Origin of the sequence: Mesorhizobium sp. WSM1497, from assembly GCF_001672455.2 — a bacterium.
GTDB lineage: Bacteria > Pseudomonadota > Alphaproteobacteria > Rhizobiales > Rhizobiaceae > Mesorhizobium > Mesorhizobium ciceri.
In genome coordinates this window covers 6169885-6227555 of record NZ_CP021070.1, presented here as the reverse complement: position 1 = coordinate 6227555, position 57671 = coordinate 6169885, and the positions used below count along the sequence as shown (strand labels likewise).

At 59.5% G+C, this 57671-nt stretch carries 47 protein-coding genes and 3 pseudogenes (2 of these 50 only partly in view); 28 read left to right on the top strand and 22 right to left on the bottom strand.

The features are described 5' to 3' along the window. Both A9K65_RS30480 and A9K65_RS30470 read right to left on the bottom strand, forming a co-directional pair. Positions 1 to 84, bottom strand: the start of a protein-coding gene (locus A9K65_RS30480; RefSeq protein WP_064993324.1) for a M20 family metallopeptidase. The gene continues 1362 nt to the left of window position 1, outside the view; the window shows 84 of its 1446 coding nt (coding positions 1–84); it begins with the start codon at positions 82 to 84; its stop codon lies beyond the left edge, outside the window. A 132-nt stretch (positions 85 to 216) separates the two neighbouring features. After that, complete coding sequence (locus A9K65_RS30470; protein ID WP_064993323.1) at positions 217 to 1488, bottom strand: CapA family protein; 1272 nt, start codon at positions 1486 to 1488, stop codon at positions 217 to 219. Positions 1489 to 1977: 489 nt separating this feature from the next. Here A9K65_RS30470 and A9K65_RS30465 point away from each other — a divergent pair, with 489 nt between their 5' ends. The 3 genes from A9K65_RS30465 to A9K65_RS30455 all read left to right on the top strand — a co-directional run bounded on the left by A9K65_RS30465 (position 1978) and on the right by A9K65_RS30455 (position 4061). Beyond that, positions 1978 to 2943 carry a LysR family transcriptional regulator gene (locus A9K65_RS30465; protein WP_064993322.1) on the top strand — a complete coding sequence of 322 codons (966 nt, stop codon included), beginning with the start codon at positions 1978 to 1980 and terminating at the stop codon, positions 2941 to 2943. A gap of 205 nt (positions 2944 to 3148) precedes the next feature. Beyond that, positions 3149 to 3493, top strand: coding sequence for a hypothetical protein (locus tag A9K65_RS30460; RefSeq protein WP_064993321.1), 345 nt, complete (start codon positions 3149 to 3151; stop codon positions 3491 to 3493). Position 3494: 1 nt separating this feature from the next. After that, complete coding sequence (locus A9K65_RS30455) at positions 3495 to 4061, top strand: DNA-binding protein (protein ID WP_064993320.1); 567 nt, start codon at positions 3495 to 3497, stop codon at positions 4059 to 4061. Positions 4062 to 4579: 518 nt separating this feature from the next. Here the strand turns inward: A9K65_RS30455 and A9K65_RS36215 are convergent. Further along, positions 4580 to 5107, bottom strand: a complete 528-nt coding sequence (locus tag A9K65_RS36215; RefSeq protein WP_318013636.1) for a 2Fe-2S iron-sulfur cluster-binding protein — start codon at positions 5105 to 5107, stop codon at positions 4580 to 4582. A 2388-nt stretch (positions 5108 to 7495) separates the two neighbouring features. On the opposite strand from A9K65_RS36215, the gene A9K65_RS30440 reads away from it, so the two are divergent. The 7 genes and pseudogenes from A9K65_RS30440 to A9K65_RS36200 form a co-directional block, all read left to right on the top strand. Next, positions 7496 to 7813, top strand: coding sequence for a hypothetical protein (locus tag A9K65_RS30440; protein WP_064993319.1), 318 nt, complete (start codon positions 7496 to 7498; stop codon positions 7811 to 7813). Between the two features lie 73 nt (positions 7814 to 7886). Continuing rightward, complete coding sequence (locus A9K65_RS30435) at positions 7887 to 8753, top strand: hypothetical protein (RefSeq protein ID WP_064993318.1); 867 nt, start codon at positions 7887 to 7889, stop codon at positions 8751 to 8753. A 233-nt stretch (positions 8754 to 8986) separates the two neighbouring features. Then, positions 8987 to 10732 carry a type IV secretion system ATPase VirD4 gene (gene virD4, locus A9K65_RS30430; protein WP_064993317.1) on the top strand — a complete coding sequence of 582 codons (1746 nt, stop codon included), beginning with the start codon at positions 8987 to 8989 and terminating at the stop codon, positions 10730 to 10732. 105 nt (positions 10733 to 10837) lie between these two features. Continuing rightward, positions 10838 to 14014, top strand: a complete 3177-nt coding sequence (locus tag A9K65_RS30425; RefSeq protein ID WP_224655958.1) for a Ulp1 family isopeptidase — start codon at positions 10838 to 10840, stop codon at positions 14012 to 14014. Between the two features lie 249 nt (positions 14015 to 14263). Beyond that, positions 14264 to 14986: an IS66 family transposase zinc-finger binding domain-containing protein gene (locus tag A9K65_RS36210; protein WP_245321939.1), complete on the top strand. Its 723-nt coding sequence runs from the start codon at positions 14264 to 14266 to the stop codon at positions 14984 to 14986. Beyond that, a complete protein-coding gene (locus A9K65_RS36205) occupies positions 14877 to 15659 on the top strand; it encodes a transposase (protein ID WP_224655956.1) in 783 nt (260 codons plus the stop codon). The genes A9K65_RS36210 and A9K65_RS36205 overlap by 110 nt, the downstream gene beginning before the upstream one ends. Before the next feature lie 30 nt (positions 15660 to 15689). Further along, positions 15690 to 15959 (top strand): annotated as a pseudogene (locus tag A9K65_RS36200) (transposase); the annotation flags it as partial. A 102-nt stretch (positions 15960 to 16061) separates the two neighbouring features. Here A9K65_RS36200 and A9K65_RS30410 read toward each other — a convergent pair. Then, positions 16062 to 16787, bottom strand: a complete 726-nt coding sequence (locus A9K65_RS30410; RefSeq protein ID WP_013533346.1) for a response regulator — start codon at positions 16785 to 16787, stop codon at positions 16062 to 16064. A 1222-nt stretch (positions 16788 to 18009) separates the two neighbouring features. Here A9K65_RS30410 and A9K65_RS30400 point away from each other — a divergent pair. The 11 genes from A9K65_RS30400 to virB11 are packed head-to-tail and all read left to right on the top strand — an operon-like array spanning position 18010 to position 27433. Beyond that, on the top strand, positions 18010 to 18783 hold the full coding sequence (locus tag A9K65_RS30400) for a type IV secretion system lytic transglycosylase VirB1 (protein WP_064993315.1): 774 nt from the start codon (positions 18010 to 18012) through the stop codon (positions 18781 to 18783). Between the two features lie 14 nt (positions 18784 to 18797). Then, a complete protein-coding gene (gene virB2, locus A9K65_RS30395; protein WP_013533343.1) occupies positions 18798 to 19163 on the top strand; it encodes a pilin major subunit VirB2 in 366 nt (121 codons plus the stop codon). Next, positions 19163 to 19489: a type IV secretion system protein VirB3 gene (locus A9K65_RS30390; RefSeq protein WP_013533342.1), complete on the top strand. Its 327-nt coding sequence runs from the start codon at positions 19163 to 19165 to the stop codon at positions 19487 to 19489. Before virB2 ends, A9K65_RS30390 begins: the two co-directional genes overlap by 1 nt. Then, positions 19489 to 21858, top strand: a complete 2370-nt coding sequence (locus A9K65_RS30385; protein ID WP_064993314.1) for a VirB4 family type IV secretion/conjugal transfer ATPase — start codon at positions 19489 to 19491, stop codon at positions 21856 to 21858. Before A9K65_RS30390 ends, A9K65_RS30385 begins: the two co-directional genes overlap by 1 nt. Positions 21859 to 21871: 13 nt before the next feature. Continuing rightward, positions 21872 to 22555 (top strand): type IV secretion system protein VirB5, encoded by a 684-nt coding sequence (locus A9K65_RS30380; protein WP_064993313.1) that lies wholly within the window; start codon positions 21872 to 21874, stop codon positions 22553 to 22555. 58 nt (positions 22556 to 22613) lie between these two features. Further along, the gene (locus A9K65_RS30375) at positions 22614 to 23501 is read left to right on the top strand and encodes a type IV secretion system protein (RefSeq protein ID WP_064993312.1); all 888 of its coding nucleotides are present in this window, start codon (positions 22614 to 22616) and stop codon (positions 23499 to 23501) included. Between the two features lie 22 nt (positions 23502 to 23523). Continuing rightward, a complete protein-coding gene (locus A9K65_RS30370; RefSeq protein ID WP_013533338.1) occupies positions 23524 to 23682 on the top strand; it encodes a type IV secretion system lipoprotein VirB7 in 159 nt (52 codons plus the stop codon). Further along, positions 23679 to 24392, top strand: a complete 714-nt coding sequence (locus A9K65_RS30365; protein ID WP_013533337.1) for a type IV secretion system protein VirB8 — start codon at positions 23679 to 23681, stop codon at positions 24390 to 24392. The genes A9K65_RS30370 and A9K65_RS30365 overlap by 4 nt, the downstream gene beginning before the upstream one ends. After that, positions 24389 to 25270 (top strand): TrbG/VirB9 family P-type conjugative transfer protein, encoded by an 882-nt coding sequence (locus A9K65_RS30360; RefSeq protein ID WP_064993311.1) that lies wholly within the window; start codon positions 24389 to 24391, stop codon positions 25268 to 25270. The genes A9K65_RS30365 and A9K65_RS30360 overlap by 4 nt, the downstream gene beginning before the upstream one ends. After that, the gene (gene virB10, locus A9K65_RS30355) at positions 25267 to 26409 is read left to right on the top strand and encodes a type IV secretion system protein VirB10 (protein ID WP_064993310.1); all 1143 of its coding nucleotides are present in this window, start codon (positions 25267 to 25269) and stop codon (positions 26407 to 26409) included. Before A9K65_RS30360 ends, virB10 begins: the two co-directional genes overlap by 4 nt. Continuing rightward, complete coding sequence (virB11, locus tag A9K65_RS30350; RefSeq protein WP_013533334.1) at positions 26393 to 27433, top strand: P-type DNA transfer ATPase VirB11; 1041 nt, start codon at positions 26393 to 26395, stop codon at positions 27431 to 27433. Before virB10 ends, virB11 begins: the two co-directional genes overlap by 17 nt. Before the next feature lie 118 nt (positions 27434 to 27551). On the opposite strand, the gene A9K65_RS30345 is transcribed toward virB11, so the two are convergent. From A9K65_RS30345 to A9K65_RS30335, 3 genes and pseudogenes are all read right to left on the bottom strand, one after another. Further along, positions 27552 to 29987, bottom strand: a complete 2436-nt coding sequence (locus A9K65_RS30345; protein ID WP_064993308.1) for an ATP-binding protein — start codon at positions 29985 to 29987, stop codon at positions 27552 to 27554. Between the two features lie 167 nt (positions 29988 to 30154). Beyond that, on the bottom strand, positions 30155 to 30907 hold the full coding sequence (locus tag A9K65_RS30340; RefSeq protein ID WP_064993307.1) for a carbonic anhydrase: 753 nt from the start codon (positions 30905 to 30907) through the stop codon (positions 30155 to 30157). A gap of 973 nt (positions 30908 to 31880) precedes the next feature. Continuing rightward, positions 31881 to 32586 (bottom strand): annotated as a pseudogene (locus tag A9K65_RS30335) (porin); the annotation flags it as partial. On the opposite strand from A9K65_RS30335, the gene A9K65_RS36195 reads away from it, so the two are divergent. Then, positions 32501 to 32986, top strand: a complete 486-nt coding sequence (locus A9K65_RS36195) for a hypothetical protein (protein WP_064993306.1) — start codon at positions 32501 to 32503, stop codon at positions 32984 to 32986. The pseudogene A9K65_RS30335 and the gene A9K65_RS36195 sit on opposite strands and share 86 nt — an antisense overlap. Before the next feature lie 29 nt (positions 32987 to 33015). On the opposite strand, the gene A9K65_RS30325 is transcribed toward A9K65_RS36195, so the two are convergent. Continuing rightward, on the bottom strand, positions 33016 to 33615 hold the full coding sequence (locus A9K65_RS30325) for a type IV toxin-antitoxin system AbiEi family antitoxin domain-containing protein (RefSeq protein ID WP_084015684.1): 600 nt from the start codon (positions 33613 to 33615) through the stop codon (positions 33016 to 33018). Between the two features lie 98 nt (positions 33616 to 33713). On the opposite strand from A9K65_RS30325, the gene A9K65_RS30320 reads away from it, so the two are divergent. Next, complete coding sequence (locus tag A9K65_RS30320; protein WP_084015682.1) at positions 33714 to 37778, top strand: helix-turn-helix transcriptional regulator; 4065 nt, start codon at positions 33714 to 33716, stop codon at positions 37776 to 37778. Between the two features lie 171 nt (positions 37779 to 37949). Here the strand turns inward: A9K65_RS30320 and A9K65_RS30315 are convergent, their stop codons facing one another. Further along, the gene (locus A9K65_RS30315) at positions 37950 to 39596 is read right to left on the bottom strand and encodes an MFS transporter (RefSeq protein ID WP_064993354.1); all 1647 of its coding nucleotides are present in this window, start codon (positions 39594 to 39596) and stop codon (positions 37950 to 37952) included. Between the two features lie 141 nt (positions 39597 to 39737). Here A9K65_RS30315 and A9K65_RS30310 point away from each other — a divergent pair, with 141 nt between their 5' ends. Beyond that, positions 39738 to 39926: a hypothetical protein gene (locus tag A9K65_RS30310; RefSeq protein WP_064993304.1), complete on the top strand. Its 189-nt coding sequence runs from the start codon at positions 39738 to 39740 to the stop codon at positions 39924 to 39926. A 10-nt stretch (positions 39927 to 39936) separates the two neighbouring features. On the opposite strand, the gene A9K65_RS30305 is transcribed toward A9K65_RS30310, so the two are convergent. From A9K65_RS30305 to A9K65_RS30265, 9 genes are all read right to left on the bottom strand, one after another. Then, a complete protein-coding gene (locus A9K65_RS30305; protein ID WP_064993303.1) occupies positions 39937 to 40920 on the bottom strand; it encodes a beta-ketoacyl-ACP synthase III in 984 nt (327 codons plus the stop codon). Beyond that, the gene (locus tag A9K65_RS30300; RefSeq protein WP_064993302.1) at positions 40917 to 42182 is read right to left on the bottom strand and encodes an adenosylmethionine--8-amino-7-oxononanoate transaminase; all 1266 of its coding nucleotides are present in this window, start codon (positions 42180 to 42182) and stop codon (positions 40917 to 40919) included. The genes A9K65_RS30305 and A9K65_RS30300 overlap by 4 nt, the downstream gene beginning before the upstream one ends. Then, positions 42182 to 42817 carry a dethiobiotin synthase gene (gene bioD, locus A9K65_RS30295; protein ID WP_064993301.1) on the bottom strand — a complete coding sequence of 212 codons (636 nt, stop codon included), beginning with the start codon at positions 42815 to 42817 and terminating at the stop codon, positions 42182 to 42184. Before bioD ends, A9K65_RS30300 begins: the two co-directional genes overlap by 1 nt. Further along, the gene (locus tag A9K65_RS30290) at positions 42814 to 43956 is read right to left on the bottom strand and encodes an 8-amino-7-oxononanoate synthase (RefSeq protein ID WP_064993300.1); all 1143 of its coding nucleotides are present in this window, start codon (positions 43954 to 43956) and stop codon (positions 42814 to 42816) included. Before A9K65_RS30290 ends, bioD begins: the two co-directional genes overlap by 4 nt. After that, positions 43953 to 44963, bottom strand: coding sequence for a biotin synthase BioB (gene bioB / locus A9K65_RS30285; protein WP_064993299.1), 1011 nt, complete (start codon positions 44961 to 44963; stop codon positions 43953 to 43955). The genes A9K65_RS30290 and bioB overlap by 4 nt, the downstream gene beginning before the upstream one ends. 190 nt (positions 44964 to 45153) lie before the next feature. After that, a complete protein-coding gene (gene nadC, locus A9K65_RS30280; protein WP_064993298.1) occupies positions 45154 to 46032 on the bottom strand; it encodes a carboxylating nicotinate-nucleotide diphosphorylase in 879 nt (292 codons plus the stop codon). Further along, the gene (locus tag A9K65_RS30275) at positions 46029 to 47576 is read right to left on the bottom strand and encodes an L-aspartate oxidase (protein ID WP_064993297.1); all 1548 of its coding nucleotides are present in this window, start codon (positions 47574 to 47576) and stop codon (positions 46029 to 46031) included. The genes nadC and A9K65_RS30275 overlap by 4 nt, the downstream gene beginning before the upstream one ends. Beyond that, on the bottom strand, positions 47573 to 48547 hold the full coding sequence (nadA, locus tag A9K65_RS30270; RefSeq protein WP_064993296.1) for a quinolinate synthase NadA: 975 nt from the start codon (positions 48545 to 48547) through the stop codon (positions 47573 to 47575). Before nadA ends, A9K65_RS30275 begins: the two co-directional genes overlap by 4 nt. A 64-nt stretch (positions 48548 to 48611) precedes the next feature. Then, positions 48612 to 49574, bottom strand: coding sequence for a hypothetical protein (locus A9K65_RS30265; protein ID WP_064993295.1), 963 nt, complete (start codon positions 49572 to 49574; stop codon positions 48612 to 48614). Between the two features lie 173 nt (positions 49575 to 49747). Here A9K65_RS30265 and panB point away from each other — a divergent pair, with 173 nt between their 5' ends. The 4 genes from panB (at position 49748) to A9K65_RS30245 (ending at position 53059) form a co-directional block, all read left to right on the top strand. Next, positions 49748 to 50584 carry a 3-methyl-2-oxobutanoate hydroxymethyltransferase gene (panB, locus tag A9K65_RS30260; protein WP_064993294.1) on the top strand — a complete coding sequence of 279 codons (837 nt, stop codon included), beginning with the start codon at positions 49748 to 49750 and terminating at the stop codon, positions 50582 to 50584. After that, positions 50581 to 51444, top strand: coding sequence for a pantoate--beta-alanine ligase (gene panC, locus A9K65_RS30255; protein WP_064993293.1), 864 nt, complete (start codon positions 50581 to 50583; stop codon positions 51442 to 51444). The genes panB and panC overlap by 4 nt, the downstream gene beginning before the upstream one ends. Before the next feature lie 159 nt (positions 51445 to 51603). Then, positions 51604 to 52329, top strand: coding sequence for a LuxR family transcriptional regulator (locus A9K65_RS30250; protein ID WP_064993292.1), 726 nt, complete (start codon positions 51604 to 51606; stop codon positions 52327 to 52329). A gap of 94 nt (positions 52330 to 52423) precedes the next feature. After that, the gene (locus A9K65_RS30245; RefSeq protein ID WP_064993291.1) at positions 52424 to 53059 is read left to right on the top strand and encodes an acyl-homoserine-lactone synthase; all 636 of its coding nucleotides are present in this window, start codon (positions 52424 to 52426) and stop codon (positions 53057 to 53059) included. Between the two features lie 557 nt (positions 53060 to 53616). Here the strand turns inward: A9K65_RS30245 and A9K65_RS36190 are convergent. From A9K65_RS36190 to A9K65_RS30220, 4 genes and pseudogenes are all read right to left on the bottom strand, one after another. Beyond that, complete coding sequence (locus tag A9K65_RS36190; RefSeq protein ID WP_224655955.1) at positions 53617 to 54840, bottom strand: hypothetical protein; 1224 nt, start codon at positions 54838 to 54840, stop codon at positions 53617 to 53619. A 657-nt stretch (positions 54841 to 55497) separates the two neighbouring features. Further along, on the bottom strand, positions 55498 to 56307 hold the full coding sequence (locus A9K65_RS30230; protein ID WP_064993289.1) for a galactosyl transferase: 810 nt from the start codon (positions 56305 to 56307) through the stop codon (positions 55498 to 55500). Further along, a pseudogene (locus tag A9K65_RS30225) lies at positions 56304 to 57316 on the bottom strand (polysaccharide pyruvyl transferase family protein). The gene A9K65_RS30230 and the pseudogene A9K65_RS30225 overlap by 4 nt, the downstream one beginning before the upstream one ends. 32 nt (positions 57317 to 57348) lie before the next feature. Continuing rightward, a protein-coding gene (locus A9K65_RS30220) for a hypothetical protein (protein ID WP_064993288.1) crosses the window boundary here: on the bottom strand, positions 57349 to 57671 show its 3' portion. Its footprint extends 85 nt past the window's final position; the window shows 323 of its 408 coding nt (coding positions 86–408); the start codon falls outside the window, past its right edge; the stop codon is at positions 57349 to 57351.

The following is a 57671-nucleotide window of genomic DNA, read 5'->3' as shown; positions in this document are numbered from 1 at the left end:
GCGGTCGCTGAGCGCACAGTAGTCGGCGCTCTTGGTGTCCACGCGCCGGGCGATTTCATAGACGCCCAGCCCATCGTTATGCATGTTCGGTTCTCCTCATTGTCCAAATGCGCATTTGGAACCGTTCGGCTGTAAGGGGGCGCCCCGTCATCAGTGCATTGGCACTATACGACACGATCATCAGGATGCGGGCCAGGTTGACGTGCATGGACGACGCTACCTGTTGGCGGCGACCTCGACGCTGCGGGAATTAGCTTTTGGCAGAAGAACGCGAGCATCTTCCAGCACTATTTCGGTTCCATACTTTTGCGAGCGTCGAGATAGGTCTTCGAGCATTGAACCAGCCAGCTCTTTTGATGCGGGCACGGGCACAAGACGCTCATGATACCTGTTGCTGCTCAGCCGCTGCTCCCCTCCAATCACGATTGGAGCGAGGTCGATTGACTCCAAGTGGTTGTTGCCATCGAAGCTGCACGTCGCGACGATACTTTTCCAGATATCTGGTGAACTCCATTCGTCCTCACCTTCGGGTAGATGAAACAGGAAATTTCCCAATCCGTAGAAGATCGGAGCCCCGCGGTAGATTTCGATCGGCTGCAGCACCGGTGCGCCGTGGCTGGCGAACGCATTCGCTCCCGCATCAATGCAGGATCGCGCGAAGAATTGAACCCATTCGGGAACCTCGCGCCAATCTGGTTCCCAATGATGATGATGAAGATAGGCGATGACAAAGGCACCGGCCAACGAGGCCTTCCGGATTGCGGCGAGCTGACCTCGTAAACTTTGCTCGTTGAAGATGATCCTTCGGCAGTTCTCGGAGGATCGGCGAAAAATGGTTCCGTAAAAGTCGATTTCATCGGACGATGTCAGTTCGCGAGGATCGTCCGGCTGCGTGTAGGTTCCGCGCTCCATAGAGTTGCTTAAAAACGTTTCCTGAATGGAACGCAGGTTCGCGAATTTCTCATCGTCAACCTCGAATACCCGCGAGACATCGAGTTTGTTCACCCCCGGTCGAGCGGGACGGGTACCTGCCGCATTGTCAGCGTACATTGTGGCTGGCCCTGGTCCGGCATCCATCGCGATGAGGGCGACCTTCCTCTTGCCGAGTTGCTTGATGCCGGCTTTGCTCGCGTCACTGGCGTCAACGCCAATTCCTGCACGCAGAAACTCACGCTCGTCTACTTCCTCAAGTGTCGAAAGCACTCCTGCGGGCCCAAGATCGAACGCATGATTATTGGAAAGAGCCAGTGCGCTAAAGCCAATATCCTTCAAATTATCCAACACGACAGGTGGAGAGCACTGGAAATAGGTGCCTTTCATCGGCCACCCACCATGCCGGCCGAGAATCGTGGTTTCTAAATTCGTGAATGAGGCATCGGCTTGCCGGATCAGTTCTTTGATCGTGGCGAAGCCGTCGTCCGATACATGCCGAATATCGTGGTAGATGAGGGACTGTCCGGTGAGGGCGAGGGTGAACGGCGAAGGCATGATTGAGTATCAACCCCTGTATGGGCAAATGTCATTAGCGGCCACTTTTTGTGGCAACCGATCGACTGCGGAGAAAGTGTTGGCTAGTTCCTTGATCCGGTAAGGATCGGCCGTGCGGATTTACGACAAGCGCGGGTAGTTGGTTGCGGGTGCGCAACGTCCGAGCTGGGGTCGGAACAGTTCCTGCCAGAGGCACGGAAATACGAATGCCGCATATGTGCTTTTCTAACGTTATAGTCCGCAATTTTTAGAGCTGTGTCCCCTGTGTTCGATTGTGAACTATCCGCTCTGCCAGGGGATGGGTGTTGCTGCATGCGTCATGTCAGCGTTCTCTCTGATGCGTCTGATCCACTGGTTTTGTTACGCCAGACGATGGGGAGAATCGGGAAAATGGTCAATTTATTAAGTTTTTGTGACACCCTATTAATTTTACTGATATAGCGGCCAAACGGAGCTCTGGCCCTGCGGCCACCAATTCGGACAAAGGCAATGGAAGAGATTTCCGGCCGAAACAGCAAGGCTGGGTTCAGGTCCGCTCAGATTTTTCGGGAGATCATGAGGACCGGTTCTACGAGGCGGGCCGCCCGAGAACTCGGGATTACCCAGTCGGCCGTAAGCCAGCATCTCAAGTTGTTTGAAGAAGCTGTTGGTGAGAAGCTTTTTGCGCGAGATCCCCGCGGCCTTGTTCCAACCACGCGCGCCATCGAAATTTACAACCGCATAGACAGATACTTTGAGACCCTCGGCCACATCGAGAGGGAAATCACCGATTCTTTCAGCGCCAAGCGAAACCTCCTGACGATTGCCGCACCGCATATATTCTCGTTGAGACTCATCCCCAAAATAATTCTTGCGCTAAATAATCTAGATTCGACTCTAGAATTTCATTATAGGGCCCAGCGATACGACGAGATAGCACAAAGCGTTGTGACGGGAGAGGCCGATATCGGGATTTCCCGACTGCCGTTAGATGAACGCTTCTTTGAGTGGAAGATAGTCGCCGAAAGCAAGAGTGTCTGCGTGTTGCAACCCGACCATCGCCTTGCTGAAAAGGACATCATAACTGTTGACGACCTCTCAGGGGAGCCCCTTATCGTTCTAGAGAGAGAATACACTTCTAACAAATTGGGCCTATTGACATACGGGCGGAGAGAACTTCCTTTATTGCCGAAGGTTCATTCGGACACAATAGGCTTGGATGCTTCCTTTGTCGCATATGGTATAGGTATTGCAATAGATAATGAATTTGTTGCACAGCAATATCAAATGTTTGATGTGAAAATCGTTCCTTTTGAGCCGTCAGCGAGATACGACTACGTGGTATTTTGGCGCCGCGGCAGCGATAATATTTCGCAAACGTCGCCAATTGTGGATACTTTCGTGGAGGTGATCCACCGTGAACAATCGTTCGGGCGTGAGGGGCCCAAAGCGGCTTTCCACCCCCATAGCATCTAATGCCGGAAAAATTGTACCTGAGTGGCTGTTTCGGTCGATTGCAGCGGTGACATCCCTACTTCGTGACATCCCTCCTTTTGGAGAGCTTCAGCACGCAATTCCGGGTGCCAACAACCGCCCTTTGTCTTGGTGCATTTGAAAAATTCACCTTGCCTGCTATGTTGTCTAGAATCCATTTTTGTTAAACGGACCTGAGGGAACCCCTATGACGAAGACAGCTGTACGGATGCGTCGCGGCCAAGGGCCAGTGGGCAAGCGGACGAGAACCCATCCCAAGCTGGCTGAGAAATTGCAGATGCGTCGATTGGCCAGGATTAACGCGGTCCTGCAGAGGGCGGAAGAATCTGGCCTGCGCGCTGAGAAGGACGGCAGGATTGCGGGGCGGGTGAGTGCTAATCTAATCAAGAAAGCCAAGGCTCGAACCGGATTGACGTCTGATACCGAGCTCGTCGAATTTGCATTGGCCAATGTGGCTCTGGAAGACAACTTCGCCGAGACCTTCAGGAAAACACGGGGGACTGTGGATCCGACGCTGAAGCTCGGATTCTGAATTGGCCGATTTCGACTTTGGTGCGGCCTTAAGGTGGTCGCGATTTGATCCTCAAAAAACCTTGAGCCGCCGCCCCGACACGGAGCTGCCGATCATCGGCAACCTCGGCGGGGCGGGGCAAGAACTGCTGCTGGACACCTGCGTCTATATCGACGGTTTGCAAGGCCGGGCGCCTGACGCAGTTGCCGACCTCCTCGATGTCAGGCAGGTCAACCATAGCACCGTAGCGATCCAGGAGCTGATGCACACTGTAGGCGTGCTTGATCCGAAACACTCGGGCACGAGTAAAGCTGTCAAGCAGATCGGGAGCATGATCAAGGACATGCCGTCCCATCGGGTTTTTGCACCAGATCCCGATGTCTTGGGCCGAGCCGCCCTTCTCTCAGGAATGCTGTGTCGCCTCCAGGGCTACAAGCATGATTCCAAGCTTCGGGCGCTTCAAGACTGCGTGCTGTTCCTGCATGCGCAGAAAATGGGATTTTCCGTTCTAACGGGCAACGTCAGTGATTTCGACTATTTGCTGCAGTTAATTCCGAAGGGTCGGGTTTTGATGTATCGGCCAATCTGAGTATAGCCGCCTTCCGCGCTTCTGGGCGAAGGCGGCAATGACTTGGCCACCTTCCGCAGTCGCCTGACCCGGGACTCCCATTCGCCCATGCAGGACGGCTCGAAGACCTGCGGCAGCCCTGGTCCGTTCCAAAAGCTCAATGCCAGACTTTCGTTATCGACAGGCAGGCCGCAGCATAATTTGGATGGGTCAAAGCGTCCAGATTGTCCATAGCCGATCTTAACTGTTCTTCCCAATCAATGTGACGAGAGACAATTCGGTCAGAAACTCCAATCCTCTCGCTGACAGGAGCTAGTGCCATCGAACGGGTCACACAGGCGGTTCAAGTGCGTACGAACTGAGCCAAGGAAGAGCTTTGCTCACTTCGAGGGAATTCGTTGACTCTGCAAACCGTGCGGCAGCCGATCAGGCGCTGCAAGTCGACCAGATGCGTGCCGCAGGCCAATCGAGGAACGCTTCATCGCCGGATTTCAGTCTGTACCAGGCCGGGCGTGCTCAGGATCACGTGACGGACCGCCTCATGGTAACGGACCTAACCAGTGCAACGACAACGGCGCAAGCGCCTGCTCGATCGTGCTTTCGACATCCGCCCTGTGGACCGGCTTCTCTTTGAGACGCTCAACCAGCACGGTTGCACCGGTGACAAAGCCCGGAGTGCAATAGCCGCACTGGAATGAAAAACGTTCGACGAAGGCCTTATCGCGGAGAGCCGGACGACATCGCCATTCGCGTCGCGTTCGGCATGCCCTTCTTATGTGCGGACGGACTTGCCATCGAAGAAATGCGCTGCGGTGATGCAGCTGCGGATCTGACGGTAACGTCCTTCCGGGTCCTCGAGAATGATCGCGCACGCGTGGCAGATGCCTTGGCCGCAGCCAAGCCGCGATCCCGTAAGGTTGAGATATTCGTGCAGGAAGTCGCACCTCCGATGTCTGTGTCCAGACCCCGACATCCCTGGCATGCGGCAGGCAATACCGGTTCCAGTTCCGGTCGGGTCCGTCCTCATAGAGCGGCAAAGCCTCGAGCAGGGCGTGGCCGACGCCCATGGCCAGGCTGCCTTGGAGCTGACACGAGACGAGTTCCGGCACGATTTGGTGCCGCCTTCGAGGATGGAATGATGCGAAAGGAGCTTCACGTCCCCCTGAGGCGGTGTCCACTGCGACTGCTGCGATCGTCGCCACGCCCGCGTAACAGGTGCCGGCGGCGTTCTGGCGCTGTACCGGCGGATAGAAGACTTGGCTGTTGGCGCCGCTTTCCGAACTGGTCAAAGCGCGCCAGCTGGTTTGAAGGCACTGATGACCTGCGGCGGCTTCCATTTTCTCGAGCGGCGCTCGCCTCACCTAGTACTCCCGACATTCCGGCATCGCTGACAAACGGCGCGGCCTTGCCCGGTCATGAAAGCGGCCTTGCCCGGTCATGAAAATCGCGGGCGTCTCTAACGCCGCAAGATTGAAGCGCATGACTTCTGCTTCGGATCCGCATGTCCTGACTGATCTGTCCTCTGTTGAGCCTTCAGAAGGAGATGGCCGAACTCCTCGCAGCCGAGCCGCGCCTGCTGGCTTGCGATTGTGTGTCGCCCCGCGTCCCGCCGAATTGACTTTGCGCGCTTTTCCCTTCCTGAAATCCGGCCACACTGACCGGGCGACTAATTTTCACAGCCAGGATAGCCTCCCATCTGCACAGCTCCCGCCAAACCCAGCAGCGCTAGGCGCTTTCCGAAACGTCCAGTCACGTTTTCAACGCGCGTGTTGGAAACGGTGAATCGTCGACACATTTCCGCCACGGTTTAGCCGCGCCGAAGCCACAATTTCCCACGACATAGCCGGCGTTGCCCTAGACGGTTCGGTCCGGCACCGGCTCAACAAGCCCCCCGCCCTAGGGTCAGTGCCGGATCGAACCACCCTCTTCTTGCGGGACACAGGTCCGAGCCTGAATGTGCTCAGCAGAAGTAAGCTGGTCCACTTCATGGCGAGGCGGTCTCCCAATCGCACAGGGCTGCAAACACCTGCACAGCAATAATGGTTTGCGGCGCGCATCGGCTTGAGGCGACTTAGGCCAGCTCTACGATGCTTTAGTGTGCGACTCATTCAAAGTAGCAAACTGACGCTAGTCAGAAAGCAAGCCTGCATACCGGTCGGCGCTGTCGATGCTCCTATAATAGTTGGTGTCTTCAACCGTGCCTGATTATCCTACGATCTCATCGACTTGCAGTGATCCTGTTAGATCTCGGTCGCTGCGCCTCGGCTCTGGCTGCAGATCGGCTCACTATTCCCATAGGCCGAAATAAGTTGGAACCGCGTCCCGGACTTCCCCACGTGAAAACACGCTGACCGTCGATGTTGCTCTCCACGTGCGGTCGCCCGCCCAGGATGTGAAATGCAGCTTTGCAGGATCGAAGGCGCGGGCCACGCAATGTATCCCTCTCATGTTCGTCCCTGCGATTGCTCTCCTTGTATCGCGGATCCATGCAGCGTTTGTGGATCATCTGCCGCACTAAGTGTGCCAAGAGAAAAAGCCTCTGACTAAACCGTTGTGGGCCGCCCATGCCATCCGAACCCGACATTGTTCCACAGCCGACACTGACGTCCTGGCTGGCCTAGGGCGTGGGACCTGAAGTTGCGACCACGAGCACAGAGCCGGCTCGGCGACGAGGCGAGGGCCATCGGCAAAAAGAGTAACAAACACCGTGTTGCACATGCACGCTGGAGAATACTTGATGGCGGTCGGATTCACTCCGTCAGGCGTGACAGTTAGCGTATCGTTTGCCTTCGCATCGCGCGGAAGTGTGCGTGCTCAGAGCGTAATAGCGCCGCGATCGCGACGGTAACCTGAAAACTCCTTGAGCCTTGATAAGGCGCTCAATTCGAGCTTGTGCCCAAGAACAGGCCTGTCGGCCAGGACGGCTGCGTGCGCGAGTCATGCCATCGCGTCTGCGCTTCGGCGCCACTTGAACCCTCCTTTATCCCCTTGCATCCGATCGAGGTGCAGCTGAAGAAACTGACCGTCTTTGCGTAACTGAAGTTTTCCTGAGTCCTGCATCGTCGTGGGGCGGGGAAGGAGAGGGGATGTTGCAGCCAAAGCAAGTAATGTCGATGGTGCGCCTGCATCAATGCGGTTGGAGCGCAAGGCTGCGTGGCCATTGCAGCTGGTCATGTTGCTGCGGAGCTGGCGCTGAATAGGCCGTCCGTTCCGGGGTGACTGCGCCAGGCGACCTCCCGTTGAGAAAACCCCGGGCACGAAGGCGTTGAACATGTCGCTGTCGCCCAGCTGACGGTTGACTCGCCAGCGGCTGGGGCTAACGCCGGGCACTCATAGGCGACAGGCGGCCGGGCCGAGAAGGGGCGGCATTGTGCGATGCCGCGCTGCCCGCCAGCGCGATTTTTCCCGCCCGTCCTTTGCACCTCGCCTGTCACCGGCCCCGTCGCGAGATTGCCATGAGCCTGCAGCAGGAAGGCCGGATGGTGGCAAAGCGCGGTGGTGCTATTGGCGGCCGCGCAAATTGCCGGGCCGCGGCTGATCAGCCGGAGCGGGCGGTGGTCGTTGTAGCAACGCTCGATCATCCACCCTGCGCTCAAAGGAGAAGCTGCCGCGAGGATATCACCCCGGGCTCTTGCAACGACCGGAAGGAGGAGGCGACAGAGCCGGGGCGTACCATTCATGCGCTTTGGCAGAAGTCACTCACGGCATTTGATGCCAGCCTCGTCATCTTGGCTGGGACGAGACTGGAACCTTCTGCCAGACTACAACTGTAACACCATATCGGTTCAGCAGGTCAGGCTTGGGTGATAACCTCATGCGTAGAATAACGACTTTGGAGACCGAGCAATGGATCGCGATAACAAACGGGCACGCGCAGCTGCAAGTTCATCCCAAGCCAGGGAACAAGCCAGGGAACCCTCTACCATCCTGTCCCTTACAGAGGGGCCATTAACGCAGGTAGCAGAACGGCTGGTAACCGCTAACCCGCGCGATACAGCGCGAAACCTTGCAGGCTTCAAAGGCCTCGGGAAGGAAGCGCGAACAGCCATTCGGGGTACTCAACCCGGGCAAGAAACTGAACTCGCAAAATTTGAAAGGCGGGGCAATCAGCTCGGACGATCAGCCGTCGAGCTGACTTGGAAGCTGACATCCGAATTGGGGTACCGGCCGGACAACGTTGCATTGGAGCAAGTCAGAGCGGTCAGCAATATAGCCAATTACCTAACGCCACACATGCAAGATGCTGTTGTCAATCGCATTGGCAACATGGATCCGGCCTCGCAAGCTCTCGGAGCTCTTAACGTTGCGCCCAACTTCGGCAAGTTCAATAACGAAAACCAATCTCGCATTCTTGATCAAGCCGTTGAATTGATGTCTGATCCGAACGGCAACATCAGGATGGTGGCACAGAATGCAATTATCCAGGCGTATCACCAGATGGATCCAAATCAGCAGGCCCAAGCTCACGCAGTTCCCGGCCTGGAACCCCTCTTGCGGCAAATGCCTCCGCCGCAGCATGCAGAGGAACGGCATGCGGATCTGGACGCCCACATAGCAGGCCTTGAGGCTGCGGTTCATGCGACAGGCACGCAAATCTCCTATGAACAGCTGCAGCGGGGTGGTCTAGTAGGGCAGGCCATAAACCGCAGCTACAGTCAGGCCCGAGCGGACCTGCAGGAGTCCACCAGGAACAGGGATCGCGGGGGCCGTTGAGATCTCGGCAACAGTAGACGCTTTCTCTCCCGAATTGCGTTCACGGCCTGGCTGTTTCCAAGTCGCTGGCCGTTGACGCACTAACTTGTGTAACTTTCAAAAAACCACGTCTGCCGGGTGGTGCGATGCAACCATTGCGCCACCCGCCTCGGCATCGATCTGTCGAGCGGCGACATCACGACGTCGGTTCGGTGTCTGAAGCCGCACCATGAGCTGCGGCAGGCAATGGAACAATGCCTTCAACCAAAACGACGACCCCCAACATAGCCGTTAGCATCGCCTGCTCGCTCGCCGTGGGGTTCTGTGCGGCAAGTCTGTACGCAACCTTCCTCCACGGCGGTGGCGGCGAGGCCTTGATGGCGTTTGATGTCCGTGCCTTTTGGTTTGAGACGCCCTTCTATCTGGGTTTCGCAACCCCCGTCTTCTATCGGGGCGCGGCTATCGTGCTCTCGACATCCGCGGTCGTCTTGCTGATTCAGCAGGTCGTATTGCGCCGCAAGCTCGAACACCACGGGACGGCTCGTTGGGCTCGAGTGGATGAAATGCGACGCACCGGATATCTGCGACGATACCGTGGCGTGAAAGGACCGGTATTTGGGAAGACGAGTGGCCCTTTCTGGCCTGGTTACTACCTGACCAATGGCGAGCAGCCTCACAGCCTCATCGTTGCACCGACCCGCGCTGGCAAGGGCGTCGGCGTAGTCATTCCAACGCTACTTACATTCAAAGGCTCAGTGATAGCTCTGGACGTCAAGGGGGAGCTCTTCGAGCTCACCTCGAGGGCGCGCAAAGCCGCAGGCGATGACGTGTTCAAATTCGCGCCGCTGGATTCGGAGCGGCGCACGAACTGCTACAATCCACTGTTGGACCTTATTGCGCTGCCTCCACAGCTCCAATTCACCGAAGCCCGCCGCTTGGCCGCAAACCTGATTACGGCCAAGGGGGAAGGCGCGGAAGGTTTCGTCAGCGGCGCGCGAGATATCTTTGTCGCGGGGATCCTTGCCTGCATCGAGCGGGGCACGCCGACAATCGGCGCCGTCTATGATCTCTTCGCCCAGCCGGGGGAAAAGTTTAAGCTCTTCGCGCAACTCGCCATGGAGACGCGAAACAAAGAGGCTCAACGCATCTTCGACGACATGGCCGGGAACGACACAAAAATCCTGACCTCCTACACTTCCGTGCTCGGCGATGGCGGGCTCAATCTCTGGGCGGATCCCGCTGTTAAGGCGGCCACAAGTCGCTCGGACTTTTCGGTCTATGATCTTCGCCGTCGCCGAACGTGCATCTATCTTTGTGTTGGTCCAAACGACCTTGAGGTGATCGCGCCTCTGATACGCTTGTTTTTTCAGCAAATCGTTTCAATTCTACAGCGGTCGCTGCCCCGCCCGGAGGAAAAGCACGAGGTTCTCTTCCTGCTCGATGAGTTCAAGCACTTGGGTAAGCTGGAGGCGATCGAGACCGCAATTACGACTATCGCGGGCTACAAGGGGCGTTTCATGCTCATCATCCAAAGCCTTTCGGCACTGACAGGGGCTTATGGAGAGGCTGGCAAGCAGAATTTTCTCAGCAATACCGGCCTGCAAGTGTTCATGGCAACGGCCGATGATGAGACCCCGAACTACATTTCCAAAGCCATCGGTGAATACACGTTTGAAGCCAAATCGATTTCCTACAGCCAGGCGCGAAGATTCGACTGGAACATTCAGAATTCGCATCAAGGTGCACCGCTGTTGCGTCCCGAACAGGTTCGGCTGCTCGACGACGACTACGAGATCGTTCTCATCAAAGGTCTGCCACCATTGCAATTGAGGAAGGTGCGATATTTTTCGGACCGCATTCTGAAACGCATCTTTGAAGGCCAGACAGGCGCCCTCCCGGAGCCGGCACCGTTGACGGAAGCAGAGGAGGAACTCTCCACAGACTTTCGACTCGATGAGCCGCCGCGTGGATTGGCGCAGGAATTTAACGATACCGTTTGATGTGAGGCTAGTGTGGACCCGCGAAAAAATCCATCCCGTGCAACAGCTTTGCCGCAGGACGCCGGCTTGGAAGGGCGGCAAGCGGGCGAGGCCCGGCGAGTGAGCGTGGCGCAGCAAGTGGCCGAGGCGTTCCGGCCGATGTTCGATGATCGAGCCGACGAGGCGCACAATGAAGGGGCCGTTCTGCGAGTGGAACAGGGGCTCCGCGACGTGCTTCACCAAGAGCAGGATGATCAAGCCGCTCAGCCAATCGTAACAGCCAGCCAACAGCAGATCCGACCCTTGTCGGATGCGCTTGACCAGGGCAACCACCGGCCACAGTTGGTCATCGTCAATGGTGAACATTTCACAGCGCTGTGGCCAGCGGAGAGGCTGGCGGCCCTGAATGCGCGGCAAGCCGTCGCCCTTCACCAGCAGCCGAGCCAAATCGGCCATTCGGGCGGCCGCGTGCCGATGCAGCCCCTCATGCAGCGGTTGGCTGAATTGCCATTGGCAGGGCTACCCGTTCAAGGCGCAAGGGCCGAACACATCAGAAGGATGCATGTGCAGGCCGCGCCCTCCGCAAAATTTGAAGCGCCCTCCGCTGCGATCGGGAGCTCCATAACCGTCTCGTTCGCCCTCCCCAAAGGCGTCTCCCATGGAACTCAACGCGTCCCACAGGCGATGCTCTCTTCCTCGGACCGCGATGGCCGCTTGCCTGATGCGGGTCCGGCCCGGCAAGTGGGCATTGAGCAGCACGTGGCCGCGCCGCGCCGCTCCAATCCGGCTCCTGTCGCGCCTCGAGTACGTCGTGACCCCAGCTATCGCCATGTGTCCGACGAACACTGGAACGTTATTGATAAGGCGATCGCCCAGGCTGCGGCTTCTCAGCAAGGCTATAGCAAGAGTAGGCTTCAAGCTCACGCTTATTCGCTTCGCCGATTAGCGAATCATTTCGGCGAGCGCGGCCAAGCGAATGATCTAACAAATCACCAATCCCTGGTCGACCACCTCGATACTTTCTTTCCGGACTACCCTGATATGAAGACGGCGTTGAACGTCCTGCGTGCGTATCATGAGCCGGACTATTCAGTTGCTGACCGGCCGGTGCCCGCAAAGGCGGACGCGCACCTCCTGGAAAAAGCGGCCGGTGACAGCGGGTTGGCTTCAAGCACCCGTGTTATCTATAGTCGTAGTCTTCGCAAATTTTCTGCGGCGCTTAACAAACAGGGTCAGACGATCACTGGGCTGGATCACAATGAGCGGGCGAAAATCGCCGAGAGCTTGTACCCAAACGATCGCTATCTCAGCCACGCGCTAGAGCGGATTCGCAAAGCGGACTCATACGCGCTTGCCAAGGCGAACCTATCGCTGTTCGATGATCGAGCCGACGTGGTGCCAACCAATACAGAGGCGCTTGTGCGAATCGAGCAGGGGTTGCACGGCGCGCTCCAGGAAGGGCAGAATGATCAAGCCGCCTCGTCTTTTTTCAACAACCCAAGCACGCCCGCTGGACGGGATAACCTCAACACAAGCATGTCGGACGCTTTCGCAAACTCTGGATGGGCCGGAGTTCAGGCCGCCGCTCCGCCAGTCCTAGCTGCCAGCCAACAGCAGATACAGCCCTTGCCGGATGCGCTTGATCAGGGCGCCCACCGGCCACCCCGGTGGGTCGCCACCAACAATGAACATTCCACAGCGCTGTGGCCAGCGGAGAGGCTGACGGCCCTGAATACGCCGCAAGTCGTCGCCTTTCAGCAGCAGCCGAGCCAAATCGGCAATTCAGGCGGCCGCGTGCCAATGCAGCCCCCCATGCAGCAGTTCGGTGAATTGCCCTTGGCTGGGATACCCGTTCCAGGCACAGGGGCCGAGCCCATCAGAAGGACGCAGCGGGCCGCGCCCTCCGCAAGGTCTGAGGCGCCCCCCGCGGCGATCGAGGACTTTATAGACCTTTCGTCCGCAGTCCCCGACGGCTTCTCCCATGGGACTCAACGCCTCCCAGAGGCGATGCTCCCTTTGCTGAATCACCATGGCCTCTTGCCGGATGCCGACAAGCCGGAATGGAACTTCGATATCAAAGGTCACGGCTACACCGCCCTGACGCCGGAGGGCGGCAACGCCGTTTGGCTCGTCCATCGCGGTGCGATGAGGGAAGCTGCAGCGGCAGCAGTACCGGCAAGGGCTCCAGAACCCGCCTTGCCAGCGACGCAGTCGGACACCTATCGCGGTGTTCCGTTGGTCGATCTGACCACCTCCTCCGAGGCACACATCGCAGCCCTTCCGTCAGGCTCGTTCAACCTCCCCGAAGGGGCGGTGCTCGGCCCCGACCTGCTGGGTGACGCCCATATCAGCAGGGATTACCAGTTGCTGGCGCAGAGCCTGCAGATGCACCACCCAGCACTCGCCGCCCGAACGCGGCTTGTGGATTCCTTGGTCTCCCAGCAACTGCGCCGTCACGACCGGGACCCGGACCCCATAGTGCTGTCCATCTATCATCAAAACGACGTCGCAGCCGACTTCGTGTTCCTGCCTGTGAACAGTGGCGATCCCATGGCTGCGGCGGGGAATGATGGACGCAACGAGCATTGGTCGCTGCTGCTCGTAGATCGCAGCGACCGGGATAAAGCGGTTGCCTATCACTACGACTCCATCCGTCGTCGCGATGGACTGCCATACAATGACGCGCCTGCACGAGAGCTCGCAGCCAGACTGGACGTGACCACCGTGGTGACACCCGCCATGGCCCTGCAGAACAACGGTGTTGATTGCGGCGTGTTCGTGGTGGACGGCACGCGCTCCCTGGTTGAGAGATTGGCGAACCAGGACTTGCCAGACCCGCAGCGGCCGCTGCACCTCGAGGCCCTCGTCCCCGATCGGCAGGCGCTGCAAAACCGACTGTGGCAGGGGCGCTTGCCCCACGAGGTTGCAAGCCCCGCGGAAGTGTTTGGAGCAGCCGGGTCGCAGGTGCGACACGCGGTGTTGCAAGCGCAGCAAGCCCGACAAGTCGCGCCAGCCTCGTTTGAACGGCACGTGAGCAGGACTCGCCACGTCCAGGCCGAGCTGACGAGTGCACTTGAAAGGAGCAACCGCGTGAACAGCGGGGGAGTCATCATAAACAATGAACACTACACAGCGCTGTTGACACCGGCGAAGAGGCAGAGGACTGAAAATCCGCAAATCCTCAGCACGGAGCGGCAAGCGCGTGCAGCAAACACGTCGTCCATCAGGCAAGACCCCGATCAAGCCCGAGCGGACCTCATGACTTCCTACAGAAGCAGAGAGCGCTCCGACGCGGGGCGTTGAGCTCGATGGCCGCGATGAAGCAGAACAGCTCTTTTGGCGACCACGTCCCAACAGCTGGCTGCGCAGGCCGGCTCGAGGTTCTGGACGGTCGGACGGGACGGCGGGTGCGCTCGGAGGCCGACAGAGCCCGGATTGCCGCCGAGAGCCTGATGCCGGAGGTGCAGGTGGCGGCGGTCGCCCGCAAGCATGGCGCGACCCACCGATTGGCGGCGTCGCCTTCGTCAGGGACAACTGGCACTGCCAGAAAGCATGGCGCCGATGTTCGCGCCGCTGATGGTGGATGAATCGTCGGCGCCTCAGCGGACGATGAGGCCACCGAAATCGGCGCAAGCGACCCTGGCCGAGCGCCAGGCTGCCTTGGCTAAATCCGAAGAGGCGCGGCGTCGCCTGGAGACCATCGTCGGTCAGCTCAATCACGAGAAGTTCGGCGCCAGGTCCGAGAAGCTGCATCCCGATCAATACCACCTGCCGCTCGAAGACGTGGAGATCGCGCAGGGCGTGCTCGACGCCGCGCAGGAAAGGGCGCAGCGGGTCATCCAGGGTCGTTCGGACGGCGCGTCCGGTTCACGCCCGCGCAACCGTGGTCACTTGCCGGCTCATCTGCCGCGAGTGGAACGGATCATCGAGCCCAGAGCACGCTGTGCCCCTGCGGCTGCGGCGAGATGGCTAAGGATCGGCGAGGATGTCAGCGAGCGGCTCGACGCGATCCCGGCGCAGTTGCGCGTGCTGGTCAGGCGCCGCCCGAAATACGCTTGCCGGCGCTGCTCGAGCGCGGTCGTGCAGGCGCATGCGCCCGAGCATATCGTGTCCGGCGGCCTGCCGACCGAGGCGCTAATCGCCCAGGTCATCGTCGCCAAGTTCGGTGGTCATTTGCCGTTCTACCGGCAGGCCGAAATCTACGCCCGCCAGGGGCATCCAACTGGATCGCGCCACACTGGGCAATTGGGCAGGCCGGGCCTGCTTCCATCTTAAGCCGAAGCCCAGGCATCTGTCTGACGCGGATCGCCTGTTCATTGACGCCTATGAGGGCTATGACCGGCTGAGATGCCTGGAACGGCCGCAACGACCGTGGCTGCTCGTCCATTGCTGGAGCCGCCTGCGCCGACGGTTTGTGAAGCTGGCGCGTAACACCAAGTCCCCGATCGCCGAAGCGGCGATACGCCAGATCGCGGCGCTCTACGCCATCGAGCCACCAGTGCGCGGCATCGCCTCAAGTCCGGCTTGCCGCTCGACAGGATTATTCCGCGCCGATCATCGCCGCCCTGAAACATGGTTCGAAAAGCAACTGTCGATGATCTCCTCCGGCTCCAGGTTGGCGGAAGACACCCGCTATGGGCTCGCTCACTGGGAGGGGCTCACCCGCTTCCTCGACGACGGCCGGCTCCAGCCCGACACCAACCCAGTCGAAAACGCCATCCGTCCAGTATGCGCGACCAGAAAAAATGCTCTGTTTGCTGGCCATGAAGTTGCGGCCGAAAACTGGGCACAGCTCTCATCCGTCGTGGCCACCTGCAGGCTCAACGACGTCAATCCCGTTGCCTACCTCGCCGAAACTCTCGACGCCATCATCAACGGCCATCCGCAGAGCCAGATCGAGGAACTCATGCCCTGGCGATTCCGGAAAACGTCAAGCCCAAATCCATAGGCGATCGGCGAGGCGCTTACGCTCGACAGGCGATACACACTTCTCAAATTGGGTCTCTCGCGCTTCGTTGGGAGGGTCGCATCGCGATCGACAGCAACACCGTCGAGCGCTCAATCCGTGCGATCGGGCTCAAACGACAAGAACGCGCGCTTCGCTGGCTCGAACTGCGGTGCCGAAATAAGGGGCGGTGATTGCATCGCTGAGACCCGCAAGCTCAATGGTGTCCAGCCACTCGGCTATCTCGCCGCCGTCCTCACCAGCATCGTCAACAGCCATCCCAACAGCCAGATCGACGACCTACGCCTTTGGCCTGTACCCCGGCGCCGAGCTAAAGGCCGTGGCCTGAGAACACCGCTTTGGCTTGATCAGCCTCCTTGTCAGCAATCGCCAGAATCGCCCCTGTCACGCGGCCAAGGTGCCTCCGTAGCTAACGTCCACGTCAGCGTTGAAGAAGTACCCCGCACCACGACTCGTCTTGACCAGGCGAGGATTGGCCGCATCAGCCTCGAGCTTCCGGCGCAAGCGCAAGATCAGGACATCGATACTTCGATCGTAGACCTCTTCACCACGCACACGGCTCGCGAGCAAAAGCCGTTCTCTGGATAGTACGCTGCGGGGGTTCTCCAGGAACGCGATCAGGAGATTGAACTCACATGCGGTAAGCTTGACCTCGCCACGCTCTGCACAGATCAGCCGCCGCTGTTTGACGCTGAGCTTCCAAGCTCCAAACCGGAATGAGCGATGATCTTTCGTTCGCGGACTGGAAATGCGCTGGCGTAGCGCTACGCGAATGCGGGCCAGGAACTCGCGCAGGCCGAAAGGCTTGGGAATGAAATCGGTTGCGCCGAGCTCCAGTGCAACGACTTTTTCGGCCTCATCGAGCCGGTCGCCGCTGATCACTATGATAGGCAAATCCGATTTTGTCGCCAGCTTGCGGACGATCGCAAGCCCATCCTCACGGCCCAGGTTGAGGTCAACGACCACAAGGTCGACCGGCTCATGAGATAGGACGTGGTTGAACTGCTTGCTATCGTTGACTGCAGTCACCTTCAAGGCATGCATCATGAGATACTCGGCGATGAGGCGTCGCATTGCGGCATCATCGTCAATGACAAGAACATGTTTCAACGGCTCACCTTCAATCTTGAATCCCCTTGATTCCAAAGCTGTTGCCCGGCAACCTTCTGGATCGACCCACCACAGCTGCCCCCGCTGCCACGCGCCGTTGCGTGCGGCCAATGTGAGGCCGTTGCTCGTCATGGTCTTTCATCCACAGCCAAATGACCGCATCAAGTCAGTCCGTGACCAGGAGACCAGGTCCAGTCGCCGGCATGACCCTGCCGTGGGATCCTTCAGCTCAAGCTCGAGCTCACCTGCAGGCCCGGCAACAGCACTCGACTTCGACGGCACGGACGCCCAGTTTCCTGACGTGTCCTTGAGTCGCCGCGGTTCTGGCGACGGCGGAGCTGCATCAACTCGAAATCCTGCCGCTCGTGCGTCCGGGCTCCGAAGCGGTGGCGGAGCGCGGCGTTTGATTGATCGCAGAGGCGGTGGCGCAAGAGCGGCCGTGTCGCTGCTGTAGCCTTGGGCCATGGTATGTCTCCTTCCAAGCGAGTTCTTCCGGGGGGAGGGGCCCGGCGTTCCAAACCCTGGTCCGCGCGACCGGCAGGTCGGTTGCGGTTACGGTTCCGAGCTAGCATTTATCAGTTGAACGCGACACCTCCCTTTGAGCTGGTCACTATTCTCGGCAGCGGCCTCGGACGCCGCCAAATGGGGTGCGGCTCGCCGAACAGCTGAATCAGGCTCGCACCAAGATGGGCTGCGCTGCTGCGTTTCCGCGCCCCGCGGACAGCCCCATCCAGCCAGCGCAGACGAGCTCGCGCGATGGACCTGCCCGTGCGGGGCCGCGCATGGCTGTCTCTTAAAGAGCTGGCAGCATACCGCAACGTGGGCACCGGCGCCTTCTTCGGTCCTCTCGCTGGACCGACCCACGGCATCCGCAGCCTGGACTAGCCTCCATTTTCTCCTTGATTCGACCTTGGCAGAAGATTCCATCACCATCCTGCCGCCGAAGCCGCGGATTACAGTCCAAAAGCAACAGGCGACCGGGACGGGCAATCCCGCACAGGACTCGTCGTACCAAGATCCTTTGCATGTCGCTGCTGGCTAATCGGATCCGCCAACCCGTGCTTGCGCAAGATGCTCACCCACACTGCCACGATCAAGGTCTTTGTTTCAGTTGAAGCCGAAAAGCTGAACTTGAACATCACACAGTAACAAACCGCCCCGATAAGCGTGTTCCGGACAGGGCCAGAACCCGTCGGGCGGCTTGGAAAGGTAGGTGATAGGAATGTTTATTGCAGTTTGGCCGCTGGCCATCGTTCTGTTGACATCCATGTCACTCCCAGCCGAGCCCGCGCCACTTTCGCCCCGTGAGTTCCACCGCCTGTCGCGCAAATGCGCTCCCTGGGTCGCGCCGTCCACCCTTGCCGCGATTGCCAAGATTGAAAGTGGCTTTGAAACGCTGGTGGCTCATGACAACACCACAGGTGAGCAGCTTCGCTGGATAGACCACCTGCAAGCCACGCGGGGCATCAAGGACCGACTCGAAGCACAACATTCCGTCGATGTTGGATTGATGCAAATAAACAGCAACAACTTTCCCACGCTCAATCTCACGCCGGAAAAGGCATTCGAGCCCTGCGCCTCGCTTTCGGCCGCCGCCCACTTGCTTGAAAGCCGGTATGCCGGCGGCACGACTGCCCCAGCGCAGCAACTGGCGCTTCGCCGTGCCATCTCGGCCTATAACACGGGTGACGTCACGCGTGGCTTTGCCAACGGTTATGTACGCAAGGTCGAGTTGGCCGCAAAGGACATGTCAGAGACAACGCAGGAGCCGACCGCCCAAGATGCGCCACACCTTGAGGCACCGGGTCGGAAAGCAGTGCCGCCTCTGCTCCAGCTGAACCAAAAGGCCAACCAAAAGCAGCCCCGCCAAAATTCCTGGGCCATCTGGGGCTCCTATCAGACAAACCGCTCCGGGGCCGATCCCTCCGGTCCGACAGACAGCCGGGCTGCCGATGAGCGGGAACCCTCGAACCCGAACAAACTCGTATTCGATTGAAACATGGAGATACAATGATCAAGCCACTCAAAATACTTCGTGCGCTTAAAACGCGTGTTCCTTCGCCTTTTTCCATGCTGCGAATGGCGGCTGAATACGCGCCGGCCGCTGCTGCGGGCGTGGCGTGGACGGTCTTCTCCAGCGGGCCGGCCGCGGCACAGGTGACCGGAGGGACGGATCCCGCCAAGATGGTCCAGAATATCTGCACCTTCATACTTGGTCCCTTCGGACAATCACTGGCCGTGCTCGGACTCGTGGCCATCGGGATCTCCTGGATGTTCGGTCGTGCTTCACTTGGCCTGGTTGCGGGTGTCGTTGGAGGAATCGTCATCATGTTTGGCGCCAGCTTCCTGGGCAAGGCGCTGATAGGCGCCGGCTGATGAGCGACCGGCTGGAAGTGAGCACCCTCTATGTGGCGGCGACACGCCCCGCACTGTTTTTGGGGGTGCCGCTGACGCTGGCCGGAGCGCTCATGATGTTGGCGGGACTCGTCATCATCATCCTTAAGAACCCGCTCTATGAAGTCGTGCTCGTGCCACTCTGGTTCGGAGCACGGCTGATTGTTGAGCGTGACTATAACGCCGCAAGCGTGGCGTTTCTCTATTTGCAGACCGCCGGCAGAAGCGTGGATGGGTCGGTCTGGGGCGGGGCGAGCGTCAGCGCGAATCCGATCAGAGTGCCGAAGCGCGGAAGAGGAATGGTGTGATGTTTGGCGCCAGTGGCAGGACCGAGAGATCTGGCGAGATCTATCTTCCGTATGTCGGTCATCTGAGCGACCAGGTTGTCCTTCTGGAAGACGGATCGATTATGGCCATGGCACATCTGAACGGGCTGCCATTTGATTTGGAAGACGCTGAGATGCGCAACTCGCGCTGCCGCGCGTTCAACACTCTCTTGCGCAACATCGCCGACGACAATGTCACGCTGTACGCCCATCTTGTGCGAAACAACGATGTGCCGGAGCCGGCATCGCGCCAGTTTCAAAGTGCATTCGCTGGCAGTCTGAGCGAGGCGTATGAGAGCCGTGTCCTGTCGGGCAAGCTCTTTCGCAACGACCATTTCCTCACTGTCGTCGTGTTCCCCCGCACCGCAATCGGCAAGATCGGCTGGCGTAGCGCAAAATCGTCCAGACGCAATGACAACGATCTGGCCACACAAATGCGAAGCCTGGAAGACCTCTGGCAGATCATTGCTGGCTCACTGGGCGGTTACGGTCTGCGCCGGTTGGGTGTTCGTGAGAAAGGCGACGTGCTCTTCACGGAAATCGGTGAGGCGCTTCGGTTGATAATGACGTGCCGGTTTCTTCCGGTTCCGATGGTTAGCGGCTCACTCGGCGCCTCGATCTACACTGACCAGGTCATCTGCGGGAAGCGGGCGCTTGAGATTCGACGGCCCGGGGGCAGCTCGGTGGGGTCATTGTTTTCGTTCCGTGAATATCCGGCGACGACGCGGCCCGGCATGCTAAATCCCTTGCTGTCGGCCAACTTCCCGCTTGTGCTCAGCCAGAGCTTTTCCTTCCTCACTCGGCCCCAAGCTCATGCGAAGCTTAGCCTTAAGTCCAGCCAGATGACGAGCGCCGGCGACAAGGCTCTCACCCAGATCAATGAACTTGCCGAAGCAGAGGACGCACTGGCAAGCAACGAGTTCGTCATGGGTTCGCATCATCTGAGCCTGTGCGTCTATGCCGAGAGCCTCAACAGCCTTGCAGATCGCGCAGCAAATGCCCGCGGAAGGCTGGCCGATGCGGGCGCCGTCATCGTCCAAGAGGGTATCGGTATGGAGGCCGCGTACTGGTCCCAACTTCCGGGGAACAACAGGTGGCGCACACGCCCCGGGGCCATCACCTCGCACAATTTTGCCGGGCTTGTGTCATTTGAGAACTTCCCAAACGGTTCCGCATCCGGCCACTGGGGCAAAGCTGTTGCGCGCTTCCGCACGAACGGTGGAACTTCTTTCGACTACATCCCCCATGAGAATGACGTGGGCATGACGGCGATATTCGGGCCAGTCGGCAAAGGCAAGACGACGCTGATGACCTTTATCCTCGCGATGCTTGAGCAAAGCGTGGTCGATCGCGATGGTGCCATCGTCTTTTTCGATAAGGACCGGGGTGGTGAACTGCTGGTGCGGGCCACGGGGGGGACATATCTAGCCTTGCGCAGAGGCGCTCCGAGCGGCTTGGCCCCTCTGCGTGGACTGGACAACACCTCCGCCTCGTTGGACTTTCTGCGCGAATGGTTGATGGCCCTTATCGAGAGTGACGGCCGCGGTCCGATCTCGCCGGAGGAAAGCCGTCGACTAGAACGTGGCATTGTTCGTCAACTTTCGTTCGAACCCGTGATGCGCTCAATTGCGGGCCTGCGCGAATTCCTGCTGCACGGCCCCTCCGAGGGCGCAGGAGCACGGCTGCAGCGGTGGTGTAGAGGGAATGCGCTTGGATGGGCCTTTGACGGCGATGTCGACGAAGTAAGGCTTGATGCCTCCATCACCGGCTTCGACATGACGCAGCTCCTGGAATATGAGGAGGTCTGTGCGCCGGCCGCCGCATATCTTCTGCACCGCGTGGGCGCCGTTGTCGATGGCCGTCGGTTCGTCATGAGCTGCGACGAATTTCGCTTCTATCTGCTCAACCCGCAGTTCTCGGCTGTTATCGACAAGTTCTTGCTCACCGTCCGCAAGAACAACGGGATGTTGATACTTGCAACGCAGCAGCCCGAACACGTGCTGGAATCGCCGCTGGGAGCCAGTCTCGTTGCGCAATGCATGACGAAGATTTTCTACCCGTCACCGACGGCGGACCGGGCTGCGTATGTCGATGGTTTGAAGTGCACCACGCAGGAGTTCGAGGCGATCCGCCACGGAATGGCAATTGGCAGCCGCAAGTTTTTGCTCAAGCGCGACAGCGGGAGTGTTGTTTGCGAATTCGACCTTGGCCAGATGCGCGAGTACGTAGCCGTACTCTCGGGGCGGGCCAACACCGTGCGCTTTGCCGACCAGCTTCGTGACCAGCACGGAGATGCCCCAAGCGGGTGGCTCGACGAGTTCATGGCTCGTTACCACGAAGTTCAAGACTGAAGGAGGAATATTCATGAGATTTGCCAAGCTTGCAGTGACGACGCTTGCTGTTTCCTTTCTGCTTAGCACACAGGCCAGGTCGCAATTTATCGTCAGCGACCCGGCATTGACAGTACAAGCGGGACTAACAGCGGGTTCCACTGCGGCGATGCTTATAAAATCGGCTCAGACGCTCGCTACCACGATCGAAATGGTAGAGATACTGAAGTCGTCATTTGCTGTCACGGGACTGCTGGGCGCACTGAACCAGGGAAACCACTACCCATCGAGCAATAAGCTGGACGGGCAGATGTTTGATGCTCGGGCGCCGGTTTCGACCATGGCGCGTACCATTGTGCAAGACCCAACCCGGAGAGTCACCGGCACCGATTCAGAAGCGAAACTGTTAGAGGAGCAAATCACTGGTGCCGCCAATGCGGCAGCTCTTGCAGCCGACACTCTGGACGTAATGGACAAGCGCCTTAAGGCTAACGACAACACGCCTGGTCAGCTTTCGCGCTCGCGAAATATTGTGCAGGCCACCGTGACCAACGGTCTGGTCCTCAAGCAGATTCACGATGCGGTCATCCAAAATGTCGAGGCCACGAGTCTGCTGACGATGACCACTGCACAAGGCAGCCTTCACGCCGTGGAGGAGGCCGCCACGCAGCGTCGCGAGCGCCAGGACACCGCCAAGATGTTTGGCACACTGCCGTGAACCACGCAAAGTTCGTCCGGCTCAACTGGGCTGATCAGGGACAAATCAGGCTCAGGCCATGAATTTCAAGATTGCCGCGCCATTCACGGCCATACACACGATCTTTGATCTGGCCTTTACCTCAGGGCTGCACAACGTGCTTGAAAAGATCCAAGAGGCGGTCAGCGCACCTCTGGTCGCGTGTGTAACGCTTTGGATAATAATACAAGGCTGTCTGGTCATGCGCGGTCAAGTCGATGCGCGCGGGAGTATCTCGCGCGTAATCATGGTGTCGATTGTCGTTGCCCTGATCTTGGACCAGTCCAACTACCAGCAGTACATTGAAACGTTCTTCGACGACACGATTCCAAGGTTTGCTCACCATATAAGTAGCAGCGACTTGCCATTCGTCGATATTCCTCGGAAGCTAGACTTTATGTTTGCTGCAAGTCAGTATGCTTTTCAGATGATTGCTTCCGAAATTGGGACAATGAATGGCCAGGACATACTTGCCTTCCAGGGAGCGCAATGGATTTTCTACGGCTCGCTGTGGACGGCGTTCGAGATCTACGATGCCGTTGGAATTCTGACGAAGCTGCTCTTGGCGATCGGACCCCTGGTCCTTGTCGGCTACCTTTTTGATCGCACGCGAGACATGGCCACCAGATGGATCGGCCAACTGCTCTCGTACGGGCTGCTGCTTCTCCTTCTCAACATCGTTGCGACGATAGTTATTGCGGCCGAAGCAGTCTCGCTGACAGCAATGCTTATCATAATCAAAATGTCGGGCACGACAGCAGCCAAGATCATCGGGCTTTACGAGCTCGACATGCTCTTCCTCGCTGGCGACGCTCTGATCATCGCGCTTCCGACGATCGCCAGCAGCATCGCCGGCGGCTCTTTGGCAGGCGAGAACCGACCTCTTAGCAACCTCAACCGCTACTTTGCCAAAACGGCGGGTGGTTAATCAATCAACCGGTGCCAAAAACATGAAACGCTATCTACTGTTGCTAATCCTCGCTTTGGCGGCCTGCAAGACAACCGATCGGCTTGCGACCTGCACGGGTACGCCATTCCAACTGAACGCGGGACAATGGGAAACCACTCCTGAGGATCTTCAGGTCGAGTGCGCGGAAGAGCCCAAGTGAAATTTCCTGAACATGCCCTTCTGGTGGAGAGAGAAACGCTAGCCGCTCACTACAAGAAGGTGGAAGCGTTTCAAACTTCACGAGCGAAGTCTGCGCGGCGCTTGTCAAAGGCGCTTATAGCCTTTGCCGCAGCGGCGGTCCTGGGAAATGTCGCCCAGGCATTTACCATCGCTGCCATGGTCCCGTTGGCCAAGCTCGTACCTGTGTTCCTCTGGGTGCGGCCGGACGGTACCGTTGACAGCGAAGTGTCAATCTCTCGACTGCCGGCAACCCAAGACCGAGCCGTCATAAACGCTTCGCTGTGGGAATATGTACGCCTGCGCGAGGGCTACACGGCAGATACAGCCCAATACGCCTATGACCTCGTCTCCAGTTTCAGCGCACCTTCTGTGCAACAGCAATATCAAGATTTCTTCAACTATCCCAACCCCACCTCGCCGCAGGTCACGGTTGGGAAGCGCGGCAAGCTCGAGGTCGGGCATATTTCATCAAATGACATCAGTCCCGACGTTCAGCAGATCCGATACAAACGTACGCTTGTTATCGATGGGCAGACGCCGATAGTGACCTCCTGGACTGCTACCATCCGCTACGAGCGCTTGACGGGTCTGCCTGGGCAATCGAGGCTCACCAATCCGGGAGGTCTACTCGTCACATCCTACCAAGCCTCGCAAGACACCGTATCGAACCTGGGCTTCGTGCAGCCATGACAAAAAGAGCATTTCTGGCGCTGGCCTGTTCACTCTTCCTAACGATGGAAGCGTGCGCCGAAGACACGCCACTTGCCGGCAAGCATGATGCGCGGATGCGCTACCTGGCTTACCGCCCCGACGAAGTGGTGCGCCTATCGACCGCAGTTGGGGCAACGCTGGTTGTCACATTCGCGGCAAACGAGACCGTCGCAGCCGTGGCTGTTTCCAATAGCAAAGACCTGGCTGCGCTCCCGCGCGCCAATTATCTCTTTTTCAAGGCTAGCCGGATGCTGTCGCCGCAGCCGGTCGTCGTGCTGGCCGAGAGCGAGTCCGGTACACGCAGATACGTCTTCAGTATTTCAACGAAAGCGATGCCCAAACTCGATGAGGAGCAACCAGACCTATACTACAGTGTGCAGTTCACCTATCCTGCTGATGAGGCTGCTGCTCAGAGAAAGGAAGCGGAAAGGCGCTCGATTCTTGGCCAGGCCCGGGCGAGAGTGCTGCAAGACGAGAGAGTTCGGGATTTGTTGAATCGGCCCGCCGCAGCTGCCAGTCCGGACGAAAGCAATTTTCACTACGTCGCAAAGGGCGATCGGTCGCTGGCGCCGCTGGAAGTCTTCGATAATGGCTTTACGACCGTATTTGGATTCGCAAGCAATTCCCGCATACCCTCCCTCTACGTTATCAATCCCGACGGCAAGGAAGCCGCTGCCAATTACACGGTCAAAGGCGACTATGTTGAAGTATCCGCCGTCGCCCGGGAATGGCGTCTGAGAGATGGCAACACGGTCTTGTCCATTTTCAACAGAGCTTATGACCCTGTGGGACGAGCGCCAGCGACCGGTACAGTGACACCCGACGTGTGGCGCGTTTTGAAAGGCTCGGGACGATGAATGAAACCGGCCCACAGGCGGGACATGATGTCCATGCATCCGGATCGATGGTCTCGGAGCCGGCCCGCCGGCATGTTTCGGGATCGCAGAAGTTGGCCGTCGCTGCTCTTGTTCTCATCTCGTCTCTATCGCTCATCTGGCTCGGAGGTCGTTCCAGCACACAAGACGAACCATCTCAGCCAAAGCCGCCAATTGTCGCCAACGTCGAGCCATTCCGTCCCGTGCCAATCGAGGTTGCTCCAGAACCTCCAGCACCCGCAGAGGCGGCCAAGGCGGCAGAGCCTGCGCCATCCACGCCGCCCCCACCAGCGGCAGATGATCCGCCGCCGGAGGAATCACCAATTTTCGCCTACAGCGGCAGCGGTCAAATGCCCAATGCCGATCAGCGGAGCGAAGACAAGCAAAATGATGCTCCGGGGACAGCGGATGAGATTTCAAACGGTGGCGATCTGTCAGGCCGATTGAAGCCAGATATACAGGAGCCGAGCCGGGCCACACTTTTGCCGCACCCTGATCTCGTGATTACTCAAGGAACGATCATTCCCTGCATTTTGCAAACTGCGGTCGACACAAATTTACCCGGCTATGTGAAGTGCGTCTTACCTAAAGCCGTCCGAGGCGCCACCAACAACGTCGTGCTCTTGGATCGCGGGACAACCGTGATTGGCGAGATCCAGCGCGGTCTCCAGCAGGGGGATGCGCGTGTATTCGTGCTGTGGACGCGCATCGAAACACCTGACCATGCCCTCGTTTCGATAGCATCGCCGGGCGCTGACGAGCTCGGCCGCTCCGGAATGCCTGGCACGGTGGACAATCACTTCCGGGAACGCTTTGGCGGAGCGATTCTCATGAGCGTCATCCAAGGCGCGTTTCAGGCGGCTGGTCAATATGCGGCCAGCTCTGGCGGAGGAAGCGGCACCAACAGCTTCCAGAGCAATGGTGGACAAGCCGTCGAGACGACATTGAGAGCGACGATCAACCTTCCCCCAACCCTGAAGAAAAACCAAGGAGACGCCGTATCCATCTTTGTGGCTCGGGACCTCGACTTCTCGGATGTATACGATCTTAGAGCGACTGCCGCAGCGCCATCCCCCCAACATCGCGAACGCCGGAGAAACAACAATGCAATCGGAGGCTGATCCTCAATTGCGTTTGCTTCTCGATCCCGTTCTGAAATGGCTTGAGGAGCCAAGAACCGAAGAGGTCGCTATCAACCGGCCTGGGGAAGCCTTTGTCCGACAGGCCGGCGTTTTCACGAAACATCCACTGCCGCTGTCTTATGACGATCTGGAGGACATCGCGATCCTCGCCGGAGCGCTGCGCAAGCAAGATGTCGGACCGCAAAGCCCCCTCTGTGCGACTGAGTTGCCGAACGGAGAGCGGCTGCAGATCTGTTTGCCCCCCGCAGTACCCTCAGGAACAATAAGCCTGACGATACGGCGTCCCTCAAGTCGTGTGACCGAACTCAAGGAAGTTTCTTCTCGCTACGAATATTCGCGTTGGAATCAATGGCGGTCACGAAAAGAGCGCCAAGAGCGGCAGGACGAAACGATTCTTCAGCACTACGACCATGGTGACTTGGAGCAATTTTTGCGAGCCTGCGTCTGCGGGCGGCTCACAATGCTGCTTTGCGGACCGACTGGAAGCGGCAAAACGACAATGAGCAAGACTTTGATCAACGCTATACCCCCGCATGAGAGGTTGATCAGCATCGAGGACACGCTCGAACTTGCAATCCCGCACGAGAACCATGTCCGCTTACTCTATCCAAAGGACCGAGCAGGCGCAGGTGCGGTGACGGCCGAGCAACTGTTGCAAGCCAGTTTGCGCATGCGGCCTGATCGAATATTGCTTGGCGAGATGCGCGATGACGCCGCTTGGGCCTACCTTAGTGAAGTCGTCTCCGGCCATGCGGGATCGATATCAACGATTCATGGGGCTGATCCGGTACAAGGTTTCAAAAAGCTCTTTTCACTCGTCAAGAGCAGCGCGCAAGGAGCCGCTGTCGAAGACCGCACGCTTCTTGACATGCTGTCGGCTGCCATTGACGTCATCATACCGTTCCGTACCCAAGGCGACGTGTATGAGGTAGGAGAGGTATGGCTCGCCGCCGATGCCCGGCGGCGGGGAGAGACAGTAGCCGACCTTCTCAACAAGCACTAAGGCTGGAACAACGTCTCGGGATCGGTAAGCCGGTGTCGACGCGTTATTCTGTTCTGCTTCGATATCTTTTTGACGGGCCTTCTCGCAGTGGTTGGATAGGCTGAGCGATTCGGCGGTATCATGCCATCATCATTGTACGAACCGCATGCGCCATTGTCCGGGATGAGACCGGCTTCGCTAGCCAAAGGACGAGGGCCTGATTAGCGGATATGACCGGCATGGAGTCGGTTTGGCCGACGACTATGACAGGCACCGTCATGAGGGTGGGGCATACGGATTCGGCCTGTCCTCGCTCCAGGAAAGGCGTTCTACCTAAAATCACCAGGTCTGCTGCCTTCCCGCTTTCGGTCCACTCGCAAAGACCTTCAAGGTTCGCGAAGCCGACCGGCTCATAACCCAGCGCGGCGATCTGGTCCCTGTAGATCTCCAACTCTGCTGGATCGGGCTCCACGACTGCAACGATTTCTCCGTTGCCAAGTGGTCCGTCGTACCGACCGAAAGCGATGTCAGCGGTGACTGGCTCCTCGTCGGAGGCCGGTAGGTAGATATCAAACCGCGTCCCTCGGCCAACAGCCGAGGTGACATCAAGGCATCCTGCGAGCGCGCTCACGTGCCTGTCAACCGCAGCAAGACCCAGCCCGGTCCCGCCGACGACAGAGCGCGTGGTAAAAAAGGGCTCAAAGACATGCGGAAGTATCGAACTTGCGATTCCCGGGCCATCGTCGCTGATGGAGAGGAGAACGTAATCTCCAGGTCTCAAGGTGCCCTGAGCCAGCGGCTTGGTTTGGCGCACCTGAGCGCGAGAAACGCTGACCTCGACACGGCCCTCGTTCAAGACAGCCTCCGACGCGTTCTTGCATAGATTCATGAGGATCTGCTGTATCTCGGTTGGGCTGCCCTCGACCACCGTTTGCCACTCGTTGATCTTGAAGTTCAACTGAACATCCGACCGAACTGTGACCCGCAGCAATGGCGCAAGATCCATGACAATTTCGGAGACGTTGAATGGCACTGCCACGCGCTGTCGGTTTCGGCTTAGTGACAGGATCTGGTCGACGATCAGCTTGGCTCGGTGTCCAGCTAAAATGATCTGGTCGATGTGATTACGGATTCTGGAGGGGCGACGCACAAGGCTTTGGGCAATCTCTGAATAGCCGATTATTGCCCCTAAAATGTTGTTGAACTCATGTGTAACGCCGCTTGCGATCGTGCCCACGGTCCTCAGCCTTTCCACATGCTCCCATCGACTCACCAGAAGGTCGCGTTCCGTATTTATACGTTGCAGTTCAAGATGGTTGCTCAAACGCACAATGGCGCTGGCAAGAACCCGCAGGTCGTCTGCCGAGGGGAGTGAGCGATCTCCTTCAAAAACAAGGATGCAAACCACAACCTGCTGATCGGAAGCCCTGCAGGCAACAATTTGACAAACACCGGAAAGCCCTAAGGCGGTCCGAACGACGCGAAACACTGGCCGTCCGGCGCGGACAAGTGAAACGACTTCATCAATAAGCGGCACGTTCCAGACGGGTGTGTACGTGTTCGCCACAAAGCACTCGGTATGCCTGCTGAGACTCGGATCCACTAGGGCGAGCGCGCATTGATCCGCATCGAAAACGCGTTGAACGACTCTGAGCGCTTCTTCGGTGGAAAAGCGCGCCGAGGCGTCCTTTGCTTTACTTTCGTTGAGGCGAGTTTCGATCTCACTCATTGCCTCTTCAAGCTCCAACCGCCTTTTCAGCCGGTTCGTCCGCAGAGGCTGCCTGGAGGGCGGAATCATCGCAAACAAGCAGAGGCATATGGACACCAAACCGAGGAAAAGTCGCATGCGCTGCGCGTGCGCGCTGGCCAAGCTGTAGCCCTCCAGATGCTCTCGCTCCAGTTCGGCGGCCTTGGAGAACGTGTCCGGAGATGCGATCTGATCGGCAGCTTCGTCCAACCTCCATGAAGAAGATAAGGCAGCTCCAGCCTTGCTCAGAACGAGCCTCGGTTCAGCCGAAAGCACGATCAGCATCGAAAGTTCAACCATGCCCGACGGTGCTCCCCCAAGGCGGCCAATCGAGCGAGCTAGCTGTGCAAGACAGCTTTGCATGAGCTGATTTTGTTCGACCAAGACTGAGACGGCAGCCTTTTTGCTTTCGATCGAATCTATGAGCTGCGCGAGCAATCTGGATTGCTCTGATCTCTCATCGGACGAAATCTCGAAAGAACGTTGCAAGTTTACACGAGTCTTTTGCAACGCTTGCCCGATAGAAGCAACCGAACGGTAGTCCAATGTCATATCCATCCCAGCGCGGGCGACGTCGCGCCGGAGCAATGCGTCATTGATCTGAATCGTTCGCAGCTGGCTTAGGATCGCGTGATCGATCTGCGGGGGCTGGCCCTGCGTCCCGACCAAGAGCGCAATCGAGGTGGCTAGGGCGATCATAATTGCTTTGTCGGAACTGAGCCAAGGAAACGGCGTTTGATCCGCGATGGACCCCTTGCGAAGGTCCGACATGAATTCCAGTTCATGGGCTCGGTATGCGGCCGGATGCTGCTGGAACAGGAAAGCCACGCCTACCTCTCCCCCTTATGAGAATGGCTTAACACCGTTACCGAACTTGGTCCTGGTGCGCTTCCAGCGCGAAATGAGCTCCCAAAGCGCCTACGCGACGCGGAGCACATCCTTACGATTCTGAAAGCAGATCAACATGACGCGCAGGCGGTTTTTACGCCGGGGCGTCAGCTTAGGCCCAGGATGAAGCGCCGATTGGGCGCGCGGATAGGGCGCGCGTTTTCGGGATATAGCGAGGTAAATCGCTCTATGTCTGCTGGGTCGACATCAACCGGTTCCGTCGCCACCATCCAGTCGACGTTTTCCGTGCATGGCGGCGTCGTCAAAGATCCTTCATATGTCCAGTAGCCAAGCGAAGCCGGCAGAAGCTCGTTCGGGTCGACTTCATCGACGGCTGCCTCTTCGCCTGACGTTGCAGGAAATGCGGCAGCAAGCCGGGCAAAGCTGGCATTTGTGGCGCCTGGCGTCAGAAACACGCTCAGAACACCCACAGTATCGCTGTTGCGGCCCTTATGGACAAAATGCGCTTCCATCGGGAAACTCTTACCTGCGACGTGGTGCTCGCTTGGTGCATGGAAATGGAACTGTAGCAGCTCATAGACACGATCCCCCCGAGTGAGCGTGCTGCCTTGCGGCAGGTTGATCTGAATGGTGTGGCCGTTGTTCACCATTCTGCCGCCGCCCCTGTGCCAACCTATGGCGATGTGCGGAATATCCGCTTTGACCGCGCCCCTGATATCGACCGGCGATTGCTGCATGCCCGCCGAGCAGACCAAATTCGTCTTGTCCAGATGCCCCCATTGTTCGGGGCCGACCGGCCCGGCATATCCCCATTCGGTGCTGGCCGCCCGCGCGGCTTCAGCGCAAATGGGACAAGCGCCGAGTGCAACGAAACCTTTGATCAGATTACGACGGTGCATGTTGCTGTGGCTCCTACTGAACACTTCAATTTGGCGTGGCATGGGAACTGCGGGCGCAGCTGTGATGTGGGCGACAGGGGCCGAACAGTTCGGCACGCCACCATCGCGGCCTCAGGGCGACCGACGGTCCCGCGCACGGCCGTGCTCGCCGGCCACATGCGGTTGTGACAGCTATTTTCCCCCGGTAGAGGATAGTCCCAGCTAGCCGGCTGTATCCATGCTCATTGTCTCCACGACCGCCGTTTGCCGTTCGGCTGCAGATCACATTGGCAACTCCACCGAAGATGGCGGCACCCGGGCCGCACTGGGTAAGCGATTCCACGCAACAACTCCGATGGCCCCACCAGGCCAACTGACGCTTCATATTCATCATCGGACAGCCGGAGAAATCGATTGCTTAGATAAAGAAGCATCCATGACGTGGATGCATACATTGCCATTGCCCAATTTGCGGTGCTGCTTGGGACGCCGGCTACGGATAGGAGGGTCGGCCATTTCCCGGCGACAACAACGCGGCTGAGAACTGGGCGAGGCGGCACGAAATTTGGCTAGACCTTATGCTGTCACGGCTTCCGGGACCAAAGGCTTGCGAGCCTGGGCAGTCGGCTGCGATTCAGATTGAGTTGCCCTGAAGACGGCCCAGCAGAACAAAATTCTCACTGATGTTGCGACGACGCCCGCCGAAACTCATCCTGAACCACTGAAGAAGGTTCAAGTGCCTGGACGAAGTGTCTAGGTGTTCTCAGCCCTTGCGTGCTCTCGATTCGGCAGCTTCATCGCCAGGTAGTAGCCCAACAGAGATGCAGATCGACCGGCGATGTCGCGGACCAGCTGTTGAGTTACCGAGCTTGGGAGTCTCGCTGAGCAGGTTCTGAAGCCCAGCAACGGAGTCCGGGCATGATCATGCGGGACGACATCTTGAAAGGCCAGACAGCGAGGCACCCGTCGGGCGCCGCCGTTCAAATTCATTCCGTTAGAACGAGCTTTGGAATCGCAGAACGCCGCCGAGCCTGTCCGCTTTGCCGACGTTAGCCGGGTTCGAGGCGACGGGAGTGAGCTTGGCGTAGTGGGCATAATCGACTTCGGCCCTGATTGTGAACCCTGGAATGGCCATATAGGCGAATTGCAGCCAGTCCGCAGTTGCTGAGCTGATCGCCTGAGACCTGGAGGTTCAACGACGTTTTCTCGTCGAAACCTGTAAGTGGCCCCTACCCACAAAGCCCAGTCGCCGCTCCATTCTTGTAGAAGCCGCGACCCTGAGCGGCGATCGCCCTGCTTGGGTCGTCGTTGGGATTGCCAAGGGAGCCGTAGCCGAACATACCGAATAACGACAATCATCTGTGACGTTGAGGTCGATGCGGACCTTGCCAGCCAAAGCGTTGTAGTTGCTGTCACGAGCGATGACGCCGGTGATCGCTCCGCCAGCCTGTGTCTGTCTCACGCCTAAGACGACGTGGGGAACATGGCCGTCAAGAGAACCGACCTCACCCGCCCCTTATTCAAGTGAAACCAGAGCTGAAAACCCATTGTCGGAATCCAGATAGTACTGAGCTACGTTGGTGTCGAAATCGCCAATACGCAACGAGTGCATTATTGAAGACGTTCCCGGAGTATCCGGCAAACGTGTCGAAGGCCGAGTCGTCCTTCCCGACACGCAGGCCACCAAGCTGGATCCAGGCGGAAGTCAACTTGGCGCCGCTGTTGAAGGCTGTTCGGCCAACCCTTCAGGTTCAGGCGAACGCCTTGGTATTTTCCTTCGCGCACGGGATCGACTGTCAGGGAGGCCGCATCGAAGACGATGCCTTCGTCGGGAGCTTCGACCTGGCAAATCCGGGTGAAGAGGTCGTGAATGGCGCCGGGGTCAGGGTCGCCTTGGCCGAGCAGGTCAAGATCGCCGGTTGGCCTGAAGACGTATTCGGGCCAGGTCACGAACAGCATTGCGCCCTTGAGTACATAGCGCTCGGACGCTTCGGTCATACTGAGGCGGAAAAGCAAGCGTTCGATCGCATACCGCGTCAGGATGCGCTGATAGTCGTCACCCTGTTGCCTAGAGTGCTGAAGAAGGCGGTCTCTTATTGAGGCGGCAGGATTCTTGAGAACCTTAGCCATCATTGTACGGCCTTGATATAGGGCTCGATCCGGGCGGTCACTCGATCAATGACCGCGTACTTCATCAGCTCACTCGCTATGGTCTTTCGTTGTTGCAGAGCGTCGCGGAGCGCCTCGACTGCGACGTCTTCGCCAACATGACGGCGATGCTTGAAGCAATCGGCAACCGTTTTTGCGACGCCATAGATCGCTACATCGACGCCTTCGACGCGGATGAACTCGACTCCGGATGCCAGGACTTCGCAGGTCGCCCGAACAATCTCCAGACGCAGGCCTGGAGTGTGCGGCGTCCTTGCCTTGTGTGGTATCGTCATCCACACCGCGTGCGGAAGCTGGGTCGTCAAACCGTGGTGACGAAGCGCGCTGATGAGGCTGACCACGCCGTTCGGCACAATACGTGCCGCTTCTGCCAGATCATGATCGGTGTCTTCGCCCATTCGCTCGGGATGCTGGTATAGACCGCGCCTGAGACGTACGATATCACCGGCCTCGGTAAGGCGCCTGAGATAGACCAGCGGGATGCCGGCCGCCGTAAAGTCGCGCGCACGCACGATGCCGCGATCTCGAACGAGATTCAGGGCGGTCTCACGGTGGGTCATACGATTTCGAGGCATTTGTTATCTATTGTCGGCAAAAATTTAGATTTGTCGACAGAAAAGAACAGTTGGGAAAACTCAACTGATGTCATATATTTCATATGACCATGGCGCAACAGGTTTCCCCGCTTGATCTTACCCCAAAGCACGTCCGGGCCGCCCGGGCTCTTTTGGCGTGGTCCCAGCACGACTTGGCCAAGCAAGCCGGCGTGGCGACCTCTACCGTTGCGGATTTCGAGCGGGGTCAACGTATCCCCGTCGCCAACAATGCCCAAGCAATTCGTACGGCGCTCGAAAATGCCGGCATCCGTTTCCTGCCGACGGGTGCGGTAATCGGACCAGCTATCCCGAATATCACCCCGTCCGAGCGAGCAGGCGCACCTATCCGCTGGGTGGATGCGGAAGATCTTTCGGTCTGGGCAAACCGAACAGAAGGCGTGCTGAGCATGCCAACCCTTGTTTCACATCTGATACGCGCTACCGCCGGCACCGCAGTTCACCTCCGCTTTCCAGCTGACGAAGGGGTCCAGCATCCGGGCTGGGACGGACAGACCTACACGGACACAGGAAACTCTTACGTGCCGAAAGGTGAGGCTGGTTGGGAGATCGGAAGCCAGCGTCGCGACATCGAAAGAAAGGTGACCGAGGATTACCGGAAGCGAACCGACGAGCCGGCGCCGTTCGATCCAGCCAATGCTAGCTTTGTGTTCGTCACTCCCCGCCACTGGCCCGGCAAGGATAAATGGGCAAAGGCCCGAGAGGCGGAAGGGCCTTGGGCAAACGTTCGTGTTTATGACGCCGACGACCTTGTCCACTGGATCGAACAAACACCGGTGGTTGGGCTGTGGTTGGCGGTTCGCCTGGGGAAGCGACCGGAGGACACTCGAGAGCTCGAGGAAGTCTGGGAAGAGTGGTCGCTCGCTGCGAAGTGGCCCCTGACCGAGGAGTTGGTCCTAAGTGATCGTGACGAGGAAGCAGCTGACCTTCTCCGCTGGCTTCGCAGCAAGCCATCCGTTTTCTCGCTCCAAGCTACGACCACAGATGAGGTCGTGTCGTTCTTTTACGCAACACTTGCGATGCTCCCGGACGAAGTGAAGGCCGCTTACAAGGCCCGATGCCTGGTGGCGACGACCGCTGCGGCGGCGCGAGCATTGGCAAACGCGCCAGGTCCTCTGATTGTCGTCATGACTGAACCAGACCCCGGCATCGCGCACGCGCTGGCGGGACGCGGCCACTATGTCCTGCAAGCCTATGACGAGCGGCCGATCTCCCGAGGTGACGTCCGTGCCCTACCGCGACCGTCGCGCGAGGGGATCGCTAGCGCTCTGGTTGCCGCTGGCATTGCGCAACCTCGTGCCGAGGCATACGCGCGCGACAGCGCACGCAATTTGGCTGTCCTGCGTCGCCTTATTCCCAGCGCGCCGGGGCGACGGCCACAGTGGGCGGAGGTTAGGCCGCCTCAAGCATTGTTGGCAGCACTTCTCGCGGGCGGCTGGGATGAGGACGCAGAGGCGGATAAGGCACGCCTTGCAGAGCTCGCTGACGAACCATATGACGCAATCGCCCGCGATCTGATGCCTTACGTCGGAAGATTTGACAGCCCACTGCAAAAGATCGGCTCGACCTGGCGTATCGCTTCGCCGCAAGATGCATGGTTCCTGCTTGCGCGGCATTTGACAGGGGTCGACATCAAGCGCTTCGAGGCTGCAGCCCATGCTGTCCTCGGCTCCGTAGATCCGCGGTTCGAGATGGACCCAGACGAGCGCTGGATGGCGAGTGTTCGCGGCGTCCAGCGCGACTATTCGGGAATGTTGCGCCATGGGATCGGACAAGTACTGATCCTGCTTGCTCTGTGGGGCGAGGAGATTAAGACGATACCGGACGCCGCACGCCGTGCTGATCATATTGTCGCGAAGCTGCTGGCGAATGCCACCAAACAGAGATGGTGGTCCCTATCTCGAGACTTCCGATTGTTGGCCGAGGCCTCACCGAGCGCCTTTCTTCGGGCCATCGAGGATAGCCTTGATCTGAACGACCCGCCAATCCGCGCCCTATTCGGCAGAGACGGGGAAGGTGTCTTTGGGGCAGAGCATTTGTCGGATCTTTTGTGGGCGCTCGAGTCCCTGGCCTGGTCGCCAGAGCTCATGCCGAAAGTGACCCATGTCCTGGCTCGGCTGGACGCCATCGACAACCCGCCCGGGCAATACGCGAACCGACCGGCCAACAGTCTCCGCGCGATTCATCTTCTCTGGCTGCCCCAAACCTATGCGACGCTCGACCTGCGGCTTCGGGCGCTCGACCTCATTCGCAAGCACGAGCGAGACGCCGCCTGGAAACTCATGTTGAGCCTGCTACCGCAGGGGCACGACACCTCCATCCCGTCGCCGATGCCGCTGTGGCGTGATTTTACCGTCGATGAAGTCGAGGTGGCTACATGGGCCACCATCGGGCGCGGAGCTGTGGCGATCACGGAGCGTGTGCTCGTCGACGTCGGCCTCGATGCCGCCAGGTGGACCGCGCTGCTCGACCGATTCGCTGACCTTTCACCGGACACGGAAGGTGGGTTCTCTACACTGGAGGCGGCTGAGCCGAGGATTACTAAGCAGATTGACCGCGCAGCAATATGGGCCGCCATGCGCCGTGTCCTCCATCACCATCGGCAATTTCCAGACGCCGAATGGTCCATGCCGAGTCAAGTGCTCGACCGACTTGAGGCGATTTACGAGCGCTTCGCACCCGCTGATCCAATAGAGCGCGTGGCATGGCTCTTTGAACAAGATGCGGGCTTGCCACGGCCTTCGGCCGAAGGTTGGAAGACGAATGAGCGTGAGGTCGATCTAGCGAGGAAAGATGCCGCACACGCCCTGTTCTCCAAAGACGGCATTCCAGCCATCCTCGCGCTCTCCCGCAAGGTTGGCACAGCGGGATACATCGGCAAGGCGCTCTTTGCTGGCGGTCTCTCCGAACCCGATCTCGAAGCGCTGTTGGAGTCGGCAATTCGAAGCGAAGATGCGCATGAGCGTGCTCTTGCCCACGGCCTGATCGTCTCTGCCTTTGCAGAGCGAAAGGAGCCATGGGCAGCTGAGTTGATCGCTAAGGCAACCAGTCGCTCTTGGGGCGACACCGCATTGCTTACGATCCTGCGCGCGCTTCCTGGGCGGCGTTGGACTTGGGACCAGGCTACCAGCGCTGGCGCTGAAATCGAAGAAACGTATTGGCGTCAGACGCCGGTGTTCTGGATGAGCGACGACCGTGACGAGGTCGGTTTCGCGATCCGCAAACTCATCTCCGTTGGTCGCGCGCGTCACGCTCTGCCGCTCGCGGCACGCGACAGCCGAACTGATCTGCTCTCAGATCTTCTCATCGAGGTGCTACTTGAGGCCGTCCGACAGCCGTTCGAGAGCGAGGGCGACAGGAACGAAGCGACGATGTTCCAGCACTACGTCGCCGAAATCCTCCAGGTGCTTGACAAACGTGATGACGTCGACAGCAATGCATTGGTCAAGGTCGAGTGGGCCTATCTACCGATTTTGACTCGCTCGCGCCGTCCGCCCAAGGTGCTTATGAAGGCGCTGTCGGAGCAGCCATCCTTCTTTGTCCAAATACTCAGCGCGGTATTCAAGGCGAGCGAGGAAAGCGGTGTCGTCGACGTTGAGCCGCAGGATCCCGAGCGAGCACGCGCCATCGCCACCCAGGCCTACCGACTTCTTGAGGAATGGGATCGGCTTCCCGGTACAAAAGATGATGGGACGATCGATAACGTTGCTCTTGAGGGGTGGATCAAGGAAGCTCGATCGCTCGCTAAGACCGCCGGCCGAGAAGATATCGCCGACAGTCGCATTGGCAACGTTTTGGCTGCCTCTCCTTTTGGAGCAGACGGCAACTGGCCGGCCGAAGCGGTCCGCGACGCAATCGATCTTTTCCGCAGCAAACCAATGATCAATGGCTTTTTGACCGGTAAGATGAACCGACGTGGCGTAACAATGCGATCGCCGCGCGACGGTGGGGAGCTGGAACGGAAGGAAGCCGCTAAATACCGCGGATGGTCGAATGCGATCTCTTTCGACCATCCGCATACGGCCAAGGCTCTCGACACGCTAGCGGACAATTATGAGGCTCAAGCACATCGCCACGATCAGAGTTCCGAGCGACTGGACTGGGAATGACTGCTGGGTTTCGGGCCTGGGATCGTGTGGCCAATGCTGTTTCACACGCGAACTGCTGTATGCCGAGCTTCTGGTTGGCCGCGCGGAATTCGGAGCTTTTGCAGCAAAGTAGGTCTCTCGGTCCGCCAGAAGCGCCAAAGGCCAGACCCCAATGCTCGACGCGTGGTCACGTCACCTCGGAGGGCGAGAAAAGAGTGTTGGGGAACGGGTACGCGCGGCCTCAGTCGTGCGTTCAATGGAAAGCACTGTGTGAGGAGGATCCTCCCCATCGTGCAGTGACAGGAGATGGTCACCGATTTCCTTATCCGCTGCCGTGAGCCGATGATTCAGGCGAAGAAAGTCCATCCAGGTCGGCGTGCGGAATGTCTCTGTCCAAATCGAAGGCGTTTGAAGATTTCGCTGCAGTGTCCAGTTTCGCGCACCGGCACGGCTCTGAACATGCCGCCTGGCGCGCATGTAGCCCAGAAAGGTCTCGATGTTCTCTTCGGGTATCCGATACTCCACCTTGACCACTATGGGTCCACTTCTGGGCTTCAAGTCGAGTGCCAGCTCCGGCGGGCGAAAATCCGAACTTTCCTGATCCGTTTCCTCCCATGGACCGACCGGTAACAGCATTCCCGCAGCCGCAACCAGCAACAGAGCGCCGGCGGCGCCCTCCAAAGCCCAGCCTAAGGAGTAGTTCTGTGCGACAGTACCCCAGATCCAGCTGCCAGCCGCCATCCCGCCTGCGCTCAAGGCGTAGTAGATCGACAGTGTCCGGCCGACCACCCATCTGGGGCTTGCCAGTTGCACCGACACGTCGATCCCAGTCCAGGTGATGAGCCAACCCGCGCCGCCGAGTGCCAGCGAAACGACCGCCACGGGGACCGATGATGTGAGTGCAAGCGAAAGGCAACATGCCGCACAAGCGACAGAGGCGAAGGACACCAGCCTGTTTTGAGACGTCATCCGCCTTAGAAAGCTATTGCTCATGCCCGCAATGAAAGCACCCATCCCGAAGCCGGCCAGCAAGATGCCGTAGATGATCGGGCCGCTCTTCAGCTGGTCCCGGACAAATAGAGGCAGCAATGCAAGGATGGAGATGCTTGCCAGGCCGAAAAGGGTTGCACGGGCAATCGCTGCCCTGATCTCCAGGGACATCACAGTGAAGCGCACTCCGTCATGAATTGCCATCGTCATGCGTTCACGAGGGAGAGGGGAAGTGCGAACCTTCCATCGTGTGCGCCATATCGCGGTTAGCGGCGCCAGATCACTCAGCGCTGCCAAGGCGAAAGCGGCAAGCGGTCCAAGAAATGCCAGGACCACGCCCCCCAAAGCCGGACCAACGCTGCGTACAATGTTGTATCCTACGGACATGAGGGTGACCGCGGCCGGGATGTCCCTTTTGTGAAGGATATCGCCAACAGATGCGTGCCAGGCCGGATCATTCAAGGCAAAGCCGCAGCCAGCCAGGAAACCCAATGCAAGAATTAGCCATGGACCGGCAAATCCCAGACCCACGGATATCATCAGCGTCGTTGAAGCCAATGCTATCAGGCAGTGCCCCGCAAACATCACCCATCGGCGGCTGAAGTTGTCGGCAATGGCTCCGGCAACGATTGAGAGGAGGAACACCGGCAAGGTGGATGCAGCCTGCACCAGCGCAACCATCAGGTCCGAAGCGGAAATCGTGGCCATCAGCCAGCTGATGGCCACCGTTTGCACGAGCCAACCGAGGCTGGATATTTGTGTGGCGGTCCAGATCGAGCGAAACACCGGGTTTCGAAAGGGAGCGAGCGTTGCTGAGGCAGGCAGATGGGTATTGTTTTCGGACTGCATGATCATTTGATGCCTTCGAGGGGCCGCTTGTTCAATTCTCGGCTGCCGGTGCTGCCGCTACAATATTGATCTATGGACCAGAAGGGCCGGACTTATCGACCAGGACGACTTCGTCGAGGTGAGGAGGGGTGATGAACTCTGTTGGCTCCGCTCTCCCATGCTGGCGCCGACAACCTTCGAAAGACAGCATTGCCGATCGTGCTGATCGACAGAATCATCTGCAACTTTGATCGCTCTGGCCTGACCACGCCAGCGCCCATGAAGCTTGTCGGCGACCATTTTTTCGTGCGCCCGTTCGTTCGTGTCATCGGTGACGGATCCTGTGCATGACCGCGTACGGCTAAATTCCTATGACGAGTGCGCCTCCGCTGAGACCGGCACCGGCCGCGGCAAGAAGAATCTTTTCGCCTGGCCGAAACGGCTGCGCCCGATGCGAAAGCGAGAGCGAGAGTGGGATCGTCGCGGCCGAAGAGTTGCCGTAATCGGCAATCGTCTTGACAATTGCTTCATCCGCTATGCCCAGATTCCTGCCGACCGCATCGAAGATCCGGGCATTGGCCTGGTGCGGCACGAAACGATCGATGTGTTGCGGCGGCATTCGGGCGGCCGTGAGCGCACCTCTCGAGCAGTCAGTCATCATCTCTACAGCCCTGGCGAACACTTCACGCCCGTCACTGATGGTCATACGGGTTTGCTCGAGGTCCAGCTCGCCATGAAACGGCGTGTTGCTGCCGCCGGCGGGAATCTGAATCAGCCCGTAGCGCGAGCCGTCCGAGGCCATCGCCGCGCCGAGAATGCCTCCGTCCGGCTCTTTGCACGGGGCAACCACCACCGCGCCGGCGGCATCCGCAAACAACACCGCGCTTGCGCGCTCGGCCGGATTGATGCGGCGGCTGAGGATATTGGCGGCAATCACCAGGCTCGCTTTGCCATGGAGGCGGGTGAACCCATCCGCCAACATCAAGGCATAGATGAAGCCGGCGCAGGCACCCGTCAGGTCAATCGCACCGGCGCGGTCGAGCCCGAGCCGGTGGGCCACCAGCGGCGCGCTCGGTGGCAGGAGATGGTCGGGCGTGGACGTGGCCAGCAACAGCAGGCCGATATCGTCACGGTCGACACCGGCATTCGCCAGCGCCATGTCGCCGGCGCGCGTGGCAAGGCCCGATAATGTGTCTTCGCCCGTTGCCCAGAAGCGCGACCGTATCCCGGTGCGCCGCTCGATCCAGCCGGGTTCGAGCCCGAGACGACCTTCGATTTCCGCGTTATTGACCTTGCGCGCCGGCGCGTGATGACCGAAACCGACGATGCGCGACGACCGGATCATGATCGCGAACCGAAGCGTTCGCCGGCCTCCTCTATGGCGTCATAGAGCCCGTCCAGTTCGTCGCCGGTGATGCAATAGGGCGGCAAAAGATAGAGGACATTTCCGAGCGGGCGCACCAGCATGCCACGTTCGAGGAAAAAAGCGCGCAGTTTCGGCCCGATCTCCGCCAGATATCCGGCCGAGCCGGTGCGCAGATCGAGGGCTAGGATCGTGCCGTTTGCTCGGCCCTCGGCGAAGAAGGGATTGTTTTGGAAGCGTTGCAGGCCATCGGCCTGTCTCGCACTTAAGGCCGCAATCCGCTTGGCGACCGGCTCGCACCGCCAGACCTCGACATTGGCAAGCGCGGCCGCGCAGGCGATCGGATTGGCGGTGTAGGAACTTGAGTGGAAAAAGGTCTTCTTTCGGTCCACGCAGTAGTGGGCCTCGAAGATGGCATCGCTGGCGAGCGTGGCTGCCAGCGGGACGGCGCCGCCAGTCAAGCCCTTCGAGGTGCACAATATGTCCGGTGAGATCGATGCCTGCTCGCAGGCGAACATGGTTCCGGTGCGCCCCCAGCCGGTCATCACTTCGTCGGCGATCAAGAGCGTGCCGGACGCTTCAGCGATCCGCTTCAATTCCGCCAGCACCCAGGCCGGATACATCAGCATGCCGCCGGCGCCAAGCACGAGCGGCTCGATGATCAGCGCGGCGGCGCGGCGGTCAAGAGACAGGGTCTCGAAACGATCCAGCGTTTCCTGCTCCCGCCCCGCGGCCGGAAAAGGAATGGTGTCGACCTCGAACAACAGCGGTTCGTAGGCGGCATTGAACACGCCCCGGGCGCCGACGCTCATCGTGCCGATCGTGTCGCCATGATAGCTGTGTTCCATGGCGACGATGCGCGAGCGCGGCGCGCCTGTGTTGCGGAAATAGCCGAGCGCCATCTTCAGTGCGACTTCAACGCTCGTGGAGCCGCTGTCGGAATAAAAGACCCAGTCGAGGCCTGGCGGCACCATTTCGATCAGCGCCGACGCCAATTGCTCTGCCGGCTCATGGGTGAGGCCGGCGAAGATCACCTGGTCAAGCATCTCGGTCGCAATCCGGATCGCTTCCATGATCCGTGGCTGGCGGTGCCCGTGAGTGACCACCCACCAGGAGGAGATTGCGTCGAGGATACGCCTTCCGTCATTCGTCTCCAGCCAAGCTCCGTCGGTGCGGACGACGGACAGCATGGGCGGCTCGATCGCGTGCTGGGTGAAGGGATGCCAGACGCGCGACCGCGGCATCACTCGCCTCCAGCCATCTGCGCAAGGTCGAAGCTTGCAAACATCGCCTTTCTCAGAGTTTCGCTCGTGAGCGGAGCGAGGTGTGGCAGTCTGCCGAGCTGACGCACCGCGCCCAACTCGGTGATTGTCTTTTGCGTATCGGCCGCCTCTTCACCGATGAAGACAACGCCGATCAGCGGGATCGAGCGAGCCCGCAGGGCTTCGATCGACAGCAGGCTGTGGTTGATCGTGCCGAGTTCAGTGCGGGCGCACAGGATCACCGGCAGCCGCCATTCAGCGAAGATGTCAATGAATCTTGTCTGTCGATTGATCGGCACCATCAGTCCGCCAGCGCCTTCGATGACGAGCGGTGTGGGCAGGACCGGAAATGAAAGATCGGCAGGCTCGATCGAGACACCGTCGATTTCGGCTGAACGGTGCGGCGACAAGGGGCTCCTCAAGCGGTGGGCCTCCGGCAGCACCCGCCCCGATGGCAGGCCAGCGAGCCGTTCGACCACCTCACTGTCGGTCTCACCTTCGAGACCCGATTGGACCGGCTTCCAGTAGAAGCCGTCGAGCAGACCTGCGAGCCCCGCGGCGAAAACGGTTTTGCCAATTCCCGTATCGGTTCCCGTGACGACGATGCGCTTGCTCATGCCGTGGTGGCCAATACTTCGGCAAGCGTCTCGACCATGACGCGAATGTCAGCCTTGCCCACGTTGAGCGTCAGCGAAATGCGCAGCCGCGAGGTACCCTCCGGCACCGCCGGCGGACGAATGCCGCGTAAGTCGAAGCCGCGAGCCTGCAGAGCCGCCGCGACAGCCATGGTGCGCGCCACGTCCCCAATGACAAATGGGTGGATCTGCGAACCGCTGGGCTTGGCTCCGCAATGCTCGGCCAGTTGCCGGCTTGCGAAGGCAACGTGCTCGTGCAAATCAACGCGGCGCATCGGCTCGTCGACCAGCATTGCGAGCGCTTCGCGCGCAGCCACTGCCATCAGCGGCGATGGTGCGGTGGCGTAGATAAACGGACGGCAGCGATTGACAATATAGTCGCACAGCACTCGCGGCCCGGTGACGAGCGCGCCCGATGCGCCGAGTGCCTTGCCGCATGTATGGAGAGCCACGATGTTGTCGCGGCCCTCGAACGCGGCGGCCAGCCCGCGGCCCCCCGGTCCCCAGACACCTGTGGCATGTGCCTCGTCGACCAGTATGAAGGCCTCGTGCCGATCGGCAAGCTCAACCAGGCTCTCCATCGGCGCGCAGTCGCCATCCATGCTGTAGAGGCTTTCAACGCCGATCCAGATGCGGCCAATGCCGCCTTCGGCGCGCCAGCGCCTGATCGCGTCCTCAAAAGCATCAATGTCATTGTGTGCCACCAGCCTGAACTCGGCGCGTCCTGCCCGGGCCCCTTCATGCATGCTGGCATGGGCGAGTTCATCGAGGATCAACAGGTCGCCCTTCTTCACCAGGGTGCTCAGGAGGGCGAAGTTGGCCATGTAGCCGCTGCCGAAGAACAGCGCCCGTTCGGCCCCGAAGAACGCGGCAGCATCTGACTCCAGCGCCTCATGCTCCGGCGCGTTGCCGCGCAGAAGCCGCGATCCGGTAGCGCCCACAGGGGTGCCCCGCTCGATTGCCGCCGCGACTGCATCGCCAAGTCTCTTGAAGGCAGCAAGCCCGAGATAATCGTTGGACGAGAAGTCGAGCCCGACCCGCGGCGCCAGTGCGCGCAGCCGGTCCTTGCGTGCCAACCCCTGCAAGGTTGCTTCAAAGCGGGCGAGCGGTGGCTCGTTCATTTCGCCTCGCCTCGCATCGGTTCGATGCCCAGACGTCTAAATAGACGAGTATCCTTGTCCTCTCCGGGATTGTCCGCAGTCAGCAGCGTGTCGCCGACAAAAATGGAATTGGCGCCGGCAAAGAAGCACAGCGCCTGGGTCTCGTCGCTCATCGCCGTCCTGCCGGCGGAGAGCCTTACATCAGACTTCGGCATCATGATCCGGGCGAGCGCAATGGTGCGGATGAAATCGATCGGATCGATGGGTTCGGCATCGGCGAGCGGCGTCCCCCTGATGGGGATCAGCATGTTGATCGGCACGCTTTCGGGCGGCTCGGGCAGGTTCGCCAGCGTCACCAGCATGTCCATGCGATCGGCCTTTTCCTCTCCCATCCCGACAATGCCGCCGCAGCAGACCTTGATCCCAGCCTCGCGCACGCGCCCAAGCGTTTCCAGCCGGTCGGCAAAGGTCCTGGTCGAAACGACCTTGCCGTAATAGCGCGCAGAGGTGTCGATGTTGTGGTTGTAGTAGTCGAGACCGGCCGCCTTCAGGCGCTGCGCCTGGCTGAGGTCGAGCATGCCGAGAGTCATGCAGGTCTCCAGGCCGAGCGCCTTCACGCCTTCGATCATGGCGAGCACGGCGTCCATGTCGCGCTCCTTCGGACTGCGCCAGGCAGCGCCCATGCAATAGCGGGTTGCGCCAGCATCTCGTGCCTTGGTCGCCTCCTCGACGACATGTTTGACCTCCATCAGCTTCGAGGCCTTCAGGCCGGTTTGGTGATGCGCAGACTGGCTGCAATAGCCGCAATCCTCCGGGCATCCGCCGGTCTTGATGCTGAGAAGCCGCGACAGCTGCACCCGGTTGCGATCGAAGTTCTGGCGATGGACCGTCTGCGCCAAGAAGAGCAGATCGTTGAACGGCATTCCGTATATAGCCTCGGCCTCTTTGCGGCTCCATCGGGCTAGTGCTGCCTCCATCGACTGCGTGGCAAAGTCCGAGTCGCACTCCTCGTTCATTTCCGTTGTCATCGTCAAAGCCTCTATTGCCGATCAGCGAGCGCACTCACCAGTCCGTCGAGTGGGAGCCCCTTCCGATTGGCTCGTCGGTGGGCGCAATATTGGGATCCGGAAGTAATGAAGGGTGAGCCGCATGAAGCGTGCTCTTTCGCGCCTTTTGGTGCGCGCAGCCCGAGCACGTTGCTCCCCATTGTGTTTCCCGTTAGTTCAAATGAGTGCTGATGTTCCCGCGAGTTGGCATGTCCAGGCCGATGTCGAGAATGGGCGCGCTGTGTGTCAGCCATCCGACCGAGATGAGATCAACACCCGTCGCAGCAATCGCCGGTGCCATTTTCGGTGTCACCCGGCCGGAAGCCTCCGTGACGGCGCGGCCCCCAACCATTGCCACGGCGCGGGCAAGGTCCTCAACCGACATGTTGTCGAGCAACACCGCGTCGACCCCCAGCGTGAGCGCTGTATCGAGCTGCTCGAGGGTCTCGACCTCGACCTCGATCTTCACCATGTGCCCCGCGGCAGCGCGCGCCCGCTCTATTGTCGTGCGAATGTCGCCGGCGATCGCGATGTGGTTGTCCTTGATCAGGAAGGCGTCGTCGAGCCCGAAGCGGTGATTGGCGCCGCCGCCGACGCGTACCGCATATTTCTCCAGCGCGCGCAGGCCGGGCGTCGTCTTTCGCGTGCACACGATCCTCGCCTTGTGGCCACGCACGGCTTCGACCATCGCTGCCGTGGCAGTGGCAATGCCGCTTAGATGACACAGAAAATTGAGCGCCGTGCGCTCGGCGGTGAGCAGGCCCCGCGCCGGTCCGCACAGCATGGCGATGATTTCGCCCCCCGCGACATCGCTGCCGTCAACTCTCCAGATTTGCATGTCGATCGCAGGTTCGACGAGCATGAAGGCGAAGGCGGCCAGATCGAGCCCGGCAACGATCCCCGTTTGTCGCGACTTCAGCACCAACGTGGCGGTGCGATCGCGCGGGATCACGGCCTCGCTGGTCAGATCGCCGCATCTGCCCAGGTCTTCGAGAAGAGCACCGCGCACGATCGGTTCGATCAGGGTTGAGGGAAGCGGTGAGAATTTCATGTCAGGGTACTCCGCATCGGCGCTCGCCAGCTGAGTGCGACGGCGGTCTGTATTGCGCTGCGCAGTGTCAGTCGTGACTGGCGCGCATCTGCATCGCGTCCGGCGAAATCGGAACGATAGTGCGAGCCGCGGCTCTCTTCGCGCCGCAGAGCCGCAATGGCGATCATCAGCGCGACCATGGCGGGGTCAGACGCCGCGCTGTCGTGAGCTGCAACCGGCAACAGGGTAGCCACCCCGTCGCGTAGCGTCTCGCCGTCGCGGACGATGCCGAGCGCGGCGGAGACGATTGGACGGATGCCGGAGGCGTCCGGCCGTTGAGGCACGAATGCCGAACACACGCGTGGTCGCCGGGTGTGTGATGCGTCGGCGACGCTTTCAGCAACCCAGCTCGCCGTCACCACTGCTTCGATAAGCGAGTTGCTGGCGAGCCGGTTCGCGCCGTGCAGACCCGTGCAAGCGACCTCGCCGCATGCCCACAGTCCCTCGATGGAGCTGCGGCCCGCAGCGTCTACTGCAACACCGCCCATGTGATAATGTGCGGCCGGGCGCACCGGGATCAGGTCGGTCGCCGGATCGATGCCGGCCTGGCGGCACAAATCGGCGATCGCCGGAAAGCGCTTGTCAAATCTGGGACCCAGACATTGCCTGGCGTCAAGAAACACACGGCGTCCGAGAGCGAGTTGGCGCCAAACCGCGCGCGCAACCACGTCGCGAGGCGCAAGCTCGCCCCCTGGGGTATCACCCAGGAAACGCTCTCCCTGCTCGTCGACGAGCACAGCACCCTCGCCACGCACCGCCTCGCTCACCAGCGGCATCGGCCGCCGCGGGCCCTCGAGGGCGGTCGGGTGGAATTGCACGAATTCCAGGTCGGCGAACTCCGCCCCGGCACAAGCGGCGAGCGCGAGCCCCTGTCCACATGAGCCAGGCGGGTTTGTCGTCTCGCTGAACAAGGCGCCGATGCCGCCGGTCGCCAGCACCGCGCGGCGCGTTGGCAAGGCGATTGCGCCCGTGCACCCGGCCGCGACCACGGCGATGATCGCCCCGTCTTCCACGACAAGCCGGCGGGCCTCGACGTTTTCCAGGACAGTGATGGAGGCTGTGCGCCGTGCTGCCGCGACCAGCGCGCGCACCAGTTCGCGACCGGTGGCATCGCCCGCCGCATGCACGATCCGCCGCTGCGAGTGCGCCGCCTCGAGCCCCAGCCGCAAGGCGCCATCAGCGCGTCGGTCGAATGCGACTCCAAACCGCTCTAGAGTCCTGATCGCTTCAGGTGCAGCTCGGACCACTCGCCGCACCGTTGCCTCGTCGCAGAGGCCGTCGCCGGCCGCCAGGGTGTCACAAAGATGAAGTTCGGGACTGTCTTCGCCGCCGACACTTGCAGCAAGACCGCCTTGGGCGAGCTCGCTGCAGGCTCCGGTTCCCAGCCCCGCATTAGATAGAAGCACAACCGGTTCCGGCGCCAGATGGAGCGCGGTCATCAGGCCTGCCAAACCAGAGCCGATGATCACCGGTGCCCCGCCAATGTCATGAACGTCGAGGCTCATATGGAAAGCATTCGCTCGACTGAGTGGCGCGCGCGCTCTGCAATCCCGGCGGCGATCCGAACCTCATGCCGGTTCTCTTCGAGCGCGGCGCGGATGTTGGCCAAGGTGATGCGCTTCATGTGCGGGCAGAGATTGCAAGGGCGGATGAACTCGATTTCGGGATGCGCGACCGCGACATTGTCGCTCATCGAACATTCGGTCAGCAGGACGACGCGCGCTGGTTTCTCCCGCTCGACATAATCCAACATGGCCGCAGTCGAGCCGGAGAATTCCGCTTGTGTGACAATCTCGGGCGGGCATTCTGGATGGGCGAGCACGATGACCCCAGGATGTGCATCGCGCAATTCCCGGATGTCGGTCGACGTGAAGCGCTCATGCACTTCGCAGTGGCCCTTCCAGGCGATGATCTCGACATCCGTGTCCGCCGCAACGTTTATCGCCAGGTATTGATCGGGCACCATGATCACGCGCGGCACGCCGAGAGATTCCACCACCGCGCGGGCATTGCCCGAGGTGCAGCAGATGTCCGACTCCGCTTTTACCGCTGCCGAAGTGTTGACGTAGGTGACAACCGGGACCCCCGGATAGCGCTGCCGTAGCTGCCGCACGTCCTCTGCCGTGATGGATTCGGCCAGCGAGCAACCGGCGCGGAGGTCCGGAATGAGGACCATCTTGTTAGGATTGAGCAGCTTGGCCGTCTCGGCCATGAAATGCACGCCGGCAACCACGATGACCTGCGCCTCGACCGTGGCCGCCTTGCGGGCCAGTGCGAGGCTGTCGCCGACGATGTCGGCCACGCAATGGAAGATCTCCGGCGTTTGGTAGTTGTGCGCAAGGATGACCGCGTTTCGATCGCGCTTCAGCGCAAGGATGGCTTCAAGGTCGTCGGTAAACGCCGGCCATTCGACTGGCGGAATCACCCGCCGGACGCGCTCGTACAGGGACGCAGCCGTAGGTAACGCCCCAGTCATCAGCGCCTCCGCTTATATTCGATCTGACAATAAGGGGAATATGTCTACCTTGACTATAAGTATGTCAAGCCCGCGCGAGCGGCAATTTTGTCCCGGCCCCAGCCCTGTCGTCGAGGACGGCATGCCGGAACCGATAGAGCTTTGCCGGTCGCCCGCCCGTCTCGAGGGAGGTCTCGCCAGTTTCCTCGACCAACTCTTGCTGCTCAACAAGCCTGCGGAAATTCGGCTTGTTGATGAGCCTCCCGGCGAGGGCCTCCACGGTCCGCTGCAGCTGAAGCAGCGTGAAGGACGGCCTCATGAGCTCGAAAACCACCGGCCGGTATTTGATCTTGGAGCGTAGCCGCGCAATGCCCGTCGCCAGGATTCGTCGATGGTCAGCGACCATTGCCTTGCCAGATGTCACCGCAGGCGTTGCGTCCCGCCCGCGGCCAGCCTCTTCGATCAGGGCAGATTCATAGAGCAACTCATAACGCTGTAGGGTGAGTTCCTCATTCCAATTGCGGTGGTCGAAACCGAAGGCAATCGCGGCGCGCTGCAGGCGTTCGCGTCGCGTGGTGGCGTCGCTGGCGCCCTCAGCCCACTCACTCAGGCGTGGTCGTAAGATATCGAGCACCACCGGCGTGCCGGAGCGATGATCTTCCCAGGGCAAATACTCGTACCAACTGCGCCACCCACAACTAGCGGAGCCCGCTGCCTGTTCCTTGCGAGTGAGTGCGAGATAGCTGATTGAGATGGCGCGTTCCTGGGGCTCGGCACCTATGCGGTCCCGATCGGCGAAGGTGTAGAGCTGCTCGATATAGCCGAGCGGGTGGCCGGTCTGTTGCTCGACCCAACCCCTCAGACCTGATTGCAGCGATCGATGCTCCAGCGCATAGGGGCCGGACGGAAGGGTATCCGCGTTCCCGATGGTGAGAAGACAGGGATCACTGTCAGTTACGGCGACGACAACGGCGATCAGGTCCACTTTTGCTTCGTCGGCCTTGACCGCGGCTCTGCCTTTTCTGGTTCCTTTTGCCTGATGGTTCATGTTCGCGAAGGTGAGTTGTTCCCGAATTCGGGGTTATCAATCGATTGAATTTAAGCGTTGCTGCACGAACGTCAACACCGCACAGCTGGACGATCTTTTTTGCACTTCGCACTCGCACAAAAATATGCCAAACGCGACACCCGCGGGGGGTAACGCTAGGGAAGGATGCATCGTTGAGTGCAACGGGTGAGACAAAGGCGATCACACCGCCGGATATCAGCGCGCGGAAAGGCCAGGCTCCACTCGTCTGCCTGACGGCATACACCACGCCGATAGCCAGATTGGTTGATCCACACTGCGACGTCGTTCTCGTTGGCGACAGCGTTGGCATGGTATTGCACGGCCTCTCATCGACGCTGGGCGTCACTCTCGACATGATGATCATGCACGGCCAGGCGGTGCGCCGCGGTCTGGTGCGATCATTGATGGTCGTTGACCTGCCATTCGGCTCCTATGAAGAGAGCCCCGTGCAGGCCTTCGGCAACGCTGCGCGCCTGATGGCGCAGACCGGTTGTGCGGCTGTGAAGCTCGAAGGCGGTGAGAAAATGGCCGAGACCATCCGCTTCCTCTGCGCCCGCGGCATCCCTGTCATGGCGCATGTCGGTTTAACGCCTCAGGCGGTCAATACGCTCGGTGGCTACCGCGTCCAGGGGCGGGGAGAAGATGCCGAGCGCATCAGGCGCGATGCCAATGCGGTTACGGAGGCCGGCGCATTCTCCGTGGTGCTGGAGAAGGTGCCCGAACCCCTCGCAAAACGCATCACTGCGGAGATCGCCGTCCCCACCATCGGCATCGGCGCCTCACTCGCCTGCGACGGCCAGATTCTGGTGAGCGACGATATGCTCGGGCTTTTCAGCTCCTTCCGGCCGAAATTCGTCAAGCGCTACGCCGAACTTGGCGAACAGGCCGATGCAGCGATTGCGGCTTATGCCGCTGACGTCAGGAGACGGTGCTTTCCGGCGGCGGAACATCTCTACACACACGAGGCGAGGGCCGGAGACGTCACATGAGCGTGCCGATCGTTCGAAGCACTGCCGAGCTCCGCGCTGTTACCGCGCGATGGCGTCGCTCAGGCGCCAAGGTCGCCCTTGTACCGACCATGGGGGCCTTGCATGAAGGTCATCTCAGTCTCGTGCGTGCTGCGCTTCAGAAGGCCGATCGGGTAGTCGTGACGCTGTTCGTCAACCCCAAGCAATTCAACAGTGCCACCGATCTTGATGCCTATCCTCGCACGGAAAACCAAGATGCTGCAAGGCTTGCGCCGCTCGGCGTGCATTTGCTCTATCTGCCGGATGCAGAAGAGATGTATCCGCCAGGCTTCGCCACGAGCATTTCGGTGTCCGGCATCAGCGAGGGCCTGTGCGGCAGCTTTCGGCCGGGCCATTTCGACGGCGTGGCGACAGTCGTTTCCAAGCTCTTCCTGCAGACCGGCGCTGACTTGGCCTGTTTTGGCGAAAAGGACTTTCAGCAGCTTCAGCTGGTCAGGCGCATGGTCGGCGACCTGGACATTCCAATCACCATCCTGGCCTGTCCGACAATCCGCGAAGCCGACGGTCTTGCACTGTCCTCGCGCAATCTTCGGCTCTCGCCAGCACAGCGCGCCATTGCCCCAAAGTTGGCAGCGGTCTTGCTGGGGGTGGCCGATCGGCTTGCGCGCGGCGCTCCTGTCCTTCCCACTCTTGCGGAAGCGCGCGCAGCAATCCTGGCTGCCGGCTATCGCGAAGTCGAGTACCTGGAACTTCGCCGCGAGGCAGATCTGCAACCGCTGACGAGCCTTGACCAACCGGCACGCTTGCTTGTCGCGGCATGGCTAGGCGACATACGGCTTATCGACAACATAGGAATGTCACCAATTGGTGCAACAAATTAGAGGCTCGCGGCGCTGCATCGCCGCACAACAGGCTCATTGACCAGGAGCAGAGCAATGCCCGCGATTAAGCCGACCAGCTCGCAAACGTCGAATGGATCGCCAATCATTTAGACGAAGGTCTGCGCCGAGCAACGGCACGGAGGTTTATGCAAAGCGCAGATGCATCGCGTGTTTGAAAATTTCCTCGAGCAACTCTCCGAAAGCGTCGATGCTGTCGATCTGTGTGAGACAATGGCGTCTGCCGCAGCCGCGTTAGACTTTCCGCTCTTTGCCTATTTCAGTTGCCCGTCAGCTTCCGGCCGGAAGCCGCGCTTGATTTCGAATTATCCCCCATCCTGGACATCGCGCTATATGCAATTGCGCTACCACAGGCATGATCCGGTGATCCTGCGCGGGCTTCAAGGCTGGGACACCTTTGATTGGGGTGTGGATTTAGCTCGGCAACATCTCCCGGCTTCACAGCAACGGATTCTGGAAGAAGCAGCTCGATTTGGCATTCGTTCCGGGTTGACCATGTCGATACATGACCATCGCGGCCGCTTTGCTGCGCTGACCTTGGCTTCCGACCAGCCCCGTCCGCCTCTCTTGCGGTCACTGACACGGTACGAGCAAGCATTGCAGCTGGTCGCGATCAGCTTTCATATATTTGCCCGGCGCAGGCTCGCCGAAGATTGCGTGGTCAATGGCGTAATCCTGACCCCGCGAGAATTCGAATGCTTGAAATGGGCGGCGGACGGCAAGTCGGCCTGGGATATCAGCCAGATTCTCAGCGTCTCGAAACGAACCGTGACCTTCCATCTGGAAAACGCCAAGGCAAAACTTGGCGTGCGAACCATCAACCAAGCCGTAGCACGGCTGGCTTCTTCCCGACATTCGAGATCCTGATTCCTTTCTGCGGATACCTGTAAAGGTCTACAGGCTGCATGATTGTCGGCTTTGCTCTTCGATGGCGGGACCACATCCTGCACGGAGGCGACAAATGATGCAGCTAATCACACCTGAGCTCTACGATGAGTTTTCAAGCGAGCTCAAAGAAATGTACGGACTGAGGCATCGCGTTTTCAAGGAAAGGCTGGATTGGGATGTTCAGACCGAAGAGGAACTGGAAACAGACGCATATGACGGGCTGAGGCCCGTCTATCTCCTTCTCAAAGGATCCGACTGGCGCATTCGCGGTTGCGTCCGTTTTTTGCCGACGACGGGACCGACAATGTTGCGCGACACGTTTCCGATGCTGCTTGGCGAGACCGCGGCGCCAGCGAGTGCCCGCATTTGGGAGAGCAGTCGTTTCGCACTCGATCTCCCTGCATCAACGCCCAAGGCTGGAGGGCTGGCCCAAGCAACCTACGAGCTATTCGCGGGCATGATCGAATTCGGCTTGTCGAACGAACTCACTCGGATCGTGACAGTGACCGATACGCGCATGGAACGGATCCTGCGTCTTGCAACTTGGCCGTTGGCGCGCATCGGGCATCCCAAGGCGGTGGGCAACACGGAGGCGGTCGCCGGCTTTCTCGAGGTTTCGCACGCTAGCCTCATGCGCATCCGCTGGAGGGGACGTTTGAACGGACCTGTATTATGGCAGCCGGTTCTCGGCCTGTCGGCATACGCTTAAGATCTTCCCACGCTTGAAGGCGTCATCGCGCTGCCGTTGGCCAAAGGCGTTTCAGAAGCTCACATGAGGCCTCTATCGACGGTCCGGGGGGTCCATATTGCGGCGAAGGCTGGCGGCTCCAGCAAGGGAGCGGTGCGCAACAGGAAGCTGACCTCAATCACCGCCCGCGCGCTTTCCAACGGAGCTACTAAAGGAATCAGCCTTACGGCTTTGATACCTACGTGAAGCGATGCAGCGCGCCACTGCGCGATGACGAGGAGGGGGCATCGCCGGCCGGGCCGGTCAAGCGGCCCGTGAAGGTGGAAAATCTTCTGCCCAGTCCGCGAGCGGACCGAGAAGGTCCCCCACCTTCCGCACCACGCCACTTGACAGTCCCGCCCGCCGCAGTGGGGCGGGCTCTCGCCATCCCCCCGGAAAGACCGGGGAGGCTTCGCTCGAAAGGGCTTTCCCGTCGGGAAACACACACTCAGGACACAGACCATGACCGAACTCGCAAACTTCATCCCCCTCAACGAGGACGGCACCTATCTCGATGGCGTCGTGCGCTGGCGTCTGTGCTAATCGAAACCACGTTCTTCCACAGGTGCAATCTTGCTTCTGTGAAATAAAATCACCTCGTACGAGCTTCCATATTCCGTCTTCACTCCATCCAAGCCGTATCTCTGCGCCAAGGGAGCCCATGCGCCTAGTTCATCGGGGAACACTTGATTACCCTGCTCGTCCATGACCGCTAATTTCAGGGGCTCTTTCGCCTCGACAACAAAGTACTTTCCAGAACTACCTGCATAGCCGCGTGCCGTGTTTACATCGTTTTCTGAGGTCATCCAAATTGCGTCGCCCGTGTGCCCGCTTTGCCCGCGACCGCCCCACACCCCATCCCTGTTAGCGTGGTTGAACTTTGTTCCCGCCGGAAGTTCTTCCATCTTCTTCCTCTCCCAACCAACTGAGGCTGCCTGATCTATGTGGTGAACGGTTTGTCCCTTGCCCTTAGCCGAAACCTGACTACTCGGTACGAGGACGATCACGGTCGCAGCAAGGATCATCCCCTTCCAGAAAGACGGGGGATGCACTCGATGAATCGGGATGGCCGCGGTGGCGGTCTCTTTCGGTGAGGATCTCATGTAAGGATTTCCTTGTGCTCGTTTGTGAATTGTCCGCCATCGCATCCATTTCGCGATCGTCAAGTCGAATGGAGTTGCCGTCAGGTCTGATGACCCGGCGGCGGTCTTCGCTGGCGGGTATGCCATGAGCGCGGCGAAGATCAGGCCGCCGGCCAGTTGTATCCAGTCAATGCTGGCGCCTGAAATAGCGATAGCAGGTTCCTGCGGCACCGGGCTGGCGGCCGGCCAAGCCAGTCCATCCGTAAAGCTCTGAGTAGCGGCAAGTTCCTTATGCAGATCAACCCGCTTGGGCCATTCGGGGTCATGCAGGCAGGCGAAATTCACGATCGAAGAGGCCTCGGGCATTCGGAAGGCAAGTGCATGTGACAGATGACGTATCCCGAGATAATTCACGCGTGCGACAATGTCCCGATCCAGCGTGCCCGAGACGCCTGCGGCATTGACGAGGCCGTCGATGCGTTCGGGGAACTGGGTAAGCGCTGCATCAATTTCTTCGGGAGAATCCTGATCGATGCGAAAGAACGCGTCCAGCATCACGACGGGATCCTCCAGATCGACTCCAATAAGACGCACGCCTTCGCACCGGGCGAGACGGGCGACTTCGGCGCCGACCCCGGAGCAGACACCGGTTACGACAACGGTTTTACCGGCAAGCTTCAACGGCTTCTCCATCTTTTCGCAAAGGACGGCGCTCTCGAATGTCTGATCAGGTCGCGGCGTCCTTGACCGCCGACGCCGATTGGTTGAACTCCTCGATGCCGCCTCAGACTCCCGGGCGTGCCGTTGCCCGACTCGGACGTTTCGTGCCTCAGCGATTGAAGCAGCGATACGGGCCGATGCACCGCAGGTGCTGTCGCTTATGTCGGTTCGGGTACGATCGACAAAACTGATTCTATGCATGGTGTTCATCCATACCGTAGATGCAAAGCGCCCGTCGGCTTGGACGGTTCAAGCGCAAAAGCCATGCCAACTGACAGAGCGCTTCGGCCTGGCTTGCTAAGGTATGGTTTGGCGCAGCCGGTGCCACCGAGAGACCTTCGGCCCTCGATCGCGAATGCGATACCCTCCTTTGCGGATGTCAGAAGCTGGAGAATAGAGTCCCCGCCTAATGGCCGCTCATGCTGAAGCGGTGGCCAAGATTCTCCTGAATTGCCCCTGACCGATAGTGAGTCGATTCCCTTACCTGGGCTGACAATGGGTTACGCAATTCAGGCCAGGCAACCAATCAGGCATGTCGAACTCGCGCGTTAAGGCCGTAGAGCGCAGCCGCAAACGCCAATATTGCTCAAGCCCTGCTACAACTTTGCAGCCGCCCGTCTATTCCGGTCGTCCGAAGAACTCTTTCCTGTGGCGAGCTGACAACAGACGCAACCCGGCGAGATTTCTCGCGACACGGAAGGGGCGCTTCAGAGCGCTTCTGCTTACGAAATACATCTGCATGAGGCTCGGAGTCTTATTGTGCGACCCCTGGTGTGCAACACGGTACACAGCGGCCCGGAACGGGAGGCAATTCAAGGGAGTTCCGCGCTTGGCCAGAGCTGGTGCTATACGGACGTGGCTGCCAAGCGTATCTTTGATCCATTCGATGGGGGCATCTTCGATTTTTGCCGGCAGCCCGTACAGATCCGAACGAATGATCAGCGATGTTCCGCAATAGTGACTGAACTGGTCACGACAGAGCAGAACATTGCCGCCATCGTCCCAGCGATACCCCTTGTCAATCCTCCAGCCGTTTTCGTTCGGATGCTTAGAAGCATACTGCACGATACGAGAGCTTACCAAATCGTCGTCGTCAACGATCATGAAGAAGCGGCTGCCAGCGGCATTGAGCATGCCGGCAAGAACACGGCGGCCTTTGTCGGCGCGGAATGAATCCAGAAAGTCGTTCTCAGTTGCATCGCCTCGCTCATGAATGTCGTTCGGTGGAAAGCTCACCCGGACCACCGAGAACTTATCGGGCATGACAGGAAGATCGGCCCCGTCATTGGCAACCACTATGCCTCGCCAATCGGGGTTGGTTTGATTGGCAATGGATGTGACGGTTTGGGCGAGGTTCCTCTTCAGGAGGCCCCAATCACGCGCGTTATCCTGATGCCTGACAGGAACAATGAACGTTACGGCAGTCATGACAGTCTCCAGTCTTTGACTGTGCCAACCGCCTGTTCTCTTGCCCATCTAATGCCGTCGTCATTCGACATTGCCTTGTAGGATAGATCGGTACCCCCTGAAAAAGCGTTCATGAACCGGCGAATTTTTCCGTAGTTGTTGTCCAGCACCGCGTGGGGGCGCCCTATGAGAATCGAACAGATGTGCACATGCAGGCGATCCGTAAGGATGGCCTTGCCACGGGAAATCTGCCGGATGCCGCGTCGAAAGCGGTTGTTGGCCGCGGCATTCAGTTTGCGCAACCGCACTTCTGAGGGGCTGAGGTGCAGCAACGCAGATGCCGCACCGAGCGCTTTTGCAACGCCCACCCTCGAGTGGCGCTCGGTGATCCAGTCCTCCCTTGGGATATGGGGATAGACAGAGAAATCGACCGCTCCGACCTGCTCCTTGTCCTGGCGAAGCATCGCGAGCACCGGGAAGCGGGGCGCATCAGGCTGCACACTGCCGATGCAAAAAGCCATGTCGGGGCAGAGATGCACCTGGCAATCGAACTTTTCCCGGGCGAACAGAAGGGATTCCTCGTCGCGCACCAGCAGCACGAAGTTCTTATGTCGGCCAATGGCGCGTCTGCTTTGCTCAAGCCGTTCCGGAGAGCTGTAATGGATCGATTGCGGAAACTGGACGATCTGCCGGTCGGGAAACAACTCCAGTATATGTTCCCGGAAGTCCTGGTGAGATACCCATAAGTCGCCGAAATTGCCGCCCCCATGGATAAATATGGGCCCACTCGGAGCCGTCCCCTTGAGTTCATCATGGGAAAAATCGTCCGTCGTGCAGACATAGGAAGGCCGCTTTGCGTAACGATCCTTCAAATAGGCAATCCCAGCCATATTGCCGAGTCGCCACAGTTCTTGATGTCGGGAAAATCCAGTATCGCTATCGGCTCATCGGGCCTGACGAACATCTTTAGGCAATCATGCGTTATGTCCTGCAGCGCAGCAATCAGTTCTAGTTCCTGAGCACCTGGCATCGTACCTCTCTTTTGAATTGACGAGCTGGAGATCACGCGTGGCTGACTTTGGACAGCACCTTGAAAGCGAGCTTTCTCACTTCGGTTTCCGGCCCATCCGGACGGCCCATAACGATCCAGAGAAAGAGACTGAAACCGCAATAGAGAGTTCCGCCGAGGCAGATGAGGACGGCGAGTTGGAGAACCAAGCCGGTCTGCGTGGTCTGAGCGCCAATGCAATGATCGGCGAGCGTTACACCTGCGGCCAGAACGGCCGAGCTGGCGAGCGCCCTGAAATTCGCCAACAACTGCGCCCTGACCGAGACATTGATGAGCCGCTCCACCACCACCATGTTGACGACAGCGCTGAACAGAC

Bases quoted from the DNA above. Each gene is read 5' to 3' on its own strand.
- A9K65_RS30470 (WP_064993323.1), bottom strand. From the start codon at position 1,488: ATGCCTTCGCCGTTCACCCTCGCCCTCACCGGACAGTCCCTCATCTAC.
- A9K65_RS30465 (WP_064993322.1), top strand. From the start codon at position 1,978: ATGGAAGAGATTTCCGGCCGAAACAGCAAGGCTGGGTTCAGGTCCGCT.
- A9K65_RS30460 (WP_064993321.1), top strand. From the start codon at position 3,149: ATGACGAAGACAGCTGTACGGATGCGTCGCGGCCAAGGGCCAGTGGGC.
- A9K65_RS36215 (WP_318013636.1), bottom strand. From the start codon at position 5,107: ATGGGCGTCGGCCACGCCCTGCTCGAGGCTTTGCCGCTCTATGAGGAC.
- A9K65_RS30440 (WP_064993319.1), top strand. From the start codon at position 7,496: ATGAGCCTGCAGCAGGAAGGCCGGATGGTGGCAAAGCGCGGTGGTGCT.
- A9K65_RS30435 (WP_064993318.1), top strand. From the start codon at position 7,887: ATGGATCGCGATAACAAACGGGCACGCGCAGCTGCAAGTTCATCCCAA.
- virD4 (WP_064993317.1), top strand. From the start codon at position 8,987: ATGCCTTCAACCAAAACGACGACCCCCAACATAGCCGTTAGCATCGCC.
- A9K65_RS36210 (WP_245321939.1), top strand. From the start codon at position 14,264: ATGGCGCCGATGTTCGCGCCGCTGATGGTGGATGAATCGTCGGCGCCT.
- A9K65_RS30400 (WP_064993315.1), top strand. From the start codon at position 18,010: ATGTTTATTGCAGTTTGGCCGCTGGCCATCGTTCTGTTGACATCCATG.
- virB2 (WP_013533343.1), top strand. From the start codon at position 18,798: ATGATCAAGCCACTCAAAATACTTCGTGCGCTTAAAACGCGTGTTCCT.
- A9K65_RS30390 (WP_013533342.1), top strand. From the start codon at position 19,163: ATGAGCGACCGGCTGGAAGTGAGCACCCTCTATGTGGCGGCGACACGC.
- A9K65_RS30385 (WP_064993314.1), top strand. From the start codon at position 19,489: ATGTTTGGCGCCAGTGGCAGGACCGAGAGATCTGGCGAGATCTATCTT.
- A9K65_RS30380 (WP_064993313.1), top strand. From the start codon at position 21,872: ATGAGATTTGCCAAGCTTGCAGTGACGACGCTTGCTGTTTCCTTTCTG.
- A9K65_RS30375 (WP_064993312.1), top strand. From the start codon at position 22,614: ATGAATTTCAAGATTGCCGCGCCATTCACGGCCATACACACGATCTTT.
- A9K65_RS30370 (WP_013533338.1), top strand. From the start codon at position 23,524: ATGAAACGCTATCTACTGTTGCTAATCCTCGCTTTGGCGGCCTGCAAG.
- A9K65_RS30360 (WP_064993311.1), top strand. From the start codon at position 24,389: ATGACAAAAAGAGCATTTCTGGCGCTGGCCTGTTCACTCTTCCTAACG.
- virB10 (WP_064993310.1), top strand. From the start codon at position 25,267: ATGAATGAAACCGGCCCACAGGCGGGACATGATGTCCATGCATCCGGA.
- virB11 (WP_013533334.1), top strand. From the start codon at position 26,393: ATGCAATCGGAGGCTGATCCTCAATTGCGTTTGCTTCTCGATCCCGTT.
- A9K65_RS30340 (WP_064993307.1), bottom strand. From the start codon at position 30,907: ATGCACCGTCGTAATCTGATCAAAGGTTTCGTTGCACTCGGCGCTTGT.
- A9K65_RS30325 (WP_084015684.1), bottom strand. From the start codon at position 33,615: ATGACCCACCGTGAGACCGCCCTGAATCTCGTTCGAGATCGCGGCATC.
- A9K65_RS30320 (WP_084015682.1), top strand. From the start codon at position 33,714: ATGACCATGGCGCAACAGGTTTCCCCGCTTGATCTTACCCCAAAGCAC.
- A9K65_RS30315 (WP_064993354.1), bottom strand. From the start codon at position 39,596: ATGCAGTCCGAAAACAATACCCATCTGCCTGCCTCAGCAACGCTCGCT.
- A9K65_RS30305 (WP_064993303.1), bottom strand. From the start codon at position 40,920: ATGATCCGGTCGTCGCGCATCGTCGGTTTCGGTCATCACGCGCCGGCG.
- A9K65_RS30300 (WP_064993302.1), bottom strand. From the start codon at position 42,182: ATGCCGCGGTCGCGCGTCTGGCATCCCTTCACCCAGCACGCGATCGAG.
- bioD (WP_064993301.1), bottom strand. From the start codon at position 42,817: ATGAGCAAGCGCATCGTCGTCACGGGAACCGATACGGGAATTGGCAAA.
- A9K65_RS30290 (WP_064993300.1), bottom strand. From the start codon at position 43,956: ATGAACGAGCCACCGCTCGCCCGCTTTGAAGCAACCTTGCAGGGGTTG.
- bioB (WP_064993299.1), bottom strand. From the start codon at position 44,963: ATGACAACGGAAATGAACGAGGAGTGCGACTCGGACTTTGCCACGCAG.
- nadC (WP_064993298.1), bottom strand. From the start codon at position 46,032: ATGAAATTCTCACCGCTTCCCTCAACCCTGATCGAACCGATCGTGCGC.
- A9K65_RS30275 (WP_064993297.1), bottom strand. From the start codon at position 47,576: ATGAGCCTCGACGTTCATGACATTGGCGGGGCACCGGTGATCATCGGC.
- nadA (WP_064993296.1), bottom strand. From the start codon at position 48,547: ATGACTGGGGCGTTACCTACGGCTGCGTCCCTGTACGAGCGCGTCCGG.
- A9K65_RS30265 (WP_064993295.1), bottom strand. From the start codon at position 49,574: ATGAACCATCAGGCAAAAGGAACCAGAAAAGGCAGAGCCGCGGTCAAG.
- panC (WP_064993293.1), top strand. From the start codon at position 50,581: ATGAGCGTGCCGATCGTTCGAAGCACTGCCGAGCTCCGCGCTGTTACC.
- A9K65_RS30250 (WP_064993292.1), top strand. From the start codon at position 51,604: ATGCATCGCGTGTTTGAAAATTTCCTCGAGCAACTCTCCGAAAGCGTC.
- A9K65_RS30245 (WP_064993291.1), top strand. From the start codon at position 52,424: ATGATGCAGCTAATCACACCTGAGCTCTACGATGAGTTTTCAAGCGAG.
- A9K65_RS30230 (WP_064993289.1), bottom strand. From the start codon at position 56,307: ATGACTGCCGTAACGTTCATTGTTCCTGTCAGGCATCAGGATAACGCG.